Origin of the sequence: Schlesneria paludicola DSM 18645, assembly GCF_000255655.1 — a bacterium.
Lineage (GTDB): Bacteria > Planctomycetota > Planctomycetia > Planctomycetales > Planctomycetaceae > Schlesneria > Schlesneria paludicola.
Genome location: NZ_JH636436.1, coordinates 99,636 through 157,306 on the forward strand (window position 1 = coordinate 99,636; position 57,671 = coordinate 157,306).

Genomic DNA, 57,671 nt, shown 5'->3' on the forward strand with positions numbered 1-57,671 from the left:
AAATGCGATGGTTCCATAGACAAATGACTTGTGTTTCTCGACGTGGTTGAGGATCGTTTTCAATTGCATCCTGTGTGTCCCGGTGACGTTTTAAGTGTGGTAACTCAAATCGTAACCGCTGGATCACAGGATGCATTCCTTCTATCAAAGGATTCGCTCAGCCCCTTCCGCCATCGCCTTCGCATCGCCCTCACACCTGCAGTGGCGATCGAAGGCGATGGCGGAAGGGGCGACACCCTTTTGCCGAACCTGAGCACAGCTCATCTTCAAACGATCCTTACTCACCCACAGAAACTGGTGACGAACCAAATATTTTTTCCCTGCATATTCACTATTTATCGGCAAATTTCCTTTGATTCTTCGCACACCACTGCAGACCTTAGGAGCAATTTTCTGCCGGAACGGTCAAAAAGGTGTCAGGAACCTTTTCGACTGAAGGTCAGACTGCGATCCGGTTGTTTTTCGCACAGGGGAATGCCGAAACGAGCGGCGCCTAGGGGATTTACCAGGTCATACTTGCGGACGAGTGTGAAAAAGGTTCCTGACACCTTTATTGTTCGGCCGGCTGGGGAGGGAACCCGGCGTACGTTGCGATGTACGCTGGTGGCGAACCGAAGCAGAACGACGGGAGGGTGGCCTTCGCGTTCACCGTGAAAGATGTGCCGGTGGACGGGTTCTGGTCGGTCAGTGTCTACACCAGGGAAGGGTTCTTCGAAAAGAACGCACAGGACGCGTACACATTTAATAATATGACCGCCAAACCTAACGCCGACGGCTCGGTGACGATCCACTTCGGGGGCGACGAAAACGCGCCGAACTATCTTCCGATCATGCCGGGGTAGAACGACTCCGTGCGGATGTATCGCCCGCGCAAAGAGATCCTCGACGGCACCTGGAAGTTCCCGGAAGCCCAGCCGGTGAAATAGAATGACGGACGCCCACGTTTCTCCGAGAGCATCCCGGAAAATCGCCGATCTTCTTTACTTCGATTGAGGACCTGCGAGCACGACCGCCACGCAAAGCGCGCGGTTCTTCCGACTCAGCCAGCCTGGGTGAGGACATTTGACAGTCAAAGCCGAATGTCCTCTTTTTTCTTCCCGCGGTTTTTCCCGGGCCGACATGGCGGCACATGTTATGTGAAGAGGTTCAACAATTTCGTTGCCGATTGATTTGCCGTAATGGTACTGCTGGCCGATTGTTGATATTTCGCCAGTGAGAGCAATGATCCATTGGGATCCGTAATGGACGCAAGTTGCATCCCGCCGCTCATTGCGTTCTGGTACATGGCTGCGAAGGTATTTCGATTATTGGCGATGACTTTCGCAACGAACGCCACGGCCTGGTCGACCGACTTCGCCACGAGTTGTTCACCATATTGCTGATTCGTCAACGTGGAATTGGGGTTGTTCTTCCCGATGCCTAAGGGTGATGCCGTGGTGGCACTCGTCGTTGTGGAAACACCAGATTCCGTATTGCTCGACGATGTCTGGCTCGAAGAGGGAGCAGGCAACGGCGCGGCATTGACGCTGGCGCCGCGACCATCGGCAATTTGAAGCGCCCGCATGGGCGTACCATCTTGCAGAAAGCGATTGACTTGACGCGTGGCCTCGGCCAGATCGTTTGCTTGTTGCTTTTCAGCAGCTGCAGCAATCGTTTTGGCTTGAAAGTATTGCGTGGCGGCCGCCGCCGGTGTGCTCACAACAGGAGTTCGTGCCGTCCCCGTTTGGACCGCCAAAAGCTTTGACGATAAGGCATTCGAAGCGACTGCTGACAGGCTGGTGCTATTCAACGAAATCACAAGGTGGCTCCGCAAGGTAGTTGCAGCGTTTCATCGACAAGGCAGAGGAACGCCGCGGATTTCCAGCAATCGTAGGTCGCAATTGCGAAAGCTCACGAAATCGAGAGCCTTTCTGTGCGATTCAATCGGGCACATAAACCGAGTGCGAGCGCTCCACCGCGCTGTCGCCTCTTCGCCACAACAAAGCAACATCCCCTGTTGCAAAAACGCAACGCCCTCGACACGTTCGAGGTCAAATGAAGTCCGCTCACCCGATGCAATCGGTGCATCTGCTTCGGCACGCGTGTTCAGTCAGATCGTCACAGCCATTTACGACGATGCGAAGCTCCGTCATTCACCAAGACTTACGGCAAACGAGGGAGCATTGCAGGAAATTTGAAATTCCCAAATCGTTCAGTGATTCGGATAAAATCGTCGAGACCTGGAATCTCGATTCTTTAGTCGCCTGCTGAAGTAATGGGGACTGGCTCCGGCGAGATTAAAATCACCATGACATCGTGAACGCCTGGGTGCCTGTTCCCCCTACTTCAACATGCTGTTTGGCAATTGGCATCGAAATGTCCGTTGATCCTGGGCGGTTTTCACCGTTATTCTAAGGACTGATCTGGGTAGCCCACCCAGGTTTTTCGGTCCGAAGGTGCATGAGAACCGGCTCCTCGACCGCGGTGACAACTGACAGCACGGCTTCCAATCCATTCAGACCTCAGGGGTCGATACGAGTTTCCAGTCGAGGCAATGTTAATGTCGGTTTCGGTCGATGGCTTCCTGAAACATCTGAGCGACAGCGGCGTGATGTCGTCGGCAGACATTTCAAACGTCGAAGCCCAGATTCCCGCCGCAAAACGAAGCCGCGATGCGGACTCGCTGGCACGTGAACTTGTCCGGCTCAAGATGTTGACGCCGTTTCAGGCGGATAACCTGAATCAAACGGAACCAGCTCCGTTGCTCATCGGGAATTACGTGATTCAGGACAAGATTGGATCTGGCGGAATGGGTGTCGTGTATAAGGCCCAGCATCGTCGGATGAAGCGAACCGTCGCGGTCAAGGTGTTGTCGTCCGATTCGTTGCGTGACACCGATACCGTGAAGCGATTTCTCCGCGAGGCGGAAGCCGCGGCCAAGTTGAGCCACCCCAACATCGTGGCCGCATTTGACGCCGATGAAGCGAATGGCATCCCCTTTCTCGCGATGGAATTTGTCGAAGGACAAGATCTTTCTGCCTGCGTGCGAACCAATGGCCCAATGTCGCTGGATCAGGCGCTCGATTGCATTCTGCAGGCGGCTCAAGGACTTGAGCACGCTCATCAGCAGGGCCTTGTCCATCGAGACATCAAACCCGCCAATATCCTGATCACGCCACAAGGTACCGTCAAAATCCTCGACATGGGACTCGCGCGTCTCCATACCATCAATGCCGATACGGCTTCGTCCGGCGCTGGTGAAATCACTCAGGCTGGCAGTGTCGTCGGTACCGTTGATTTCATGTCGCCGGAACAAGCCCTTGATTCAATTCAAGTTGACCCGAGCTCAGACATCTACAGTCTTGGTGCAACGCTGTACTACTTGATGACCGGCAAAGCGATGTACGAGCTACCGAGCCTGATGGCAAGGTTGATCGCCCATCGCGAATCGCCCCTACCATCCATTTGCGCCTTGCGGCCTGACGCCCCTCCCCAAATAGACACCGTCTTTCGCAAGATGGTCGCCAAGAAAAAAGAAGACCGTTATGAGTCGATGACGGCTGTCATCCGACAGCTACGCGATTGGAAAAACGCCGTGGAATCGGGCTCGGCGACGATGTCGTCACCCGAGCTGATCGTCCCCAAAAGCGTGATGGACGTGATCTTTGACGACAACTAAGCGTCGTCCAACTCGCGGTGCTAGAAGGACCCCTCGTCCCGCCCGAATCGCAAAAATGAGACCGGTACGATCGACGGTGCGTGCTTCCTGTTGCTCTCATTCTGCAGGGAGGCCCAGGAAAATCAAAAAGGTGGGAAAGTCAAAAAGGCGCCAGGAATCTTTGTGACTGATGATCGACTGCGTTCTTCTTGATCGTCATGCATAGAAAGGCCGAAGATGGCGACGCTTGAGTAGACCTGCCCCGTCGTGAGGGCGAACATATGTCCAAAAAAGTTCCTGACACCTTTTTCGTGTCCTATTGAAAAGGTTGGTCAGACCATCCTACTTTCGAGGAGGAAATAAATGCCAGGCTTTGTTGAGATTGCCCGTGAAGCATTCGCTTTCCTGGAGAGTCAATACCATTTTTCAATTAAGGAGTGTGTGGATGACGATGACTTTGGACAGGTTACCTATGTAAATATTAGAAACGGCGTTGCAGTTAAATTGCTCTATGAGTTTTCAAACGCGTTCGTGTTCGTGTTTATTTATCGATTAATAGATGGCCAGATCTGTGACAATGTTCTGCCAATTTCTAATGAGTCTGAGATCAATTGTATCGAGTTTAACGATGTTCTTTCAGGTGTTCAAAAGATGAAGCCTGCTTACGAATATGGCGACAATTCCTGTTATTACGATGGCCAAAATGGAATGCGAGAATACGTTTCGGAATTCGCGACTCGATTGCAGAAATATGGAGGAAAATTATTAGCCGGTGCTTTTGATGAGATGAAGGGCGTCGAACAGATAATTAAGCATCGTGCACGTGAAATGAGGAAACGGCGTGGAAAGTGAATTGCACTGTCATCGACTCCGTTGGCTGAAAGACAAAAAGGTGTCAGGAACCTTTTTGGTTGACGATCGGTTCCGGTAGAGGTAGTCTTCAGGCATGGGAAGACCAAAGCGAGCAACGCCTGGCGGGATGATATATCACGTTTTGAACCGTGCGAATGCCCGATTGCCGATTTTCGAATCGGACGATGATTATATGGCGTTTGAGCGCGTCCTTGCTGAGGCTGTCGAGCGCACGCAGACGCGATTGCTGAGCTATTGTCTGCTGCAGAATCATTGGCACCTGGTGGTCTGGCCCCGCGAAGAGGGGGAGCTGTCGCGATTCGTCGGCTGGCTGACTCTGACGCATACTCAACGCTGGCATGCGCATCGTGAATCGATCGGAGCGGGTCACCTCTATCAGGGGCGATTCAAATCGTTTCCGGTTCAGGACGACGAGCATTTTCTAACCGTCTGCCGGTACGTCGAACGAAACCCGTTGCGTGCCAATCTCGTCGAAGCCGCTGAGGATTGGCGATGGAGTAGTCTTCACCGCTGGTGTCATGGAACGGCGGAAGAAAAGTCACTGCTTACGAGTTGGCCGATTCGTCGCTCGTCCGGCTGGGTTCAGCATGTCAACGAGCCCCAAACCGACTTGGAACTCGCGGCAATACGTCGCAGCGTGAATCGCGGAGGGCCGTTTGGGACCGAAAGCTGGTCCAACACCGCAACGGCACGTCTCGGCCTCGAAATGACCACTCGTCCACGCGGACGGCCACTCAAGAACGCCAAAAAAGGTTCCTGACACCTTTTTTGTGTTATGCGGGTTTGGCTTGTGGGATGTTGTTGTTCGCGGATTGATCGAAGCGGATGACGGCCGGTTCTTCGAGCCAGGCTTTGATCGTGGCGGCGACCGCGTGCAGGTCGGCCAGATCGTCTGTGTCTGCCCCGGCTCCATTCGCCGTGGCGAAGGCCGGGCTGACGGAGCCTGCCGAGGCCTTCGATTTGCGTCGACGCATCATGTGAACTCCAATGGCGAGAACAACAACACCGGCAATTCCCAGTGACGAACCTTGAACGAGCGAGGCAAAATCTCGCCCAAATGGCAGCATGGCAATATTTTGATCGTCGCCCCTGGCCATCGCCTCGACAGCCGTTCCAGCGGGTGGCTTTCCGATGCTGACCTGAATCCGGTCTCGATCTTCTTTAAAGCCCACCGCATTTTTGACGAGTTCTTGAGCTTCGGCGGGTGTGATTCCAATTACATCTTCGATGTCTTCATCTTCCGCGGGAGCCTTGGGGGGGATCAGCATCACGGCAACCGTCAGGCGGTCGATCAATCCCTGTTGCTCTTCTTGTGAGCGGTTTACGCGAGAGACGGCGAATTCACTCTCGACTGTCTCATCGTTCTTGTTCGCAGCGCCGTTGTCTGGCCCATTGCCAGGGGCGGGCGGGATATTCGAGACTGCTCCCACCGGTCCTTTCGCGCCATTGCCCGCCGTGACCTTCGATTTGGTGACGGCTTCCCGCAGGACTGCGGACCCTTCGGGATCAAACTTTTCGCTGGTTTCTTTCAGGAGCCGGAAGCTCATTTCGGCGGTGACACGGACAGTGGCTCGTCCGGGCCCCAAAAGGCGCGCGAGAATCTCGTGTGCGTTGTCGGCCAGGTGAGCCTCGACCTCGCGCTGGTAGGCCAGTTGGTCGTTCGAGACCATTCCACCCCGCGGGTCTTTCTTCTCGGAAAGCATCCGTCCCTCGGTATCGGACACGGTGACGTTGTCGGGAGTCAAACCTTTGACGCTACCCGCGGACATCATGACGACCGTGTGCGCCATCGCGCGACTCATGACCATGCCCGGTTTGGTTTTGATCATGATGCTTGCCGTGACTGGCTTTTCTTCGCGTGCGAAGGGAGTCGGGTCGGGTTGAACGATGTGGACACGTGCATGCTCAACGGGATCGAGCGTCATAATGGTTCGGGCCAGTTCGCCCTGGATGGCGCGGACATAATTGATCTGCTGCTGAAATGGCGTAGAACCCAACGACATGGTGTCGAACAGTTCGTATCCCTTACCGGCACCTTGAGGCAGTCCGGCCGAGAACAGATTCATTCGCGTTGCGTGCACTTTGCTGGTCGGCACCAGGATTGTTGTTCCATCTCCGGCGAGCTTATACGAGACGCGGTCGGCGTCGAGCTTCTGTACCATCGCAGCAGCCGACTCGGTGTCCAGTTTCGAAAACAGCACAGCATAGCTGGGCTGCGCGGACCAGTAGCCCACGCTCCCGACGACGGCGAGCATCAATGCCACGGCCCCGGCATACAGGCCTTTTGCCATTGGCGACAGATTGGCCCAGAACTGTTGGATTTGAGCTAGCATCGTTCGATACCTGTTTCGTCTCGCGGTGGGTGAATACCCGTCATGCGTGAAGGCGCCGCACTCGCGATCAAGCGGCGCTATTGAAAGTATCGGTTGCGGTGACTTTGCCGGTTGAGTCGATTGTGGGGATTGAGGTGCGCGTCAGAAAAGTCGACCGGCAGTTACTGCCGAGATTGGGCCATTCCTCCGTGTCTCCGTGCCTTCTTCATCACCAAGGTGTTTCCGAAGTGTGCAAAACATCCCCGCGGGTCCAGTGGGGGATGGGGAGACACGGAGGCACAGAGACAACGGAGAAGGAGTTGAAGGACGCAGAAGCGATGGGACTTGAGGTCGTGTTTAAAAGAGCTGGCGGGGGGAGGGGGCTTGGGGTACGGTCTTTTCGGAGAATGCGCGTCGAGTTCACAATTCTCGAATGAATGAGCGAACCTGATGTCTGGTCGAATCATTGCGATTGGTGATATTCACGGCTGTGCTGTGGCGTTGTCGGCATTGATCGAGGCGATCGATCCCCGGCCGAACGATACGATTATTCCCCTGGGTGACTATGTCGACCGGGGATTGGATTCGCGTGGGGTGCTCGATCAGTTGATTGACCTTGAGCGACGTTGTCAGTTGATTCCGATTCTCGGCAACCACGACGAGATGATGTTGCACGCGCGGGACAGTGAATCGGACTTTCAGGACTGGATGACCGTCGGCGGTGCCGCAACGCTCGATTCGTATGGTTCCACCGGGACCCTTGCAAAGATCCCGCTCGGGCACTTCGAATTTCTTGCGCGTTGCCGGTCCTACTACGAGACCGAGACGCACCTGTTCGTGCATGCCAACTATCAGCCCAATCTGCCTCTGGATCAGCAGGATGACCATCACTTGCGCTGGCTATCGCTGCGGGATTCGATTCCTGAGAGCCACATGTCCGGCAAAGTCGCTGTCGTGGGGCATACGCCTCAGCCGGATATTCTGGATTTGGGTTACTTGATCGACATCGATACGGGCTGCTGCCGCGGAGGCTGGCTGACGGCGCTTGATCCCGTCGGCAGACAGGCCTGGCAGTTCAACGAGAGGGGGCAAGCACGAACGCCGGAGCTGGATCGAGAAAACCCCTTGATCATGGATCGCCCTGATGCCTGAGTTTGTGTCAGTTGCCGGGAGTTGTCCCGATTTCCCCTCGTTGTCTCGTTTTCCTCTCGTCACCAAGCTCCTGCCTGGTGACGCTTCCTGCACATCGGAAGTGTGTACGAGGGACTCAGGCCGCGTTCCTGGCCATGGGAAACCTGATCGCAAGAGGCGTTACCAAGCGGGAGCTTGGTAACGAGGAAACCGAGGGGAATTACCACTCGTCTGCATGGAAGGCCGCTAAAGAACGCAAAAAAGGTTCCTGACACCTTTTTTGTTACCACGCGGGGGAATCGCTGGCTGGAAAAGATTCTTCGGAGGCTTCCTGGACGACATCGAGTCGCGATTTTGATCGGCCGACCGAGACGACTCGTGTCAGCAAGAGTGACGAGTCTTCAATGGCTTGGAGCGAATGGGGTTCGCCGTCGGCAAGATACAAGAGTTGTCCGGCCGTCATTTCCCGGGTTCCGATTCCATCGACCGAAAACAGGATTCGTCCCTCAAGGCATTGAACGGTGATCTGATGGGGCGAGGCGTGCGTGGGAATCTCGCGGCCGGCGGGGATCACCAGGCGGATGAGTTCCAATTCGTTCGTTCTGACCAGGGTGGTCGTTTTCGAATCACACAAGTTGTCACCGAGCGTCAGTTGGATGACTTCACCGGCTGTGGAACGCTGAACTGGCATGACAGTTCCTCCTGAAACGAGTGACTGGGCTCCCGCGCGATACGATTCTCGCGTGAAATCACGACTCAATCGTTTTGCGGGTCAACGAGCTATGACCATTCAAATCGCTCCGGCCGCACCTGACGTTCGAGGTTCGCAACAGGAGCGAAGTCGCTCGCGCACCTCTTGGAGCGACTTTAGTGCCGAGTGAACGAAAAAAAGCTGCAGGAAGATTATATCATCCCAGGAAAGTCAGGCGTGCATCGAGTTTAAAAATCGGTCGCGAATGAAATCGGCGCATGGCTGAATGGGGGGCCGACGTGTCGTCGGCATGTGTGTCGCCGTTGATTCGACGGGCGATCAGATCTCCAGTTCCATCAGGTCTTCGGCGAGATAGGTTTCGGGAAAGATGGCGCGTGCGGTGGCCAGGCCGATGGGGTCGTCGTCGCTGCGTTGGGGGTCAATGTGTGTCAGGTACATTCGCGTGACGCGGGCTTCACTCGCTAGAGAGGCGACCTGTGACGTGTAGCTGTGTCCCGTCTTGCCCGCCCAGTCGGCCATCGCGTCCGGGAAGTAGCATTCATGGATCAGCAGATCGACGCCACGTACAAAATCGACATACGAATGACTGACGGTCGTGTCGGTGATATAGGCGATCTTCTTGTCGCCGACCTGAAGGCGATAGCCCACCGAGCCACCGGGGTGGTGCAGGGGCTGATGCGTGATGATGGCCTGTCCATTCGCGACCGCAACTTGATCGGTTAAGGGCAGGAATTCAAAGGCAGGCAAGACGGGGAACAACGGTTCGGAAAAGAGATGCTCTTTCACTGCGGCGATGGTGTCGGGCGACGCATGAACGCGGCAGTGCGTGATCTGGCCACGGGCGAGCGGGACCAGTAGATAGGTGAGACCTTGCACATGGTCCAGGTGTGCATGCGTCAGGAAAATGTCGATTTGTTGTGTCGCGAGGTGGGACGCGACGCGGAATGCGCTGCTGCCAGCATCGAACAGGATCCCGAGTTCGGGCAGCATGATCCCGGCCGTGTGCCGCCGTTCGTTCGGATGGTAACCTCCTGTTCCGAGAAACAGCAGACGCATGACACAGACTCCGCAAGGACGTTCATCGCTACGGTCTGCCCGGCGACAAACGTCACACTCCATTTCCTCGAGGCGTAGGGTTCATGCACCTGACGCCCTCTTTAAGGTTGCCGACCGATGAATGACACCTGATTTCCGGTATACCACACAATTGAGGGAAATTCATGGGGCTGGCGTGGTTGTCTGTCGAGTTGCCATCTGGGACGCCCGACGGGCGCGGTCTCTGCTCACGTGTCCCCGTTGTCAGCCGATGCGAATTTGCAGCCGAGGAATCGATATCCCGTACCGCGTACGGACAGGATATGTCGTGGCCGGGCCGAATCGGGTTCGAGGATTTTTCGAAGCCGCAGCACGAAGTTGTCGATGGTTCGGGTGGTGACGTCGGCTGATTGATCCCAGACCTCGGTCAGGATTCGGTTTCGGGAGAGGACTTCCCCTTCATGCTCGATGAAGTAACGCAGCAACTGCATTTCGAGTGTGGTCAGGCTGTATTTTTTGTCAACCACTTTGACTTCGAACGCCTGGAAATCGACCCGAGTCTCGCCGAATTCGTAGAACTCGGGTTCGGTTCGAATCTCGGTGTCGGACGTGGTCGCTTCGGTTCGCAGGGTTCGATAGCGTTCCAGCAGGTTCTTGACGCGGTTGAGCAATTCGGGAAGTGCGAACGGCTTGGTGATGTACTGGTCGGCACCGACGTCGAAGGCGTGCATGCGGTCTTCGACCAGGCCTCGCGCGCTGAGCACGATGATCGGGACTAGGGTATTGACCGATCGGACGGCCGAGCAGATTTCATAACCGCTCATTCCCGGCAACATCAGATCGAGGATGATGAGGTCGATCCGGGGATCGGAGTTTTGAAAGAGTCTGAGGGCCGTCGGGCCGTCACCCGCCAGCAGGACTTCGAAGCCTTCCTGCTCGAAGTTGAATTTGAGACCCAGGGCGAGAGCTTCTTCGTCCTCGACGATCAAGATGCGCATCGACGCCCGCTTTCCATCAATAAACCGAAGTGAACCGAAATTGTTTTCTCGCGACAGGATAGCAGGGGACCACGGCGGAACGCGATTGTCCCAGAAATTCACTTTCCTTCTCTGGGTCTCCGTGGCTCTGCGTCTCCCTAACCACCAATGCGCACCCGAAGTACGTCAAACGTGCAAGTGGGCTCAGCGGTGATAGGGGAGACGCAGAGCCACGGAGACACAGAGGAGGAAGGATCGAGTGGAATTCAGGGGAAATTCAGGGGTGGATTGCGGGGACTTGAATGTTTCAATTCTGGAAAGTCGGGAATCTAATGTTGTTCGCGGGTTGACTGCGGTGATGAGATGGATCGAAAATATGGCCCGTGATGGCGGAGTTCACCTGAAACTTGACGAGCATCATGACTGACGAAACTTCGCCTGCTTCGAATCTGCCGCTGACGGCCTCGTTTACCGAGGATGCGGTGATTCTTCGGCCTGATTTGCGGGACAGCGAATCGATCGCGATGACTGATGTCGGTGTCAACGCTGGCTCGGTGCCTCCGGCGTTGCCCGTCGACACCGACGATTCCCGGCCCGATCGGGCGCCGCGCTGGTACTTCGCCATTTGCGAATCGATCCTGTGGTTCGTGGGGACCCTGGCCGTTCATTTGATCGGCGGAGTCGCGACGATTATCGCCGTGACCATTGTGTGGACAATCCTTTCCAATGGTCGCTCGGTCAGTATGAGCGATCCGCGTGTGCTGATGCTGGCGACCGCGGGTGAGATGGTGCTGTTTGTTCTGGCGGCGATGTTGTGTGTGTCGGTGCGGTATTGGGGGCGAACGTTTGCCGAGTTGAACTTGAGTCGTCCCGAGCTGAAGCATGTGGCGATTGTGATTGCCGGCACATTACCGCTTAGCTACTGCGTGTCGGCTTACAGCATGCCGATTCAGTGGGGTTGGAATCTGATTGGGGAACAGTTTCCGGGATTGAAAGTGATCGACGAACTGAGCGCTATGAGGATGGTCAATGAAATGGCGGATGCGACCTCGCTTCCGGTCATGATTCTGATTCTGGCGGTATTGCCCGCGATTGGTGAGGAACTGGTGTTTCGGGGTGCCATGGGACGGGTGTTGATGGCGTCGCTCGGTATTTGGGGCGGGGTCGCGTTGACGTCATTCCTGTTCGGTTTGATTCATGTCCATCCGGTGCATGCCTTGGCGGTGATTCCGCTGGGGATTGCGATGCATCTGGTCTATCTATGGACGCGCAGTTTTTGGATGCCGATGTTGTTTCACTTCGTCAACAATTGCTGGGCCTCGGTGACGGCTCAATTTGGTTCGGGTGAGCCATTCCAAGAGAACGCCGCCGTCACGTTGACGGATCTGGTGGGCATGTTCGCAGCGGCAATCGCGGTGACGGCGCTGGCGATCGCGTTATTCCAGTCACGGATCCGCTACCGTCACCCTGACGGAGCGGAATGGACCTCGCCCCACTATCCTCTGCGTGTTCCACCGTCGCGCACGATTCGGCGCACGACGGCAGCCATGGGGCTGAGTTACTGGGCGACCGGATTTGGCTTTGCTCTCGTTTGCCATCTGGCGATGGGATGGCAATTGTGGAAAGCCATGATGAGTCCGCAATAATCTTGGGGATCGATGAAACCTGCTGCGACCCACCTGCCATCGCTCCCGCCGAAACATCCTCCGAAGTGCGTTAACGAACTCTTAAGTGACGAATCGATGAATCCTCAAGACGAACTGCACGCCCTGACCAACCGATTTTCCGAGTCGAGTGCACTGTTTCAGCGAGCGGAGCATATTCCGTCGGTTGTGACGCCGGAGCCCTACAAGACGATGCTGGCGCACAACCACCACATGACGGTCGAGATGGAGCAATATCATAAGACCTCCGTCGACGTTCGGGTGCTCGACAGCCATCAGAAGGGAAACGAGTATTTCCGGAAGATCCTGTTGCTGAAACACGGGACGAATACACCGGTGCAGTTCGGAATCGTGCGGTTTCGGTTGGAGTATGTGACCGATGCCGTGCGTGACGAGATCCTGGCGGGGCAAATACCGCTCGGGCGGATTCTGATCAATCACAATGTGCTGCGGCACGTTGATCTGGGGGCGATCCTGGAGATCAAGGCCGGTCCCGCGCTGGCGGAATATCTGCAGATGCCGGTCGGAGAGATTACCTACGGACGCCTCGCCACGATCTTCTGCAATCGTCAGCCCGCGGTCGATCTGCTTGAGGTCTCGGCCCCGCTGATTTGATTGTTTTCACTGTGTCTCCGTGTCTCGCGGTCCCTCGCTGGACCCACTTGTACGTGTGGCGTACTTCGGGAGCACATTGGTGTTAGGGTGACACAGAGACGCAGTGGCACAGAGAAGAGAAGAAAGAAGAAAAGAGATTAGCCGGCGGTGCGCATTTCGAGTTCGACGGCGCTGACGGCGACGACGGCGATGCCGAGTTTGTCGGCCAGTTCGATGACTTCGGGTTCGTTCAGGATGATGGTCATGCCGCTTTCGATGGCCAGGACGCGGCCGCCGGATTCGTGCATGGTCTTGATCGTCTGCGTGCCGATTGTCGGAACGTCGAACCGCATGTCCTGCTGTGGTTTGGCGACCTTGACGACGGTGAATCCCCCGCGGCGGCAGAGTTCTGCCGAGCGACGGATGGCACGATCCGTGCCTTCGATGGCTTCGACGGCGATGACGGCCATGTCGTGAACGACGACGGACTGCCCGACGTCCAGACGTCCCATTTCCTTGGCCAGTTCCCAACCAAAGCGAATGTCTCGCCACTGGGCTTCAGTCGGCTTGCGTTTCGTGAGGAATCCGTGGTTCACGAGCAACTCCGGGCAGTAATCGAGGGCGGAATCGAAATAGATATTGTCACGTTCAAATTCACGGATCACGGCGAGCAGCAGTGTGTCGTCTTTGCGGTCGCGGCTGGCATAGCGAAGCCACATGTGGATGGTTCGCCAGTCGGGTAGAAGTCGCAGGATGCGAAACGGTTGAAACAGGACGGTCTTTTCGATTTTGCCCGCCATGACGACGCGGTTGATCCGGGCCTTCTTGAATAGGCTGATCGCGCGACCGATACGTGCCAGCGGCGCTTCGACATACGAATGGCAGATCTCGCGGAGTTCCGGCGGCGCCATTCCCATGACGCCGACCCCGTAGACATGATGTCCCTGTTTCTGAGCGGCCAGCGCGAACGAGATCGGAAACTGTCCCGAGCCGGCCAACAGGCCAACACGGCGTCCCGAAAACGTCATCGAATTGTTTCCGGCTCCCTCCATGGAGTCGCCTTTCAATCCGTTTTTCTGCTGGTCACCTGAGGAGCAATCATCCTTGATTTTCAGTGAAACCGACATGAGTCTATCCGACCGTTCTGTTCCGCGTGGGAAGGCGTATGGCAAGCGAGAGTTATCCCGCCGCACGATGAGACGTGGCACTGTCGTCTGACGCAACCTGACTTCTGAGTTGTTCGAGCTGCGCCGTCAGCAGCTCGACTTGTTTTTCGAGTGTATGCAGATCGTCGCGCATATCTGGGATGCGCTTCATCGACACGACCAGGCGTTTTTGATCCGATTCGTGTGTGGCGGGGATTCCGAGCCAGGTTTCTCCGGCAGGGATATCTTTGACCACACCCGCTTTCGCACCGACCGAGCAGCCGGTGTTCAAATGCACGTGATCACGGACGCCGGCCTGACCGCCCAGTCGCACATAGTCACCCGTGGTCGACGACCCGGCGAGTCCGACTTGCGACGCGAAGACGTTGTGACGACCGACTTCGCAGTTGTGTGCGACCATGACCAGGTTGTCGAGTTTCGTGCCGGCACCGACGATGGTTGGGCCGATCGCGCCGCGATCGACCGTGGTGCAGGCACCAATCTCGACATCGTCGTGAATCTGGACGGAACCGAGCTGCGGGATCTTTTCAAATCGGCCGCCGATGAATCGGTAGCCAAATCCGTCGGCACCGATCACCGCGCCACTATGAATGATGACATTGTTTCCGATGACGACGTCGTGATAGATCACCGAGTTCGCGTGCAGGATGGTGTTGTCACCAATCTGACAGCCGGCTCCCACGACGACGCCGGGGTGCAGGTCGCAATTCGAGCCAATGATCACTTCGTCGCCCAGGCAAACTCCCGATGCGATATAGCAGTTGGAACCGTACTTGGCGGTGGGGCTGATGTGGGCGTGGGGCGAGATTCCGCGTTGGGGCCGACCACGTATCTTGCGGAACAGCGGCAGCAGTGTTTGGAACGCGGATTGGACGTCGGCGACGATAATCAGCGAGTTTTGGGTCGTCTCGCCGATCAGGCCGGCGATCTTGGGTTCCACCAGGACGGCTCCCGCGCGGCAATCTTTCAATCGGCGCAATTGAACCTGATCCAACACGAAGGTCAGGGCGGTTGGACCGGCCCCTTCAATGGCCGCTGCGTCGTCGATCGTGCGCAGACGATCGCCCTGAACAGAACCATTGACTAAGGCAGCCAATCCTTCGACCGTGTGACTCACGCGTGCATCCTTTCAGCGGGATTCAACTTTGGGGGAGATCGTAAACATCTCGTTGCGGGCGGTGTGAAATCGGGCGTCGGTCCTGACGAGCGATTCACTCTTGCGGACGAGTTTTCGGCGATATGATATTCGTCCGCATGTGGTATAGCTGAATTTTGGCGAATTGGGCAAGAGAGATCGTCGACTGGCGAATCAGCGGAAAATCCGCTATTTCTACGGGCTGAACAGGCATTGGAAAACAGGAGCAAGCAAGATGGCCGTGCGGGGGATTCGAGGAGCAACCAGCGTTGAAAAGGACTCGGCCGAAGAGGTTCTGTCCGCAACGCGCGAACTGCTGAACGAACTTCTCAAAGCCAATTGCATCCACGAGTTCGACGAAATTGTGTCAGCGATTTTTACGACGTCGCCTGATCTAACGTCCACGTTTCCGGCCGAGGCGGCTCGAGCGATTGGAATGAAGCAGGTTCCGTTGCTCTGTGCGTCGGAAATCGCCGTTCCCAGCAGCCTGCCGCGCTGCATTCGCGTGCTGCTGCATGTGAATACTGACAAAAAACAAACGGAAATTACGCACGTTTATTTGCGGGAAGCGAAGCGGCTGCGGCCGGACATGGCCAGCGCCCAGTAGGTTTGTGGTTCCTGCTTGGAAGTCCCCTCGCTCCCAAGCTGCCGCTTGGGGACGTCTTTTGTGACTTCAATCTCTTCCGAGCGGGAAAGCGGTCTGCGCCTCCCTTATATCCACTCCGCGCAGGGCGAAGCGTTCCCAAGCGGGAGCTTGGTAACGAGGAAAAACGAACGAGGAAAACGAGGGGGTCGCAATCCGCCGCGAGATCCGGTTGAAGCCTGCTAACGGTATTGTTCGAGCAGGGCATTGGTGGCGAGGAGCTCGCGTGAGAAACCCTCAACGATGTTGGGACTTCCGCCGCCGGGTAGCACTTCCCAGGTGTAGGTTTCGACCTCAAGGTGCGGCGCGTAGTCCAGTTCGGGAATGACGGCGAGGGCGCGTTTTAGTTCTGAGCGGGTCGTCCCGAGCGGTCCCAGGTGTTCCGCATCGACAGGGACATGGAAGTGGACTCGCCAGACCGGTGCAGTCCGGAATTCGTCGGCAGGCCGGGAGACCATATGGTCGTCCAGGTCGACGTATCGTGCGATCTTTCCTTCGGCCGTTTTGGCGAATGTCTGATGCAGATAGCGTGGTTCGATATAGCGGGCCAAGGCGGCCATCGCTTCGACACGCAGCGCGGGTTCAGTGACTTCGATGGCGCAGGTGATATGGATCTTGTTGAGGCGGATTTCCGCCTGGACCAATGATCGGATCGAGGCCGCAACATCTTCGAATTCGACCGCCTGATGACAGACGTCGTAACAGACACCGATATGGGTGCGAACGCAATTCACGGCGTTGGCATCTGACGCGTGTACGCGCAAACGATCGAAGAACTGAATCGTTTCCACGGTCGTTTCGATGACGCAAAACGGTTCGGGTTCGATCGCCAGACGGATCACGCGTCCGGTCTCGTGATACAGGCGATCGAGGCCGCGGGCGAGCTCGACTAATTGGGCCGCGCAGCGGTCTGCGAATTCCACGGGTTGCTCGAAGGGCTTAAATCCGAGCGGCACGGTCGAGATACTGCCTTCGGCACCTTCGGGAAGGAGCGCCGCCAGACAGCGCGCACAGGCCAGAGTGTAGTTCAGTCGATCCGCGTGAGACCAATCGGGAAGATAGACATTTTCCTTGACGCGGGCGGAATGAAAGTCGCCATAGGGGAAGGCGTTCAGCGTGTAGCAACTGAGTCCCCTTGCCGCCAAACCTTCGCGGAATCGGGCTACGGCGTCTGGAGTTTGTTCCAATTCATGGACGACCGATGCGGCCAGCCACAGTCCGGCCGCCAGGTCTTTTCCATAGTTGGTCTTGATCGGCAGTGTGAATCGATCGAGTCCCTCTTCAACTTCGGCCACGGTGCGGCCGGGATGGACATTGGTGCAATAGCTGAGCGGTAAGGAACTGATTGTCATGGCAGGTGGGCTTCACGGAGGGACGGCGGTGTTGGACGCTCGGCCAATGGGCTGACGAAGAATCCATGGAAGCGGGCGCAAAACGAGGGCACGAACAGCCTTTGTTATAGCACCCTCATGCGTTCCTGCCCTCTGTAGAAAGTGGTAAATTCCGGTTCAGTACAGACATTTTGACTGTACGAGTGTTCTGCCCCGAGAGGCTTACGAAATTGAGATTGATCGAGGTCGATAAAGACAACAAGCGGATCCCTGTGGGGGAATCCGCTTGTTGTCATGGGGTTCGGGCGAATGTGTTCCGTCAGGCAGTCGAAGTCAGTGTGGATCGACGACCGGGGCCGAGGCGGTCATTTCGGTGGCCGAGGCTTCGAAATGTGCCGGATCGGCCTGAGGCGTGAGCGTCTGTCCGGGATTGTTGGAGACATACGGCGAATTGACGAGGTCACCCATTTGTGGTGGTGACAGCGGGATCTGGCCGTTTTGTGCGAGCGTCGTTGTGTCGAAGCTTTGGTAAGCCATCGTGGGCTGTCCGCCGCTGGGCATCCAGCTATTCATTGGGCCACCGAATTGAGTTGGCGGGTACGAGGCGATCGTCGGTTCGACATCACGGCCGCGCATCCGTCGTGCCCGGCGATTCGGTTCCATGCTCACTTCAGGAATCATGGCGGGGTCGTCTCCCATGGACATGTTCGACGCCATCATCGGGGCCGAGAATTCCATCGAACTGGCGGCCATCGTGGGATCCATGGTCATGATCTGGCCATCGGCGACCATCATTCCGTCCGTCATCATGGGGGAGCTGGCCATCATCGGTACGCCCGAGTCTTGCATGATCGCCGAACGTGACGACAGTTTCGGATCGAGCAGCGTGGCCAGGCGCGATTGGACTTCCGGCTGATTCCAGTTGGCAGCCAGCGAACGTTCGTAATACGCGATCGCCGCGTCGCTACGGCCGGTTCCCTGATAGAGCTGCCCAAGATGTGACAGGGCGATTGGATTCGTCGGGCTGGCTTTCAGGGCGTTTCGCAGCGATTGTTCGGCACCCGCCATGTCACCGGATTCGCGTTGGATCCAGGCGAGTTCGATATTGGATTCGGGGACGTACGGCTGTGTTGCGACCCAGCCCACCAGCAGTTCCTGGGCTTCTGTCGTTCGTCCTTGCGAGACCATCAACTGGGCCAGCGAGTGATACGTGGGCTGATGCATGGCGTTGATCGTCAGGTTGTGTTGCAGGATCCGTTCGCAACCGGCGACGTCACCCTGCTTTTGGATGGCCATCGCCAGGTTGTGTCGGTAGTCAGGGTTACAGGGATCGTGGCGGACCGCTCGAGCGAACCGCTTCCGGGCTTGAACATAGTGCCCGCGGCTGTATTGCCGCATGCCGGAACGGTTCATGGCCCAGCCGTTGCCGGCGTAACATCCGACGTTCGTGAGCAACAGGCCGAGAAGCAGGACTCGACACACGTTGATCGGCGACAGAAAGCCGTTGCTGCGCATAGTTTCGCGGCTCCAGATTTTCAGGAGATGTTCGACACGAACTCGGCCGACAGACGTCAGCACCGAACGTGACAATGGGAAATGATTTGAATTGTGGGAGTTGGAGGTCGGGAACATATCCCAGGGTTTCAAGAGCGGCAAGCCGACTTTATCCCATCCGCGGTTTCCTGCGGAAAATCTCAGAAATCGCCGCGACCGCCGTTGAGTTCAGGTAAAAACTGCCGATCGGATCGGTTTTCACCTTGGTTTGCACGATGGCTGGCACCCATTGGGAGCAACTTTGAATTGGTGTCACATGGGATTTGAACGAGACACAGAGACGGGGAGACACAGAGAAGACGTAGAGAACGTCGTGAGGCGAAATGTGGGCTTCACGGCCTGTTGCAAGAAGGGGACAGGTAATTCAGGTTGGTTGGCGGGATTTCAGGATCGGCATTGTTTCGACGGTTCAAGAGTGCATACTAGTGGTGCGGGATGAATCCAACTTGGATTGGTCCGCTGGGGGATCGAGTCGCCGCAGAGTGCCCATTCCCCGAAGTTGATGATGCCGATGGGGACGTGAAAATTTCCGCGGCAGAGTGTCAGGGGCGATGTCATCTGGAATGTCTGTCGCCATGTGGGACGAAGCCCGATGGGCTCAAACCTTGTTTTCTCTGGAGATCACCATGAATGAGTGCCCCGATTGCTCGAATGGCATGCCGCCTATGATTTCTCGACGAGGATTCGTCCAAACGGTCGGTGCCGTGACGGCCGTCGCCGCCTTGCCGCGATTGGGACGATCGGCGGACGACGCCAAGCCGAATTCGGAATCACTCGTCAAGAAACTGTACGAGTCGCTGACGCCCGCTCAGAAGGAAGAGATCTGTTTTGATTGGAATCACACGGATGACCGTGGTCTGCTGCGGACGCACGTCTCGAACAACTGGCAGATTACCGGCGATCACAAGATCTCGTCGAATTTCTACACGGCCGATCAGCAAGGAATGATCGAGGCCCTGTTCTGGGGGTTGTACGCACCTGATTGGCACGACCGGATCAAGAAGCAGTTGAAAGACGACGCCGACGGATACGGCAAAGAGCAATCGATCGCCATTTTTGGCGAACCGGGAACTGGCAAATTTGAGTTCGTCATGACCGGTCGTCACCTGACGATTCGTTGTGATGGCGACAGCACCGAGCATGTCGCGTTCGGCGGTCCGATCTTCTACGGGCATGCCGCGTCGTCGTTCAATGAAGAGGTTGGGCATCCCGGCAATGTCTTCTGGTATCAGGCTCAGAAGGCAAATGGCCTGTACAAGATGCTGGATGGCAAGCAGCGGGCCGAGGCTCTGGTCGAAGTGGCTCCTAAAGAGAGTCTGGTTCATTTCGGCGGCCCCGATGGGAAACCACAAGGGATCGTCATCAGCGAACTGTCGTCCGACCAGAAAGAGTACGCCCAGAAGGTGCTGGACGCTTTGGTTGAACCGTACCGGACGTCGGACCGTGAAGAAGTTCGCAAGTGCCTTCAGGCTCAGGGCGGGCTGGATCGTTGCCGACTGGCGTTCTACAAATCGGGCGATCTCGGCAACGACGGCGAATGGGACAACTGGCGTCTGGAAGGGCCGTCGTTCGTCTGGCACTACCGCGGCACGCCGCATGTTCATGTCTGGGTGAACATTGCAGACGATCCCTCGGTTAAGATTTCGGCACGCGGTTGAGACTGGATGGATGGATCGGGGTTCTGACTGTTAAGGTCTCGCTCGGCGAGGTCTCGACATTGGAACGTCCGGCAAAAAGAAGTTGATTGAGTAAACGATAATCACAGCGTGACCAGACCGGTTTCGGACGGATCTGGTCACGCTGTTGAGGCAAGCGATCGTCGGTGACGACGTTCGGAATTAGGAATGGGGTCACGGGATGCATCGAACCTGGCGAATCGCGACGCACGATCGTGCGTACGTGAAGGATCTTAGTGTTCGCTTGAAGGTCACGGCGCTGATCGCGCAGGTTTTGGTGGCACGTGGACATCAACGGCTGGAATCGGCCGAGAATTATCTCGCCAAAAAGCTGACGACGCTGCACGACCCAGAGCTTTTGCCGGGGTTGAGTGCTGCTGCCGATCGGATTGTGGCCGCCGTACAATCCAAACGACGGATTACGATCTATGGTGACTACGACGTCGATGGTGTGACGGCCACAAGCCTGCTGTGGCATTGTTTGCAGCTCATCGGCGCCAAGGTGGATTATTATATTCCCTCACGCATGGAAGAAGGCTACGGGCTGAATTGCGATGCGATTCGGCAGCTTCATTCTGAAGACCCGACGCGCCTGTTGGTGAGCGTCGATTGCGGAATTACCAGTTGCACCGAAGCGGCCCTCGCGCGGGAACTGGGGCTCGAACTGATCATCACCGATCATCACACGCCGTCGGAAACGTTGCCCGAGGCCGACGTGCTGGTTCATCCACGACTGCCGGGAAGCTATCCCTTCGGCGAACTGTGCGGAGTCGGTGTCGCGTTCAAACTGGCGTGGGCCATCTGTGCGCGGATGGGTGACGGCAAGCGAGCGTCACCGCGGATGCGCGAATTTCTGCTCAGCGCCATCGGTCTGGCCGCGATCGGCACGATCGCCGACGTCGTGCCCCTGATCGACGAGAACCGAGTGCTGGTGCATTTTGGTCTGGCCAGCCTGCTCGATCGCGCCAACCCTGGACTGCAGGAATTGCTGAAGGTGGCGAAGGTGTCGGACAAGGGCACGCTGCAGGCGGAAGACATCGCGTTTGCCGTCGCACCGCGGATCAATGCCGCCGGTCGACTGGGACAGGCCCGTTTGGCCGTGGAACTGCTGACGACCAGCGATCGAGATCGTGCGGTGGCCCTGGCGACGTACCTCGACGGGTTGAACAAAGATCGACAGTCTGTCGAGCGGAAGATGCTGAAGCAGGCGAAAGAGCTTGTCGAAGAGAATGCGGAATGGGCCGACCATCGGGCGCTGGTGTTGTCGCATTGCGAATGGCACCCGGGTGTGATTGGGATCGTGGCCACGCGTGTTGCCGAGCACTTCCAACGTCCGACGATCATGATTGCGCTGGGCGGTTTGAACGGATTCGCTCAAGGGTCAGGTCGTTCGTTTGCGGGGTTCAATCTGCATTCGGGGCTGTTGGCGTGCCGCGATCATCTTGAAACGTTCGGCGGTCATCATGCGGCGGCGGGGTTGAAGATTCGCATGGATGCGATCGATGCATTCCGCCAAGCCTTTGTCAGCCATGTGCGCGAGAATCATGTGGCGGCGCCCGGTGCCTCGGAACTGCAGATCGACTCGGAAGTCCAATTGAGTGACCTGACGATTCGTTCGGTGACCGAACTGGAACGCCTGGGTCCCTTTGGTGCGGCCAATCCCCGGCCGATCTTTGTCGCGTCGAACGTGGAACTCGCGTCACCTCCGAAGAAGATGGGGGAAGGGGAGCGGCACCTGTCGATTTTCGTCAAGCAGTATGGTCAGAAGATGCGTGGTGTCGCCTTTGGTAAGGGCGATTGGGCAGATGAAATCGCAGGGCACGGCGGCCCGATTTCGATCTGCTTCCAGCCGACGATCAATCGCTTTCAGGGGCGAGAAAGCGTGGAATTCCATCTGATCGACTGGCAACCGGAGCACGCTGCCGCGGGCGTTGCCGTTTGACGTCGTCACAATCACGCCACGAGGAATTTGCTCATGGCGTGATTGAAACCATCGGATGGTGGGGTCAGCCGGGGAGTCGGAAGAGGCGACGTGCGTTGGCGGTCGTTGCGTCGGCAATCTCTTCTTTGCTCGTCTGGCGAATTTCAGCAAGGCATGCGGCGGTGAGGCGGACGTGTGCCGGTTCGTTTCGTTTGCCGCGAAACGGTGTGGGTGCCAGATACGGCGCGTCGGTTTCGATCAGGACGCGGTCGAGGGGAATTCCTGCTGCCACCTGTCGCTGTGCCTCGTTCTTTTTGAAGGTCACCATGCCGCCGAAACCGAGATACAGTCCCAGATCCAGGCAGATCGTGGCCATGTCGGCCGAACCGCAAAAGGCATGGATCACACCATTCAGCGGCTGGTCTTGAGGTTGGCGGCGGAGCTGTGCGACGACTTCGGTCTCGGATTCGCGGCAATGCACGACGAACGGCAAACCGGTTTCGCGCGACAGGGCGAGATGCCGATCGAAGTAGTCGGCCTGGAGTTCCAGGGGGGAATGATCCCAGTACTTGTCGAGGCCCGTTTCACCCAGTCCGACGACTTTGGGCGATTTGGCGAGTTCGACGATTTGCTCCCAGTCGCCGGGTGCGGCCGCCGAGACGTAGTTGGGGTGCAATCCGACCGTGGCGTAAACCTGCGGGAATCGCTCTGTCAATTCAATGACTCGCCGACAGCTTTCCAGTGTTATCCCGATCGCCACCATCGCCACGACGCCCGAGTCGACTGCGCGCTGAACGACGTCAGCACAGTCTTGAGTGAAAGCGTCTTCGTCGAGGTGGCAATGGGTATCAATCCATTCCACGAAAGCGGTCCTTTTATCACGTTGGCGATCGACGGGCAGGCCGGATCGCCGCGCGACACGGCTTGTTTCAAGCCGCTGCGCCCACGGTCGACAGCGATTGCAACCGTTCCGTGAGTTGACGTTCGGACGCCAGGACCTGTTCGATCAGTTGTACTGCTTCGGGATCATCCACGCAGGTATGCGTGGCTTCCTCGAGTTCAACCAGCACGGCCTTCTGGTTCACAAGAATCAGTTTTAGCAGATACTTCAGCGAGAGAAAGTGCAGGTCGGTGAAGCTGGCGGGAAATCCGCCGAAATCGATCGGCCAGCGGCGTTCGGTTAGAAGGTCAGACAACTGGGCGACATGCTCTTGCTGAGTCGCGACCAGTGACGTGAATTCTTCCTGCAGGGCGGCTTCGGAGCGGCTCGACCAGGTGGAACAGTGACCAACATACTGCAGCAGGCTGCGGCCGATGTCGATCTGTAACTGGTTCAGTTTCGCATTGTGTTGAACGTGTGCCATGAATGATATCTAGCCGCGAGGTGAACCAAACCAAACTTTGAACAATGTCGGTCGCTCTTAGAAAAACGCACGCGCCGCATGCAGAGCGACTTTCGAGAGCGGATTGATGATGATTCCCAGAAATACCACCATGCCCGACAGCAGCATGACGAAGACTCCTGAAGAGGACGCCACTGGCAGAGCGACCGGTGTGCTGCCCGCGGGGCGTTCGCTGATGCACATGAACTTGGCGACTCGCAGGTAGTAGAACAGGCTGAGCACCGTGTTGACACCGCCCGCGATTAAGACCACCCACATGAACCAGTGCACCTGCGTGGCATCGTACAGAGCCATAAAGATGAAGGCCTTGCCGTAGAATCCACCGAGCGGTGGAATGCCGACCAGACTGAACAGGCAGATGGCCATACAGACCGCCAGCAGCGGGGCCTGTTGTGCCAGACCTTTGTAATCTTCGATCTCTTCTGAGAACGTTTGATTGCGAATCAGCGCGGCGATCGCGAAGGCACCGAGGTTCATGAACAGATAAACGCATAGGTAATAAAGCAAACCCTGGATGGCGCGTTGTCCCGATTCGGCACCCATCGCACCGCTCTTCAGAACCAGCAGTGCCGAGACTGCCATCAGCATGTAGCCCGCATGGGCGATCGTGGAATAGGCCAGCATTCGTTTGATGTTCTGCTGGGAATACGCGGCGAGATTTCCGAACGTGGCGGTGATCGACGCCAGAAAGCCGAGACCCAACCCGAATGTCAGTGCCAAGTCTTGCGAGGGGCCCGTCGCGTCGCCCGTCAGGCTCAGCGAGAACCGCACGAGCAGCGCGAAGGCGGCGGCCTTCGAGGCGATTGAAAGGAAGCCGCCGACTTCTGCCGAGGCACCATGGAAGGCGTCGGGGCACCAGAAGTGGAATGGCACGAGCGACAGCTTGAACGCAAAGCCGACCGTAATCATCAGCAGGGCGAGCATCATGTAGCGGATTGTCGGATCGTTGTAGCTGGAGTGGCCTGCAAACACGGCCTGAAACCGTGATGCCATTTCCGGGAACTCGGCGGTGCCCAAAAGTCCTGCGAGCAGGCTGATGCCGAACAGCATCACCCCGGCGGCGCCTGCACCGTAAATGACGAACTTCAATGCGGCCTCGCTGCTTTGGCGGCGTCCTTTCAAGAAGCCGGTCATCGCATAGCTGGGCACGCTGGCCATCTCGACCCCGAGAAACATCATCAGCAGATGATTGGCGCTCGACATCAGCATCATCCCGATGACCGCTCCGGACAGAAGCGAGTAGAAATCGGGAGCGTCTTCGTCATCGGGGATGCCGGTCAGCACCGTCAATACGATCACGAACACCAGGAAGAACGTCAAAAAGCCGCGGAAGAAGATCGAGAACGGGTCGTGCATCGCCAGGCCGGTGAAGATCTGCACCGACTCGGCGCCGGGTTGGCTGATTTCCCAGAACTGGAACAGCACGGTGACGAATGCTGCCATGCTGCCGAACAGTGCGATCCAGTGGGTGGGGATCACACGATCAAGACTCGTCAGCCGCGCCAGCAGCATCAGCACGATCGAGCCCGAAAGGATCAGTTCCGGCGCAAAGAGCACCAGTGATTGGAGGGTGGAAGCTTGACCAGCCACACCACCGTTCAGGAACTGCTGTAAAAGTGCTTGGAAATCCATGAGGAATGGCGATCACGTAAGCGACTTGCGGATCAGACGAATCAACGACAACCAGACGTCATGGCAACTGAGCGGCCTGAACCGCGGGAGCTGCCGAATACACCGTCTCGTACGAGGTCTCCAGAGACTTCGTCAGGGATTCGATGGAACCGTGCATCGGAGCAAACAACAGATTCGGGAAAACACCAAACAGGATTGCGAAAGCGACCAGCGTATATCCGATCGCCAGTTCCCGAGGATTCGCTTCGACGAGCGCTTCGGGATGCGGTCCCTTGTACTCGGCACCAAGATACACGCGCTGCAAGGTCCACAGGATATAACCGGCCGTCAGGATCACACCGGCGGCCGCCACAATGGCCAGCAGCGGGCTGAAGTTCCAGCAGGCGAGCACCGACAGGACTTCACCCACGAATCCGCACAGACCGGGTAGACCCAGACCGGCGAAGAAGATCACGGCCGCCAGGCCGGAGTAGTGGGGCATGACCTGAGCGATTCCGCCGAATTTGTTGATGTCGCGATGATGCACGCGGTCGTAGAGCACGCCGACCATAAAGAACATGCCCGTGGACGAGATCCCGTGAGCGACCATCTGGAACATCGCGGCGTTGATGCCCATGGTCCAGTAGTCACGGCCAATCGTCTTGCCGTCGGTGATCTTCCAGACCGCAATCCCCAGCAGGACGTATCCCATGTGACTGACGGAACTGTAGGCGACCAGTCGTTTGAAGTCCGTCTGGGCCATTGCCGCAAACGCACCGTAGATGATGCTGAAGACACCCAGCCCCACCAGGAAGTAGGCGGCGTATTGGGCACCGTAAGGGCATAGGGGAAACGCGATGCGGATGATGCCGTAGCCACCCATCTTCAGCAGCACCCCGGCCAGGATCATCGAGATCGGCGTTGGAGCTTCCACGTGTGCGTCTGGCAACCAGGTGTGGAATGGGAACGAGGGTAGCTTAATCGCGAAGCCGATGAACAGCATGATGAAGGCGGCGACCTGCATCGTGGTGTCGAAGTGAGGAATTGTCCCGCCATTGCCCGCGGCGATTTTCGCCAGGTAGATCAGGTCAAAGCTGCGACCACTGTTGAAGTAGAACATGATCATCGCGATCAGCATCAGGACCGACCCTGCGAGCGTATACAGGAAGAACTTGATGGCCGCGTACTCGCGCCGTGGTCCCCCCCAGATCCCGATCAGGAAGTACATCGGCAGCAGCATGACTTCCCAGAAGACGTAGAACAGGAAGAAGTCGAGTGCCAGGAAGACGCCCATCATCCCTGTTTCAAGGATCAGAAACAGCATCAGGTAGCCTTTGAAGTTCTTTTCGATGCTCCATGACGCCAGTGAGGCAAGCAAGCAGACGAATCCGGTCAAGACCACGAGCGGCAGACTGATTCCGTCGACGCCCAGTCGGAAGTAGATGTTCCAGGTTGGAACCCACTCTCTGACCAGTTCGAACTGAATACCGGATTCCGTCGGCTTGAACTGCCCCCAGAGCATCAGCGTAAACAGGAATGTCAGGGCCGTGCCCATGACACCCCAGTAACGCATGAATTCCTTCGCATTGCTGTCGATAAACAGCAGCAAGAGCGCCCATACCGCGGGCAGAAAAACGATACATGTCAGGAGCGTTTCCGGATCCATATTGAACTCTGCTTCCTCAAGCGTGCTGCCACCAACTGCGCGGTCGACAGAAATCAGTTCTACTTCGGAATTGCGGTGAAAAGGGCCCCGAACAGCACCACGACACCCACGCCAATCCACATGACATACTGCCGGATTCGTCCTGTCTGCACGGCTTTCAGCGACGAACCCATCGAATACGTGACCGACCCCAGCAGGTTGACCAGTCCATCCACCATTGTTTCATCGAATTTGCGATCCCAGCGTGACACGTAGACCGTCAGATTTGCGGAGGCGTGCAGGATGGGATCGAGCACACAGCGGTCGAAGCTGACGCACCACGCGGAGACGACGTGCACGGGTTGGACGAACATCACATCATACAACGTGTCGAACCGCCATTTGTCGATCAGGAAGTCGTAGACGCCCGAGAATTGCTTGCGAATGTCGGCGGGATTCACACTCTTCTTCACATACAGCAGATAGGCCACTCCCATCCCCAGGAACGCGGCGATCAACGCGAGGACACCCGCAATTTTGTGAACTTTATGGACATCGTGCTGGCTGGGCAGGGTCACCTGCGAGGCACCGCTCGAGAGCACTCGTTCGACGGCCGGAACGGTTTCGCTGCCCGCGATCAATCGGTAAAGCGGACCGCTCTCACCGGGCCAGGCACATCCCGCGGCGAAGACCGCCAACGCGATCAACGGATAGGTCATGATCCGCGGATTTTCATGGCAGTGTTCGAAGACATGCGCGTCCCGAGGTTGCCCACAGAATGTCATGAACCACAGTCGGAACATGTAAAACGACGTGATTCCCGCGGTGACCAATGGCGTAATGAACAGCAGGAAGTGACCGGGATTCCGTTCCGTGTAGGCCAAGGCCGAGGCGACAATCGCATCTTTTGAGTAGAAGCCCGAGAAGCCAGCGGAAGTACCCGGAATCGCCAGACCGGCGATGGCCACAACCCCGACCAGCATCGTGTAACAGGTGATCTTCATCTTGTGCCGCAACCCGCCCATGCGCGTCATGTCCTGCACGTGGTGGCATCCGGCGATCACACTGCCTGAGCACAAGAACATGAGCGACTTGAAGAACGCGTGTGTCACCAGGTGGAACAGCCCCGCGCCCCAGCCGGCAACGCCGATCGCCAGCATCATGTAGCCCAGTTGGCTGATGGTAGAGTAGGCGAGCACGCGTTTGATGTCGGTGACGACGACCGCGATCGTGGCTGCGATGAACAGTGTGATGCAGCCGATGTAGGCAATTCCAAGAAGAACCTCGGGGGTGAACATCGGATAGAACCGTCCGGCCAGATACACACCGGCGGCGACCATTGTGGCCGAGTGCACCAGTGCGGATACCGGCGTCGGTCCCTCCATCGCGTCGGGTAACCATGTTTGCAGTGGGAACTGAGCACTCTTACCGATGCTTCCCGCGAAGACGCCCAGCCCGGCGGCGACCAGCAGCATGTAGCTGATCGTCATCGGCTGTCCGTTTTGCGTGGCCCGGTGTCCCTCGGCGTCGTGCAGGTAGACCTGCTTGCCGTCGTCGGACACATCCAGCTTGCCATCGTGTCCCCGGATCATCGTGAACAGCCCCGCTTCATGCGTGTCGTTCAGGGATGAATCGGCGAACTGGAAGGTACCGAGCGAGGTCCAGAGAATCATCAAGCCGATCAGAAACCCGAAATCGCCGACGCGGTTCATGATGAACGCTTTATTGGCGGCGGTGCTGGCCGACTGGCGTTCGATGTAGAAGCCGATCAGCAGGTAGCTGCACAGACCGACCAGTTCCCAGAAGATGAACACCTGGAAGATGTTCCCGGCCAGCACGAGTCCCAGCATGGAAAAGCAGAACAGCGAGAGATACGCGAAGAAGCGGTGGAATCGTCCGGGGCGGCTGAAATGACCACCGTTGTGCAGATGCACTTCGTGATCTTCATATTCTTCCGTCAGTTCGTCGTGCATATAGCCCATGGCGAACAGGTGAATGCAGGTGGCGATGAAGGTCACCATTGTGAACATCACCAGCGTCAGGCTGTCGATGTACCAGTCGAGCGACAGGCGGAGCTTGCCGAATCGACCCAGTTCGTACAGCGTCCCGGCGTAGTATTTGGGGGGCGATGACGCGTGTGTTCCCGCGTGCGCTTCGGCCGCGTGTCCGTCGGCATGATGATCGGCTTCTTCATGAGCGGCATCGTGTGGCGTGGCGGCATGCGAAGAATCGGCATGGTGTTCGGGTGCGGAGAGGGCCGACCAGTGCGTCGCGCTTCCCCAGACCAGCAGGGCCGACAAGCTGCAGACGAATCCGGCACCGATACAACCCACCGCGCAGACGGCCGCACCTTTGCTGAGTCGATGGGACCAGCGTAACCAGTACATTTCAATGACAAAGCCCACCAACGGCAGCAACCAGGCTGTCGTTAGCAGGAGCATCAGAATCTCACCAGTTTTGGTCTCAGGCATAATTCCGTCACTGAAGAAGTTTTACCGGGCGGAAGTTTTACTGGGTGAACGAGTCGTTGAGCAAAGGATCGTCGGAAAAGACGTTCTGTCAAACCACTTGCGACCGAGAACAAAATGTCAGGGAGAACCAACTGAGACCACCACCGATCGATACGAATTGACCACGAACAGTCGGGCTTACCCGTGCAGTTCGTCTCCGCGGTCGACATCGATTGACAGGTGATTGTTGTAAAAGTTCAGTGCAATCGCCAAGGCCACGGCCGCTTCCGCCGCGGCCAGAACGATGACGAAAAGTGCCGTTGCTTGTCCGTCGAGACCCAGTGGGGTGTAGCGAGAGAACGCCACGAAATTGACGTTGGCCCCGTTCAGAACGAGTTCAACTCCCATCAGCACGCCAATGCCGTTCCGTTTTGTGGCCATGCAGACGACGCCACACACGAAGAGCACCGCTCCAACCATCAAGTACGAGTTCAGGCCAACTTCACCCATGATCGCATTTCTTTCCCGAACGCAAACGCTCGTTCTTCCGGAAGACTCCGATCAATTGAATTCTCGTCCGTCGTCCACCACGACGCGACGCTTTGCCCGCGCCAAGTATGCGGCTCCGATCAACACGACCAATAAATGAATCGAAATGATTTCAAACGGCAACAGAAAGCCTGGAGCCAACTTCATCTGACTGTCTTGGTTCAGATTCCGATCCGGACGCAGTCCGATGAAGCTGAGTCCCAACTGCCGGACCGTATTGCCTTGTTGACGGGCCGCGGGGGCCAGCTCTGCAGCGGCCGCCATCGAAGGGGATGGTGGCAGGCGCTCGGCCGCCTCTTTCCAATCGACTTTGCTGATGGAAGTCACCAGGACGAACAGCAGCAGCAGTCCGACGGACGCTCCCAGGAAGATTTCGGCCGGGTTGGTGCGAATCTGCGTGTAGGGGCCACTGGCGGTGAGCATCACCCCGAACACCAGCAGAACCACCGTTCCGCCGACATAGATCAGCAATTGGGCCGAGCCCAGGAAATCGGCGTCGCAAAGGAAGAACAGGGCCCCGACCGATCCGAGCGACACGACCAGCCAGAAGGCCATTCGCACGACGTTCTGCGTGGCGACGACCGCCACGGCGCCGCCGCAGGACAGTGTCGCGAAGACCCAGAATAACAGTTGCTCGATCATCGGATCACCCCTTGAGCGTCAGAGGCGACAGGAACCGCGGACGTCGTCGCATGAGACACCGATTTTTCGCCCAAAGCAGGCCCAAAGGCCACCGGTCGAGACATCGTCGAAGCCAGCACCAGCGGCCACAGCACCGCCATCAGGAACAGGAAGCAACTGATCGGTACCAGATACTTCAAGCAGGTCGTCATCACCTGGTCGATTCGCAGTCGAGGAAGCGTCCACCGCACCCAAATCTGCACAAACACCAGCAAGCACCCCTTTTTTACAAGCACGATCGCACCAAACAGGTTGGCGAGATAGGTTCCGAGTGAAAACCCTTCGATTCCCAGGAATCCATCGGCAGTGCCACGCAGGCTGTTGACCAGATCGTCGATCAAGCCGATCCCGGTGTTCCAGCCGCCAAGAAACAGCAAGGCTGCAACGGCACTGACGGCGAACATGCTCGAGTATTCGGCCAGGAAGAAGATGGACCAGCGAAACCCGCTATATTCGGTGTGGAAACCGGCTACCAGCTCGCTCTCGGCTTCCGCCAGATCGAACGGAGCGCGCTTCACGCTGGCGGTGGCGACGGTGAAGTAACAGAAGAAAGCCACGAACGTGAATGGGTCATGAAAAATAAACCAGTTCCAGAACCAGCCCGACTGCAGCCGTCCGATGACCTGGAAATTGAGTGAACCGGCGATCATCAGCGGAATGAGCGCACAAATTGCTAGAGGAATCTCGTAGCTCACCATCTGGGCCGCTTCACGCATCGCGCCGAACAGCGCCCATTTTGAGCCGCTGGAATATCCGGCGAGAATGATGCCGAGTACTTCGAGTGACATCAGGGCCAGAATCAGAAACGCACCGCATTCCGCCGAAACGGCAATCCATCCATCGGCGAGCGGCAGTACCATGAAGGCCGCAAACGAGGCGATCGTGGCAAGATAGGGTGACATTCGGAAGATCAGGCTGTCGGCATCTTCCGGCACCAGATCTTCTTTCTGGATCAGTTTGATGCCGTCGGCAATCGTTTGCAGCCAGCCGAAGCTTCCCCCGACGCGGGTGGGGCCCAGACGGTCCTGGATACGGCCCGCGACTTTACGTTCAAGCCAGATGTAAAACACGGGAAGGCCAGCGAACAGGCCGAGCAGGAGTGCCGCGTGGACAAATGCCGCAAGCAAGAAGGCCACCAAGAGCAATGTCTCGGGCTTCAACGAGACATGCACGAATTGCGAGAGGCTTTGGACCAGGTTGGCCAAAAACTCTTGCAAGGTGATGGCAGCAAGTAGGCCGTTCATTTATGTGTCCCTACAAATACGGAACCATCGGCGCGAGAGGCCGCGAAGGGCGGGCCAACTATGCCAGAAGGGTATTGGCGATTCAAGCCATCCGCGCGGCTTTCGAATTCATTCCCATCAATGAGAAGTTCCTCACGGGGTTTGAACTTGAGGCGATGGGACAGTTCGTCGCGGAAATCGGCGTCGAACACAGAGGGGAATTATGAGATCCACACTTGATCATGTCCGTGTGGTTGAGGCGCACTCGCTCATGGAGCCTGGTGATCCGAAATGCGTTTGCGTTCGGATCCGACCTCGTTTCTTGTATCCGTGGTTCGTCTCACTCGGTCGTATCCCTCGTTACCAAGCTCCCGCTTGGTAACGCCTCTTCACACGCATTTTCCCATCGCGGCGGCATCTGGCGCGGTCTGTCCTGTGCATTTTTGATATCGAGGAGGTGCGTGCGAGGGGCCCAGGCCACTTTTTTGCTTGACGGAAAACGAGATCACATGAGGCGTTACCAAGCGGGAGCTTGGTAACGAGGGAACGAAGGGTTGCCAAGCGGGAGCTTGGTAACGAGGGAACGAAGGGTTGCCAAGCGGGAGCTTGGTAACGAGGGAACGAAGGGTTACCAACAGGGAATTGGTAACGAGGGACATGAGGGACTGAACGAGGAACGAACGGGCAACAGAACCCTATTGGTTTTTCTTAATCGACAGGTCGTACGTTGCTTTCTGGACCTTGGCCTGGCGATCGGAGAGCTGGCGAAGTTGAGTCAGCACGTCCTGATCGAGGGCTTGCTCGCCTTCCACTAATCGTCCCAACTGCTTGGTTCGGCGGTTGACTCGGTATTGCAGCGAACGCAGCATCTTCATTTCCGCCAATTTTTCGACCAGTCCCGATTGTTGCTGCTGCTGTTGTTGCTGTTGTTGTGGGGACTGTTTCTTGTCCTTGAGTTTTTCGAGTTCCTTCTGCAGCGATTCGATCAGTTCCTTCAGGCTTTCAATCGTATCCTGTTCAATGTTCTGCGTGATCTCGCCGACATCGACGCGTTCCAACCGGCGAGCGATTGTCAGCATGTCGTCGCGGATTTGCTCGACCGCCTCGGGAAACGCAATCGACGAGCCTTCTTCTTTGAGCAAGGTCAGAGCTTTCGCTGCCAGGACCGCAATTTCGTCCTCGTTTCGCGCCAGTTCGACGGAACGGTTGCGATGACGGTCGGTGCGCGTCTCAGGCGGAATAGAATGGATTGCCAAGGTCGCGTTGTAGACGATTTCTTGCTTTTGCAGCATGTCGCGGAAACGGGCTTCCATCTGAGCCAGCACCAGTTCGCGTTCTTCTTCGCGCACCTGCCGGAGAATCTCTTCAAGTTTCTCTTTCGCCTTCATCAATTCGGCGATCGCTTTATCTTGCTTGTCCGATGCCCCTTTTTTGTTGTTCTTTTTCAGTTCCTCGATGGCTCGGTCCATCTCTTGTCTCGCCCGCTGAAGCTCGTCACGACCGGGCGTTTTATCCGAGGGCTTCTGCTGCTCGTCCTGTTCCTCTTGAGCCTGATTTTGCTGATCGGGCGAGTCCTGCGGGGGCTGGTCTTGTGGAGGCTGATCCTGTTGTTGTCCTTCTTGAGGCTTTCCGGACGGTTTGCCCTCTTGCGGCTTCCCGTCTTTGGGTTTCGATTTGGAGGGCTTCCCTTGCTGGGATTTGCCACCTTTGGAATCGTCCTTCTCTTCCGAGTCGGATTGATCTGGCTTGGGCTTGTCGTCATCAGACGGTTTTTCGTCACCGGGCTTCTTTTCGTTCGGCTCTTTCTTGTCGTCGTCCGAAGAGTCTGACGGCTTCTGATCCGACGGTTTCCCTTTGCCCGATTCTCCCTCACCGGGTTTGGGCTTTTTGTCCCCTTTCGGCGATTCGCTTTCGTCGGACTCGGCTTTGGGTTTGTCCTTGGAGTTTTCTGCGTCGGATTCGCCTTCACCCGGCTTTGATTGATCGGATTCTTCGGAAGGCTTGGAGCCCTTGTCGTTTTTGGCGGCCTTCTTGGCGGCGTCTTGCGACTGGATTTTCTGGACGAGCTTCTGTGTCGATTCCGCAATTTGCTTTTGACGGTCTTGCAGATCGGGAATCTGGCTGCCGCGTTCGGTCTCGGCCCGGGCTTCGCTTTCTTTGCCGATCAGCTTGGTGACATCTTTGATCAGGTCTTGAATTCGTTTCTTTTCGATTTCAAGGTCATCCTTACGCGCTTCGCTCATCAACAGTTCGAGCAGTGACTGCAGTTCGGCGACGACCAGTTCTTGCCGCTCCACTGCATCGCCCAGTTGGTCCTTCTTGAGCAGATCTGTCAGGCTTTGCATTTGTTCGGGAATGCGGCCTTCCTTGCTGCGTCCGATCGCGCGGACGAGCAGTTCGGCACGGGCCGGGTCCGTCTTGCGCAGATACTCGCTCAATTGCTGAAGCGTGCCTTCGAAGCGTCGGTACTTCATCTCGATCGCTTCTTGGGTCGCCGCAAGATTCGTGGGCGCTTCTGCGGGATCGGTTGCGGGCGAGGGCGTGTCGTCTGCGGAGAACCCCAACGAGGTCAGTGAGACGAGCATCGTCAAACAAAGTGCCGTCCATTGGATTCGACCGTCGATTGTGAATGGCATCGCGAGGTCCTCTGCAGGTCGCCGGTGTGAGAGTCTGGTTTACTCGAGCGCCCTGATGGCTTTCTCTTTGCGTTTTCGTTTCGTTTCTTCGAGCAAATCCATTTCGGCTTTGATCGTCTTCTTCAGATCTTCCAATACTGAATCGAACCGGGCCAGTTCTTGCATCTCGCCCAGAACCCGCTCCAGGTTTTGGATCAACGTCGTCATTTCGGCGATTGATGTTTCCAGCACGCCGACGGGATCGGTGTTCTTATCGAGTGCCAGTTTGAACAGGCCCAGCGCGCCATCGACGCCGGGAAAATTTTTCGTGTTGATCGCATTCAGCGGTCCGAGAATTCGGACGTCGAGCCGTTCGAGCATGGCGGGGGTATCGGCGGCGTTGTTGATCAGTTCTTCACGAATTTCGCCGAACGCCAGTTCGACACCGGCGTTTTCGACGGCACTCTTGCGAATCCCATGCAACGACCGGTCTGCGGCGGCGTTAAGCCCCTGCAGGATCGCCTTCAGGCGGTCGTCATCGGGCGACACATTCGACGATTTCAGTCTGGACCATTCCGGAAGCTTATCGTGCTGCGTCTGCAAATCTTTGAGCGATTCTTTCGTTTCGACAACGATCTGTTCGACGCGTTTACGCAGGCCCAGTTCGCGGCCGTACAGCATCGAGAGCAATTCTTCTTCGGGAATAATCGTAAAGATATATTTCAGTCCCTGCGTGCGATGAGCGGTCGTCGGCGGCGTGGCGGCGGTCTCGTGGGGGGCGGTAGTCGTTGGAACGCCTGTGGGTGAAGGGCCGGGAACGGCGCAGTCGTCGATTGCGGCGACGGTCAATGTCAGCCGCTGCTTGATCGACAGATCGAGCGGTTGGACATCGAATCGTTCGAAGGCTTCGCTTTCGCTTCGCTGCAGCGTGAATTCACGCGGTTCCCCTTCCGGCGGTGCGGCAAGCAGCCGCGGCTGCCATGCGGAGGCGTCATCGACGCGAAAATCGAACTGGGCGGAGGCGATCCCGTAGTCATCGGTGATGGTGCCCACGATTGGAATCCGGGCTTTGCGTGTGATCGAGGTGCCGATGCCTTTCAGCTTTGTTTCCACGAGCGGCGGTTGATCGACGATTCCGTTGATGGCGAACCGAATGGGGGCCGGGCTCGCGATTTGATCGATGTCTTCGAGCGTGATTCGCAGCAGGCTGTCGGGCGGTAACGGAAGTGGCAAAGTCAGTGGTTGGCCGCTTTCGGCTGCGGCGCGGACAACGGAGGGCAGTACCGTCGCACCGTCGGCGACTAGCAGGAACGGAATCGTGAAAGCCATTCGTGAATCGGCCGTCGACATACCCGCGGGCAGTGGGGGCAACGGCACCCGGACTTGTGGTCGCCCTTCCTGCGATTTCAGGACGATGAAGGCCGAGGCCAGTCCCGCGTCGCTTGTTCCCAGTTCGATTTCCCAACGATCAGCCCCGGCGTCGCCTTCCAATCGGGCTCGCTGCAACGGCTTGTTCGCCACGACTTCCATCAGCAGATCCGTCTGCAGCGGCAGCGAAATCTGTGAACCTTTCAATTCGTTCGGCGTGCGGACGAACTGTCCGTTCTCGAGCAGATTGAGGTCGGTGTATGCGGGGTATAGGCTATGCAGGATGACCTGTTTCACTTCCGGCGGCGGAACAACCTCGACGGTATACGGCGCGCTGTGTGTGTAGTCACCGCCCGAGACCCAGAGTCTGGTATCTTCGATCAGTCCCACGATCGTATGCCGGAAGGCGTGGTCGGTGGACGGCGTCAGATAGATCTGTGTCAGCCCACGGCCCATCCGCGTGTCGAGTCGAATTCGATCGGGCGGCGTCTTTCCTTCCGGGACTTCGATGACCAGCGACAGGTCGCCACCTTTGGGGTGGCGGTACCGTCCGTCGACAAATTCTCGCACCCGGTCGCCGGGCTGAACGATCACTTTCAGGACCAGGTTTGTCTCGCGCGGCCAGTACCCATCACGCAGGCTAAGATACCCGGCGACCCAGCGTTCCATCGCGGACGAATCGACGACCATCAGGCCCAGGATCGAAGCGACGAGTCCCACGGCGACGATGGCCGCGCGTCGAAGTGGTCGATGGTTAAAGACGGATCCCAGATCAAGTTGTCGAGCAGTGTGCGCCACGTCGGTTAGCGTTCGCTGCAGCATCGCGGCCGTAACGGGGGAATGTGTTTCCACCAGACCTTCGGACGCTTCGACGGCGGTGATCAGCCGGTCGTCGAGCTCTGGGAAGCGTCGTTCGAGAATCAGCGCCAGCGCCTTGGTGCGAAAACTGCGGAACAGCCGCAAGGCAATCCACGAGAAGGCTCCGGCCGCGACCAGTCCGATGCCAGTGATAAGCACCGTCGCGCGAAACCAACGCGGCAGTTCAAGATGACTTAGGTGAAAATAGGCCCAGTCGAAGGCAAAACTGAGCCAGAAGATCGTTCCGAGCACGACAACGACCAGTGCCAGGCCCTCCCACAAGACGTACATGCGGATCCGTGAACGTAGATCGTTCAGCAGTGTTTTGGTTTCGATCGGCAGTGAATTGGGGTTCGTCATGGGTTCGATACCGGTCAGGCCAGCTTCAACAATTTTCTCGTGAGCCACTCGGCGGACAGCAGGATGACCATCAGGTACATCACCCAGTCTCGATCCCACAACGTTCTGAGACGCTCGGGCACGTAGAACTGTTCCCCTCGATCGGGCAATAATCCCGAAAGTTCTTCGGCGGCGTTTGCCAGCGTCAGATACTGCCCTCCCGTATCACGGACCAGATCCGTTAACAGTCTGACATTCTGGCGGATGTTTTCATCCTCTAATTTGGGCAGGGCGACCACAATTTCGTCGGTCACCTGCTCACGTGAATCCGGCAGGTTCAGTTCCAGTTTATAGGTGCCGGGCAGGCTGACGCGAAAATCGCCGACGAAGATTCCGGGGCTGCTGGGGTCGCGGCGCAATTGACGCGGGGGCGTCAGCGGCCGCCCCGTGGGGTCGTACACTTCCAGGGTCACGGTGGCGATGTCGAGCGGTTCATATTTGGCGTCAAGGACCCGGGCGCGGACACGTGCCGTCTGTCCGATCAGCAGTTTGTGACTGTCGGGCATGAGCAAGCCCCGCTTGGTTCCGCGTTTGGCGCGACCTTGACCGACTTCGCGAATCGTTTTGATCCAGAAGCGGTCGTAATCGTCTTCGCTGACGGCGCGTAATCGCCACATTTCAGCGCTGCCCAGGTAGAACACGAACCCTTTGTTGATCGGCTGGCCCGCCATCAGGACCGGCGGTTCGGCGTCAACGCGTGAGAAATTCGCATAGACCTTGGCGCCGGCCTTATGTCCATTCGTGGGATAGCATCGGAAGACGCCAGGAAACTCTTTCCACCGGGCGGCCGACGTGATCGGATCGTCAGTCAATTGCAGAAAGCCCAGGCTTTGTCCTTCTTTTGTGAATTGGACGGGCCAGGGCTGGCTGGAATCCTGATCGAAGCGCGCGGCGCTGAAGTAGGAACTGAGCATCACCGGATAAAGATCCAGCAGCGGTCGAAATTGTTCGTCACCGGCGCCAGTGTTGTTGGGGTCGCTCATCCCAGCCAATGCTGGCGTGTTGACGTCTCCCGCAACCAGGATCAAACCCCCACCTTCCAGGCTGACCCAGTCGTAAAGCAGCTTGAACGAATCGGGGGGAATCGCTTTCCAGTCGGGATCGAACGCCATCACGACGTCGTATTCATAGAGCCGTTCGCGATTGTCGGGAAACGAAGCCAGCAGTTCGTTCGATTCTTGGCTGGTTCCCCGTGTCCCCGTTTGCAGGAAGACGTCGACATCGAACGACTTGTGCCGGAAAAGCAGGTTTCGCACGAATTGATAGTCGCGCATCGGGCCTCCCGCCACCAGCAGCACGCGAGTCGGGCGATCGAACACATTGACACTGAACGATTGTTCGTTGTCCTGTGAATTGAACTCTGCAATTCGAGTTGGAGTGGACGTTCGCACCATGTAGGTGACACGACCGGCTTGCGTCGGACTGCGTGAGAATTTGACTTCGACCGGCAGCCCATCTTCAGGAAGCATCGTCGTTTTTTTCTCGACACTGACCGGCTCGGTCTCACCCGGTGACGTCATCAAGAGTTCGACGTTGGCTTCACGGCCTGCCAGTCCATTTCCCTGGATGAACGCCGTGATTTCGAACGGGTCCCCCATCTGCACATCGGTTGGTGCGGCGATCTCTGAGACAGCCAGATTTACGGGTTGGTCGGTCGTACCGGTTCCGACCGCAATCAGGCGGACCTTGGCGGCCAAAGCGCGGTCGTGTGCGGTGGTCGGATCGATGCCCGCATTGGAGACACCGTCCGTCAGGACCACGATTCCCGAGAGCGTGCGTCCGGCCGCCTGTCGGATGAGTTCGGTCAAGCTCTCACCCAGCCGTGATTCCAACCCGCGTGGCCGCAGGACTTCGTCCCAATCAAGCGGCGGTTCGGGGTTTGAGCGGGGATCCTTGGCGGCGGGGCTGGGCTCCACAATCCGCGGGAACACACGATGCGGTCCGCTCAGGGCCGAATCAAATGTGAACAGACTGACTTCATGTTGTTTCCGAAGCGTTTCGATGATGGGCGAGTCGGCCATCAGCTTTTTGATGGCATCGGTTCGCGAGAGTCCCGGGGCGATGGTTCCCGATTCGCTCGGACCGTCGGCTGGATGCCGCATCGAGAGAGACGTATCGACGAGGAACGCCACGCGCGAAGATCGGTACGATTGCTTCTGGGTTCTGTCTGAGGGATTGAGGGCGATGATCAGCACCATGGCCAGTGTGGCCAGTCGTAGCGTCGTCAGCCAGATCCTCCAGAACGGTGAGAAGTCGGCGGAATCCCGGAGGTAGAGCCAGATCGTCCAGACGAAGACGGCCGCTGTGCCGCCGATCAGCAGCAGCCATCCCAGCGGGGTGACAGGCCAATCAAACTCGCGCACGGTCAGCGTCGCCGCATCGGCAGCGGCCAAAAGGGGAATCAGGGAGTTCGTGACCGAATCAAACATCAATACGTTTCATCTGTTGATCGCGATCGTCACGGCGATGGTTCGCAATGAGACGCGTCTGTTGTGCACAATTCCGTTTCGAATCGTCTGTTTTTTTGCTTTTTGCTCGATTGGAATCTTCATTTATTTGTGGGAGGCCACTTTTCCGCGTGGTGGATGGTAGCTGAGCCGATACGCGAACGCTTGTTCAACCAGCATCAGGAGGAACAACAGCGAAACCAGCCAGCGACGAATTTCCGACCCGGCTTCGCGTCCTTCCACCCAGTCGAGTTGCCCGTATTCCTGGATCGTGATTCCAGAAAGGTTACCCAAACGCTTTCGAAGTTCTGTCGTCGACGACAGTTCCAGGTCCCCTTCCGTCGGGACGGTATTATAAGCGATCAGGCGGTCTTCGCTGACCTGACTTTGTCTCAGCAGTCTCACTGTATAAATGCCAGGTTCATCGGTTTCGTCGAATGTTGCCGTCAGTCGATGTGGCTTGTTGGTCGCGTCGCCGCTCGTTGAAGTCTCGCCGCCGTTGACCTCGGGCGAGGCCTGAAGTCGCGTTGTGCGGTCACCTTCATCTCCCGGCGTGAGGATCTCGACGGTTTCCGAGTATTCGACCGGGTCGAGCGACAGGGTAATCGGTTCGCCGACGAAGCGGTGTTCGGGGTTGCGATCCGTCCGCGCCAGATATTTTGCGAGTTCCAGTTGCACCACGACATAGCTGTTGTCGGTGGCCCAGTTGTTCCAGTCGGGTTGAACGGTCGTCAGGCAGGTGACAATACGTCCTTTGCCGAAGGGATGTTCAAGGAAGAGTGGATCTTGAGTTCGCAATGTGGCGATCGTCTTCACGCGGTCTTTTCGCTGCTGATCATCCCGCACCCAGTCTTTGGCGGTTGGAAAGTAGCGGAAGATCCGGACCAGATTGATCAGTGCGTTATCTTCACCGGCGAAAATTCGAAACATCGGATGTCGGGCTGTTCGCAGGTCGGCACCTGTCGACGTGGGATCGACGGGCAGATCTTTTGGTGCGGAATCCAGCGGGATGGGAAACAGCCCGGTGCCTTTGCGGAACAGGGCTTCGTTGTAGAACGTGGGCTTGATGGCATCACCGACGAACCAGCCCAGCCCGCCCCCGGCCGCGACGAATCGTTCGACGGCATCGACAGAATCCGCAGGAAGCTCGGCAATGTTCAGCAGGTAGATGCAGGCGAATCCCTCCAGCGGACGGCGGCGCAGCGATTCGACATTCTCGACCGTGGCGTTGTAGCCGGTGGCTTTGGGGTCTGCGGCGATCGCGTCCGCCAGATACGAGGCGTCTTCACCAGCGGGATCGCCGTCGACGATCAGGATGGGAACGGATCGGGCGACATCGACGGCCAATGAGCGGGTATTGTCTTCGGGCAGTGCGTCGGGTTCGAGGGTCACGCGTAGCCGGTGCGTCGTCGGTGTCGAGAACCGCACTTCGAATTCGTGGGTGACTTCGGTTCGGGCGTCGATTTTCTCGAAGACGACCGTCGTGGGCAACTTTTCGGCGTTGTCGAAGATCGAGACTCGGACATCCGCGGCCACTTGATCGCCAAAATTTTTGACGGCGACCCGCATTCGCAGGGGTACATCGACGGCGGCCACCTGGATCTCACCCGACAAGTCGGTGATTCCCAGATTGGGATGCGTTTCAGGGACGGCGCGCACGAGATTCACCGAGACTCCCGCGGTTGACAGTTCTTCGATGGCCGAGGTGATCGCTTTCTGATCCTGCCAATCGTGTTCGCGGAAATCCGAGATCACATGCAGGTGCTGGATGGTTCCTTTTTCTCCCGCCAGCAGTTTTTTCGCGCCCAGCAGGCCCGTGGCCAGATCGAGTGCCTGATGCGTGCACTTGAACGTCTGCGGATCGAGTTTCGAGGCCAGTTCCGTGACGAAATCTTCGTTGACATTGCGTTCGACGAAGAACGGCTGTTCGGGTTCGGACAGGCGAATCAAAGTCAGTTTTTGCGTATTGGGCAGTTGCGCACCGCCCGCGACGAGTTGATTGACGATCTTGACGGCCTGAGTAAATCCGTTGGTTTCGGCCCAACGGTCGCGCATCGACAGGCTGTCGTCGATCAAGACCACATGATGCGACTGAGCGCCACGAAAGACCGACATTTGTGCCGGATCGAGAATCAGCCGTGATATCAGCAGGACGATTCCGATCACGATCAGAATTCGCAGCAAGAGCAGAAGCAGTTGTTCGATCAGCAGCCGTCGTTGATTGCGTTGCTGGCTTTGCAGCAGGAATTCCATGGCGGCAAAGCGAACTCGCCGATATCGCATCCGATTGATCAGATGGATGATGATCGGGGACGCAATCAGGCACATTCCTCCCATGACGAAGGTGGGATTGAAGAAGTGATTAGCGAGCCAGGCTGTCATGTCGTGTTCGTCTCGGGGCCGTTACGTCGTCATTTCTGGCCGTTACAAGTTGCGTTTCGCATTCTCGGAAGGCTTCGGGCGGGGTTTACCGCGTCGAGTTCTGGGTCACGTTCGCACCGACTGTCGCATGCCGACCCGATGTGTCAAGTAATACGAAAGTGCGGCATCCAGGTGCTGACTGGTCCGAATGGTCTGGAAGTCGATCATCTGCTTGGCGCAATTTCGATGCAGATCTTCGACGAAGGCTTTCACGGCCTGCATGTAACCATCCCGTAATGATCGGGGATCACAGACGAGGTCGCCCATCTCTTCCATTCCTTCGAACTTCGTCGTTCCGGCGTAGTTGAAATCCAGTTCCTGGTCGTCCATGACATGCATCACCATGACATCGTGACCGCGCGTTCGCAGTTGTTTCAGGCCCTTGAAAAGTCCTTCACGATCGACGAACAGATCCGAGATGACGACGATCAGCCCGCGGCGTGTCTGTTCATCGACAACCTGGGCCAAGAGACGCTGCAGGTTCGTTTTTTTCGCAGGGTTCTGCTGATCCAGCGTAGCCAGGATGGCATGCAAATGGTTCTGTTTACTGCTGGCGGGGACGCGGGCACGGATTTCATCATCGAACGTGGTGATGCCCACCGAGTCCTGTTGCCTGAGCAGCATGTAGGACAGCGCCGCGGCGATCTGGCAGGCGTACTCGTACTTGGTCAAGGGGCCGGAACCGAAGAGCATCGATTCGGACAGATCGACCAGCAGTGTCGTCCGCAGGTTGGTCTCTTCTTCGTACTGTTTGATGTAATAGCGATCGGTCTTGGACCAGACCTTCCAGTCGATCCGACGGATGTCATCACCGGGCGCGTATTCACGGTGCTGCGCGAACTCGATCGACTGACCCAGGTAGGGGCTGCGGTGCAATCCTGACAGGAACCCTTCGACGACGTTCCGCGCCAGGATTTCGAGTCGCGCGATGCGAGCGACCGCCTCAGGCGGCAAAAATCTTCGCGAGGTTTGGGTCACGTGTCAGTTCACCTTCCTTCGAGGGGGTCGACTTGATCAACTGCTCGACCACCTGGTCCGAGGTGATTCCTTCGCTTTCAGCGGAGAAATTGACCACGATGCGATGTCGCAGCACGGGGGCCGCCAGTGCCTGAATGTCGTCGGTCGACACATATGTCCGGCCATTCAGCAGGGCACGTGCTTTACCGCCCAGCAGCAGGAATTGCACGGCGCGTGGACCGGCACCCCAGCTCAGTTGATCGCTGACGAACTGCGGGATGCCCGCTTCGCCAACACGGGTTTGTCGGACGAGCGCCAGGGCATAGTCGACGACATGATCGCTGACCGGAACCTGCCGGACCAACCGCTGCAGCGCGAGGATTTCGCTCGCGTCGAGCACCGTCTGGATTTCGTCGGACTGTACGGACGTGGTGCGTTTGGCGATTTGACGCTCTTCTTCGAACGACGGATAGCGAACGAAGACTTTGAACATGAACCGGTCCTGCTGCGCTTCGGGCAGCGAGTAGGTTCCTTCCTGTTCGATCGGATTTTGGGTCGCCAGCACGAAGAAGGGGTCGGCCAGGACGTGGCGCATCTGGCCGACGGTCACCTGACGTTCCTGCATCGCTTCCAGCAATGCCGCCTGGGTTTTGGGCGGGGTGCGGTTGATTTCGTCCGCCAGCACCATGTTGTGGAACAAGGGGCCCGAGATGAAACGGAATTCGCGTTTGCCGGTTTCGCGATTTTCCTGCAGCACGTCGGTGCCGGTGATGTCGGCCGGCATCAAGTCAGGTGTAAACTGGATTCGAGCGAAACTCATCGACAGGCAGCGGGCCAATGAACTGATCATCAGCGTTTTGGCCAGGCCGGGCACCCCCTCGAGCAGGCAGTGTCCGCGACTGAATAAGGCGATCAGCAGTTGCTCGATCACATGATCCTGGCCGACGATGACTTTGGACATCTGTTCGCGAATCGACCGATAGGCTTGGCCGAGTTTGGCGATGGACGCTTCGATCTCGGGCTGTGACACGGGGTCGCTCATGACGACGCGGTCTCCTCAACTGGCGTATGAATTTCTCCAGCGCATGCTAGCGGCTGGCGGAACCGGACGCGACCCCCGCTATTCAGTTTTCACGTACGAATCCCTCGATCCGTCGTGTCGCCGGGCGAGCCGTTTCCAGACATTGTGACACTTTTTCCGGTACGGGTCCGAGTTTCGGTAACCCATTGAATCGTCCCATCATACGCTTGTTCGCGTCACCTGATGGGCAGAATCTGCTGGAACGCGTCGTTCTCAGACAAAAAAGGGAGTGACTCGGGTGGACAATGCCTAGCCGATCCACTGGCCAGCGCTATGATTGGGCGTTCCTCATACTGTCAGCCTGTTGAAAACAGGGCGTCGGCACCGCGTCCGCGGGCATTCCCCTCAATGCCCGTTGGGTCTCGATGGAGTCAGCCCCGTTTTCAACAGGCGGGAAACTTGTGGTGAGACCGTGATCGCGTCGTTCTTTCGAAAAGTCGTCACGGGATTGCGTCGACTTAGTGGACAAGCGATCGAAATCAGTCTTTCCTCGGCACGGCATCGGTGCGAGCAAATCCAGCGGCGCATTGAGGAACTTTCGCCGTTGCGCGATGACGAATTGCAAAAGCGTGTCGTCGATGTCAGGGCTCGCACCCAGAGTGGGGCGACGCTGAACGACGTTCTGGTGGAAATGTTTGCGCTGGTCAGCGTGGCTGCCCGGCGGACGCTGCACGTCACGCCGTTCGACGTGCAATTGCTCGCGGGGCTTGCGATTCATGAAGGCAAGATCGCGCAAATGCAGACCGGTGAGGGAAAAACTCTGGCGGCGGTGTTCCCCGCCTGTCTGAACGCCTTACTGGGCCGCGGCGTACATGTGCTGACGTTCAACGACTACCTGGCCGAGCGCGATGCCAACTGGATGCGGCCGATTTACGAATGGCTTGGACTTTCGGTCGCCTGCGTGGTCTCACGGATGACGCCGAGCGAGCGTCGGGCCGCCTATCAGTGCGACGTCACTTATTCCACGGCAAAAGAAGCGGGCTTTGATTTCCTGCGGGATCAACTGGCGGCAAGTCCCGATCGCCATGTTCAGCGGGGGCATTTCTATGCGATCGTGGACGAGGCCGATTCGCTGCTGATCGATCAGGGGCGAATCCCGATGGTCATCGCCACCCGCAGCAGCAGCCATGCAGACGACCTATACCACTATGCCGATCTGGTGCGGCGGCTGCGGCCGCGAATTGACTATGGGACAGACTCGGCCTGGAGAAATGTCAGCTACAACCCGCCGGGACTCAATCGTCTGCGGCGTGAGTTAGGCTGTGGTGAGCTTCACACCGAAGAGAACGCCAATCTCTTGGCTCGGTTGAATCTGGCGCTGCACGCCGAGGTACTGATGCGGCGCGACGTTGATTACCTCGTGCGGGCGGGGCGGATCGAACTGGTCGACGAACTGACCGGACGCGTCGTCGAAAATCGCCGCTGGCCCTGGGGACTGCAGGCCGCCATCGAAGCCAAAGAGAAACTCGAGATTCAGCCGCAAGGCAAGATCTTGAACTCAATCACACTTCAGCATTTCTTGAAGTTGTATGCGAGGATCGGTGGCATGACGGCGACCGCCGAAGAGGCCGCACACGAACTTCACGAATTCTACGACACCAGGATTGTGATCATTCCGCCGAACCGGCCCTGTCGCCGGCAGGATTTCTCGGACTGGATTTTTGTCACTCAGCGGCAGAAGTTCGCCGCCATCGTGGACGAGATCGACAGCGCGCACCGTCGGCGAAGGCCCGTACTTGTCGGAACCGCCAGTGTGGCAGAATCGGAATATCTCGCAGAGCAATTAATCCGGCGCGGCATTGCGTGCAATGTGCTGAATGCGAAGAACGACGAGCGCGAAGCGGAACTCATTGCCGAGGCGGGGGCACTTGGAGCCGTGACGATTTCGACCAACATGGCAGGACGCGGTACCGACATTCGGTTGGGCGGTCACGATGAGTCCGACCATCCGGCGGTCGTGGAACTGGGCGGCCTGTTTGTCATCGGAACCAGCCGGAACGAATCTCGACGAATCGACAATCAATTGCGGGGGCGGGCGGGACGTCAGGGGGATCCCGGCGACACTCGGTTCTTTGTCAGCTTTGAGGATGAACTGCTCGTCCATCACGGTCTCACCGAAGACGATGCAGGCCTGGCGAGGTCCGATGCGGGGGCGGAAAATCGTGCGGCGGGCGAACGGATCGCACATATCCAACGCGTGGTCGAGGGCGCGAATCTGGAGATTCATCGGACGCTCAGAAAGTATTCCCATCTGGTCGAACAGCAACGTCGAACCGTTCAGGACTATCGCTTACTCGTCATGCGCGGTGTCGACGAAGTGAATCCGCTGCGATTGTCTGAGGATGGGTTCTTCCAAAATCGTGTCGCCCGATTCGGACAGGCCGCCGTGGACAAGATTGAACGACAGGTCACGCTGCAGGCGATCGATGATTGCTGGTCGGACTATCTCGAACGCGTGGCCGAAATCCGCGATGGCATCCATCTGGTCAGTATGGGCGGGTTCGATCCGCTGGTTGTCTATAACGACGAACTGGCCAGCGCGTTCCGAACGTTTTTCAAACGCGTCGAAGCGAAGTCGTCGCTGGCGTTTCGCGAATTCTTCCAGCATCGCGAGACACTTTCCGATCACGATGAGGCGACGAATGGGTCGTCGACCACGTGGACGTATATGGTGAATGACAATCCGATGGGGGATCTGTTTGAGCGGATTCGCCGGAACGTGAAGCAGGCGATCTACAGGTAAGACGAGGTGTCCAGTGGCGATGCCAAACGCGGTCATTTCTCGTTACCAAGCTCCCGCTTGGTGACGCTTTCTGCACATCAGAAATGTGTAGGTTGGTCCGAGACCACTTTGCGGCTCGACTGAAAATTGAATCGCATGAGGCGTTACCAAGCGGGAGCTTGGTAACGAGGGGAACGAGGGGAACGAACGAACAAACGTGAAGCACGTGATCCGCCGATGAGATCTTCCAGTTCAATCGACGAAGACGAACTCGTTTGTCAGCAGCAGGGCGTGTGCGAATTGGGACCATGCGGCGGCGGTGGGTTCGGTTCCCAGGAATTCGCTGGCCAGTCGCAGTTCGTTTGGTTTCGGCGTTCGCTGGAACAAGATCTGATACAGGCGGCGGACACGCTCGCCCACGTCAGTTTGAGAGCCAAGCTCAGGTCGTGTCGGAATGGTGTCGGCGACCGCTTCGATCAAGCGGCCATTCATCATGAACAGCGCTTGCGGTGAGATGGTGGTGGTCTCGCGCTGACCGCTGGTCGCGGCGGGGCTGGGGAAGTCGAACACGCTGTAGATGCCCGGCAGGTCGAGCCTGTTCAGGAACGAGTACAACGTACGGCGCGGTTGAAACCCGTCGAGGAGATTCTGGGAACGACCGCCGATTCGATCCTGCAACTGCCCGGTCACGAAGACCAGAGCGTCGCGCATCGCTTCAAAATCAAGGCGGCGACGATTGAACCGATGCCACAACCGATTTTCAGGGTCGGTACCGTCGTTCGCCGCGTCGCTGACCTGGCGATAAACCTGGCTGGTCATCACGGTTCGCTGCATTCTTTTGACGGAATAGCGGCGACCAGATGCATCGTGGCGTGCAAGGTCGATGTTCTGACCCACAGTCGCCGGGCCGCTGAACTCTTTCGCGAGCCAATCGAGCAGTTCGGGATGCGTGGGGGGATCGCTGCGAACTCCGAAATCGCTAGGGGTTCGTACGAGTCCCAATCCGAAATGGTCTTGCCACAAGCGATTCACGAAGACACGGGACGTCAGTGGATTGGCCGGATCGACGATCGCCTGGGCCATTTCCAATCGGCCACTACCCTGCTCGAACGGGCGTCCATCGGAGATCGCCGACAGAAAATGCCGCGACACGGTCTCGCCGGGGCGACTGGGGTTGCCTCGTTGAAAGACGCGAGGTTCATGAAGTTCGCCATCGAGCAGAACCATGGCCCGGGGTGGGGCACCGGGACCATTGATGATCCATTGCTCGACGTCTTTCAGCACCTTCTGATATTCACCCTGCGATACACGATCGGGTAACAGGGATAAGAAGCCCCAACCGAAGATGAGCGGAACGTTCGCCGGAGCAAACTCGCCATACAGTTCCTGACGCAGAGCTTCTTTGTCGGGGTCCTCGAATGCGACCGGAATGGGGCGCTTCAGAACAATGGCCTCTTGCAGCCGGACTTGCCATTCCTGGTGGACTGACTTCATCAAATCGCCGTACCGAGAGGCGAGTTCATCAATCGACGCGGGGGCGGTGGCGCCGGTGAACAGTGCCGTGACCAGGCGGTTCGTGGCCCCACGTGCACCGCGTATGATTTGCGTTTGCAGTCGGTCTCGTTCGGCGGCGAACTGGTCGTCTTTGGCTTTGGCCAACACGAACCAGGGACCCCAGACCGGATGCGTCGGCTCGAGCGCGTGGGTTTGTCCTGTCGTGACGGGCACGGCTGCGGTGGCGATCGGTTCAAGGACCGCGGATAGTTTTTCGAGATAAGACTGCCATCGAACGATCATCGCCGGATTCAGATCGTCGGGGTCGGCGATCAACATAAAGTCGTCGACGGCGGGCCGTTCTGCCGCGGCACGAGCCGCCAGCAAGTATTCAGCGACGCGCGTTCTGGCTCCGTTGACCAGTGCGGCATGCTTCTGATGAATGAAATCGTCGAGCTTCTGTTGTCGCACCGACAGTTCGATCGTGAAGCGGTGATACTCGGCCGATTCTGTGGTCGTTGCGAGTTGAGGCGGGACGAGCGGTTCGACGGTACTGCGAAAGACACCGTACAGCGAATAATAGTCAGCGGTCGGAATGGGGTCGTACTTGTGGTCATGACATCGCGCACAGGTGACCGTCAGACCCATCAACCCGCGTGTGACGACATCGATTCGATCGTCGATGATGTCGTGGACGTTGCCCATGAAATGGCTGCCGACGGTCAAATACCCCATCGCGGCCAGCGAACTGTCGTCACCGTGTCGATCGAGTTGATCCGCGGCCAGTTGTTCGACAATGAACTGATCGTACGGCTTGTCGTCGTTCAGCGACTTGATCACATAGTCCCGGTAGGTATAGGCCCAGGGATACGACGGTTCTTCGAAGAACACATAGCCCTTGTTGTCGGCATAACGGGCGACGTCGAGCCAATAGCGGCCCCAGCGTTCACCGTAGCGGGGCGATGAAAGCAAGCGATCGATCAGGCGTTCATAGGCATCGGGGGCCTGGTCAGCAAGGAATTCGGCCACGTCATCAGGCGTCGGTGGCAAGCCGTGCAGGTCAAACGTCGCGCGTCGAATCAGCGTACGACGATCGGCTTCGGGGGCGGGCGGTGTGGAGTTCGCATTGAGCTTTTCGAGCACGAATGCGTCGATGGGTGAACGGGGCCAGGTGTTGCCGGGGATGGCAGGGGCGACCGGGTTGGCGACGGGCTGGAAGGACCAGTGCGACTTCCAGGCACGGGCCCTGGCCGATCCTGCTTTTTCGATCGGCCACGGCAGACCCCAGTCGATCCAGCGCGAAAAAGCGGCCACTTGTTCGGGCGTCAATCGGCCATTCGGGGGCATCTTCAGTTCATCGTCATACCGGACGGCATGGACCAGCAGGCTCGCGGCGGCATCCCCGGACTTCACCGTCTCACCGCGATCGCCGCCTTGGAGTACCGCGGCACGTGAATCGAGCCTGAGACCTGATTCCTGTTTGGCGTCGGAATGGCAATTCCAGCATTGGGCTGCCAGGACCGGGCGGATTTGTTTTTCGAAGAATTCGATCTGTTCGCGCGGAAATTCGACGTCAGCGCCAGATGCCGCCACGACAGAGAACAAACCGCACAGAATCGTTTTGATCAGACAAATGTTCGCTCGCATAAACAACAATGTATACGCAGTGGGGAACGAGATTCTACCCAAAATGCGGAACGAGCGTCGTGAGAATCCGGTTGGACGGCCGCGTGTGTCGATGGTGTTCAGTGGTCTGTGGTGACGATGTCTTGATGAGATGACAACGTGGCGTCGTTGCGTTTGCGAGTGCCGCCCGTGGAATGGTACAAGTCATTGTTGATGCCTGGGGTGCAAGCGGCACAGCCACTCTGCCCTGACAAGTGTGCATGCAGCGCCCTCGGGCTGGTCGACTTGCTTGTCGCGAGCAGATCGACGCGTCAAATCCGGTTCTCGACAACTCCACTCGTTGTACCCCATGGTGAAACAGATGACGAATCCGATTCTTGATCGACGTGATTTCCTGAAGGCCGCTAGTCTGGCCGTATCCGCCGGCGCAATGGCTCTGAATAGCTCGGCGTTACAAGCCGCCGATTCCAAGCTAAAGCTTCGCAAAGCGGTCAAGCTGAGTATGGTACGGGGCAAGGGGACCTTGCTCGACAAGTTCAAGATGGTCAAAGAAGCCGGTTTCGAAGGGGTCGATGTCGACAGCGATCAGCCCGTCGAAGAGGTGAAGCGTGCGATGACCGAATCCGGTCTGATCGTGCATGGGATGGTCGACTATGTCCACTGGGGCCAACCGCTCAGCAGTCCCGATGCGGCGGTCCGCGCCAAGGGTGTGGAAGTGCTGCAGAAATGTCTGCGCGAAACCAAAGTCTACGGCGGCACCACGGTCCTGCTCGTTCCGGCCGTCGTCAATAAAGAGATCTCGTACGAAGACGCCTACAAACGATCCCAGGTCGAGATCAAGAAGTGTCTGCCACTGGCATCGGAACTGGGCATCAAGATTCTGTTCGAGAATGTCTGGAACAACTTCCTGCTCAGCCCAGTCGAGATGGCTCGCTATATTGACGAGTTCAACAGCCCTGACGTGGGGTGCTATTTCGACGTGGGCAACATCGTCAATTACGGCTGGCCAGAGCACTGGATCAGAACGCTGGGTCCACGAATCGGCAAGCTTGATATCAAGGAATTCAGTCGCAAAATCGCCAATGAAAAAGGGAAGGGCGCGGGATTCGGTGTGGAGATTGGTGACGGTGATTGCGACTGGCCGGCGGTGATCACGGCTCTGAAGGAAATCGGCTATTCAGGTTGGGCCACGGCCGAAGTCGCGGGCGGCGAACTGGATCGCTTGACCGAGATCGCGCGCCGGATGGATGAGCACATTATCAATCCGTACAACGCGTAGTAGGGGGACGTCGGCGATCAAAACGCCGGTAACCACGCGGACCAGCGCATCGCGGCAACCACGAGTGTTCCCGCGAGGATCGCGAGCACCGCGTGAAAGTTGGATGTTTCCAGCTGACGCGTTGTGCTCGCTCGCAGGGTTCTTGGCACAAAGGTGCCAAGCAGGATCGCCAGCAGGGCCGTCGCCAGAATCAATCCAATCCAGTCTCGGCAAACGGCCGCCGTGGCAAACATCCAGGCCGTTGACCCTGTAATGGCGATCCCAATGTTCCACGCCGCCCCTCGTGTCGGAAAAGGACTTTCGTCAGTTCGTTGAATGACCGCTTGTTCTTCCTTCGTACCATGCTCGCGTTTGATCGCCTTGAGTCGACGATTACCGAGCGTGATCGAGAGTGGTAGCAATAAGCCATAGAGCCCCCAAATCAGTTCCGATGTTCCGCGTGGTGCGTTCGGGAACCAGGTTCGCATCGCCGATTGAGCCGCGAGGAGTGCGGCAATCAGGAGGGAGATCCAAGCGATGAATCGCCAGAGAAATCGCCGCTCGATGCTGGACGTGGCATTGTCGAGCGAACGCTTGGAGCCATAGGCCCCGCCTGCGATGCCGACCAGGGGGCCCAGCAGTGCTCCAAGCCCGGCCCAGGAAGTCAGTCCGGTCGTGGCTGCGACACCGGCTGTCTTGGCTGCGCCGCTGGCGGGCAATGCGAGCAAGATTGAGCCAACAAATCCGTGCGAGACTTTTCGTTTGGACAGTGTCGTCTCGACGAACTCGGCCACTTTCTCTTCCAGCAGTTTTCGGCCTCGGGAAAGACGCTGCCGAACGACGTCGGGAGAGATGTCGAGTGCGGCGGCCACTTCGTCTGTGGTGGATTCGTTGCGATAGTACAGAATCATCGGCTCGCGATACGTTTCTGGAATCTTGTCCAGCACCGACCAAAGCAGCTCGGCTTCTTCGCGCGCGATGGCTTGCTGTTCGGGGGATTCGGCCGGTCGCGATGCTGTTTGATCGTCGAGCGGTTCCGAGGACTCGCGGGCAATCTGTCGTCGTTCGTTCCGAACCAGATTCTTGGCGATCCCACAAAGCCACGCCGCGATCCGTGATGGATCGGCGAGATCAAAATTGCGTTTCCATGCTGTAATGAACGCCTGCTGCGCAATGTCTTCGCTGCGCGCGAAATCTCCGACCTGACTATACGCAACACCAACAACCAGATCGCGATATCGTTCCACGAGTTCGGCGAATGCCGTTCGATCACCGTCTCGCACGGCCAGGATCAGTACGTCGTCTGACGTCTTCGTCATTGTCCCTCTCCCGCGTTCGAGGGACCCAGTGGAAGAATATGGACCACTCTTCGAGACTCTGTTGTGACGGTGTCGCGGACCAGCTTTGTCAGTTGTGCCGCGCTCATTCGTGCGGATGGTTTGGGGGCCGCTTCGGATTCCTGCCCGAGCAACCGAGCTTGCATGATGCGATTCAGGGCATCCTGCAGCATGCACAAACCGATGGCTTCGGATTCTTTCCGCCCTCCTTGCATCAGGGTCGGCGCGGTCTGTCGAATCTGACGCCAGGTCGTTGCCGTCTTCGCCTGAGCTGCCAACAGGGGCAATTGCACTGCCACCGTTGCGCAGGCTTTGTTCAGTAAGGTTTCGAAACGCGAGATCAATAGCGCTTCGACTTGAGCGATGTCCTCGCCGTCGCGGAGGGATGCATACGCGAATAAAGGTAAATCACCCACAATCCAGGAGTTGTTCGAACAACTGACGTGATGGCATTTTGCTTTCAATTCCGCATCGTCGGACAGTGATTGCATCGCGAACAAACCAAGTATGCTCAGCGCGGTGCCGTCTGATGTTTTCGCCGGCGGTTTCCAGGCGATGCAGACGCCGCGAACTTTCGAATCCCAACGAATGGAGTGATGTTTGGGGATGCTGTTCCAATCCCATTCGGGGACGACATGTTCCGACGCGGGAATGGAACTGAGTTGGGCATTCAGGGCCTCACGTGCATCGTGGGCAGTGATGGCTCCCGTGATCGCGATCGTGAGATGTTTGGGGTTGTAATACTGCATGTGAAAGGCCTTCAAGTCATCGATATCGAACGCTTCCATGCCACCTCGAACCAAGGCTCGATCGGATTGAAACCGCCAGGCGTGACTACAGGCCATAAAGGCGTGCTTCAGCATCCCGCTGGACGGGTTTGCTTCGACGACGTCCGTTTCCTGATAGCACCGTTTGGCTTCGGTGACGAGTCGCTGACGCTCGACGGTGAAGCGTTGAATTCGATCTCGTTCGATCTGCAAGACCTTGAGGAACTGGTCTTTGGGTACGAGGTAGTCATAGTGCGTCAGCGTTGGCAATGTTTCCGCGTTGGCAAGCCCAATTTGATTGAGGAACTGCATTGCCTCGCGCTCTGCAAATCCCTCGCATGGTGAACAGCACACGAGATGTTCGAGTAAATGTGCCGCCTGCACCATGCCTTCGGGTTCGTGCAAGAATCCGACGTGATAGACCATCTCCATCGCGATCGTGTCGGCCTGCTCGATCGTATTGACGGAGACTGCCACTCCATTCGTCAATCGAAACGAATTCACTTGAGCGGTTGCCGGAATCGACATCGCCAGGATGACCGCCAATGTGGACCATTGTTTGAACACCGTTGCGTCCTCGTCGTTAGAAAAAACGTCCTGTCCGTAAGCAAGTGTCGCCACACGGCAGAGTGTGACAGGAATTTTGGAAGATTTCTTTGCGGAACATTGATTTGAAGGATGACCGGTCCGATCAGCAACCGCCAAGCGGAGCTCCCCTGAATTGTCTTTTCCCTTGACACTCTAGGGGAGTCGCTTTAGGCTCATTCCCCTAGTCATTCTAGTGGAGTTGATTATGGCCAGCGGCGACAAAGTGAACCTGTTGCAGGGGACACTCGACATGTTGATCCTCAAATCGCTCCACGCGCGGCGGCGACATGGATACGAGATCACGCGTTGGATTCAATCGACTAGCGACGACGTGTTGACGATTGAAGAAGGATCGCTTTATCCGGCGCTGCATCGACTGGAACGGCGGGGCTGGATCACGTGCGAATGGGGGCTCTCGGAATCCAACCGACGTGCCAAATTCTATGAGCTTTCTCGAACGGGCAAAACGCAACTGGTTCGTGAAGTGGACTCGTGGAACATCATCGTGAAGGGGATTACGCAGATCCTGGATGCGAAGGTCCTGGAGGCGACGACATGATTCCAAAGCTGATTTCCAATCTGTTTGACTACCTTCGGACACCCGCGGCGCGATCGGCACAAGAGTTTGGTGACGCGATCGAAGACGAGATCGCATTTCATCTGGCCGAGCGGACGGATGAAAACGTCGCGCGGGGGATGTCGCCCGAGCAGGCTCGTCGGGAGGCGATGGCGAGTTTCGGTGACGCCTCAAAAATTGCCGCGCAGTGTCATCGCGAGGCGGTTCATAGTTTGGCGCTGTGGCATCGGGTGCATCTGGGGATGACGGCCTGTCTCGCCGTGTCGGTGGCGGCTCTCTGGTTTGGGGCCTCGAAACGGGCACTCCGAGTCCCCACGTTGGAGCTTGCTCAGCTACCTCCTGGCATCGCCACGATGCTCGCGCATGACTGGACAGGCGATCTGACGGGTCGGATCGTGGATGAAGAAGGGCGACCGATTCCGAATGCACAGGTTCTGGCCGTCGTGAAAACGTGGCCAGACCAGTCGTACTTCCAGCGGGCGTTTGTGACCGCAACCAATGCGGGTGGTCAATTTTCGATTGAGAATGTGCATCCGATCGATGAACTCTACGAATGTCAATTGGCGGTCATTGCTGAAAAGCGGTTGCTGAAGTCGGCCTACTATGGAAATCAGCATGGGACATTTACTCCGGTCACGTTGCAGTTGCCCCCCGCTTCGAGTTTGACTCTGCGCGTCGAGTCGGACCGTGGTGAAACACTGGCCGGGGTCGACGTGCTGCCGCATCGGCGTGTCGAACCGGGCGGCGAACAGCATCAAGTCTATTTCGACAGTGCGCAGTCGATCATTTCTCAGACCGACCGGGAAGGGTGCGCAACGCTTCCGTACTTTTCGTCAGGTGATATCGCCACGGTTCTGCTGCGCGGCAAGACGGGTGAGTGGCAAACACACGATGTGACCGTCCCCGCTGCGGGCGAGACGATCACGATCCGGATGATGTCAGTTCCGGCTTCCCCATCAGAGGAGTCTTAGGATGTTTGAAGTGTCTTGCAGGATTACTGCGATGGTCGTACTGGTGGTCTATTCCACAGGGGTACTGTTTGCCGCGGACGCGCCGACCGACGTGCTGGTCGAAGACAGCTTTGAATCGGGAACCAAAGAGCCCGACGGCTGGCAGCGCGACGGCGATGTTTCGAGTGTGAGATACGTCTATGACAAGTCGGCCGGATCGGAAGGGAGCCGCAGTCTGGGCCTTCAAAAGGCCGAGAATCGGTACTTTCCGATTGCCGGGTGGTCGAAGTCATTCACGCACAATCGAGCGGAGTCGACGCTCGCCCTGACCGCCAAAGTCAAGGCGGCGAAAGTGACGAAGGCGGTGATCGACGTCCTGTACTTCGATCAGGCCGGAAAGCCTCTTTCGCATGAGTGGGCCGTCTATATCGGTCAGAAAGAACCGAAAGATCCGATCGTGACACACGACTGGAAGTCGTACCGAGGGACCACACAGATTCCCGAAGGGACGAAATCGATCAAGATTGCCTTCCAGATCTATGGGCCAGGTAAAGTCTGGTTTGATGAGCTGAAAGCGAGCTATCTCGATTCTGATGGACAGGTTCCGACGGACGTGTCTGCGAACGAGGGGGGACGCCCGGCAAGTGTGTCCGGCACGAGCGAGCCGCCAACGCCGATCGAGCTCACCGTCCCGTCCGGAGGTTCGACCAGCTACGTTTTGATCAAGCCGGACGCGAGCGCAAAACCTCCGGCAGACGGGTTTCCGTTGCTGATCGTGCTGCCAGGTGGAGATGGTTCGATCGAGTTTCATCCGTTTATCCGTGAGATTCATCGGCAAGGGCTGGGTGGCCGGTTTGTCGTTGCGCAGATGATCGCACCGCCTCAAATCGTCTGGCCCACTCAATCGTCGACCCATCGTGTGGCGGCGACCGAAGCCTCGATCGAGGCAATCATTGCCGATGTTCGTCAGCGATGCGGGCACGATCCGAATCGCGTCTATGCGCTCGGTTGGTCTTCCAGTGGTCCCGCCGTGTATGCCACCGTGCTTCAGGAAAAGACGCCACTCGCCGGTGCGTTCATCGCAATGTCCGTCTTCAAACCGGATCAGTTGCCGCCGATCACAAATGCAAAAGGCCGTCGGATTTATCTGCTGCATTCGCCTGCGGACAAAATCTGTCCGTATTCAATGGCGCAAGATGCGAAAAACAGACTCACGAGCTCAGGTGCCATGGTGACTCTTGTGGACTATGACGGAGGTCACGGCTGGCAAGGTTCCGTTTTTGACAACATTCGCGCGGGGATCGACTGGCTGCAAGCATCACCAAAATAACACAAGAACACTCTTTGTCTGAACCTCCGTGTCTCCCTTACCCCCGCTGGATCCACCTGTACGTTTCGCGTACTTCGGGCGTGCATTGGTGGTAAGGGAGGCACAGAGACGCGGAGACACAGAGGGGATGGAAAGGGTTCTATGGCGCGTCCGTTGGTTCGAGTTCGGCGCGGAGGAGGGGGTGGTCGGAGGCTGAGTTGTTGATGAGAGCGGCGGAGATCGTTTTCAAGCCGCGGGTGAAGATCCAGTCGATCCCCTGGCTGGGCAGCGTGTCGGGGATGGAATCGTGCAGGGGGCTGTGGACGCCGGGGCTTTCGCGCAAGTGGACGAGTAACGGATCGTCGGCGGTCGTGTTCAAATCGCCCATCAGGATACAGGGCGGCTGAAGGCTCTGGAACAGATCGATGACCGCTTGCAGTTGTTGTCGTCGGTCTTTTTCCCGGTCGATGTGCACGGCGATCACGCGAACGTCGGTCGCTTGCAGTTTGATGTTGGCGAGAATGGCATTTCGATAGGCTTTGCCGCGCGTGTTGACCAGAGGGATGCGCAGCACCGAGTTGACCGGAATGCGGTGGATTAATCCATTTCCGAATTGGTCGGACCACCATTGCTGTTCCGTTGGTGCGAAGACCCAACCTCCTTCATTCGTGTCCACCAAGGCTGCCGCCTGATTGGGTTGACGTGCATCCGATTGGGCTCGGACCTCGTACAAGCCAGCGAAATCCACGCCTTCCAGCAGTTTTGCGATCCGGGAAAGGTCGCGCACGCCGTCCGTGCCTTTCCCGCTATGGATGTTGAAACTGGCCAGGGTCAGTCTTGCGGGGGCTTGCCGCAGCGTCTTGGTCGTGACGCTCTGCGGCAATGGACTGGTCATATCCGCAGGACGTCGCTCCGCACCGTCCCAGGCGATCAGGCCGACAAGAGTCACTGTCAGGCCGAGCACGACTGCCTTC

41 protein-coding genes and 1 pseudogene (1 of these 42 only partly in view) are annotated in these 57,671 nt (G+C 57.5%); 15 read left to right on the top strand and 27 right to left on the bottom strand.

Annotated features, from left to right (window positions below):
• Positions 1-557: 557 nt before the first annotated feature.
• Positions 558-926: pseudogene (locus OSO_RS51775) on the top strand (DUF1214 domain-containing protein); the annotation flags it as partial.
• 206 nt (positions 927-1,132) lie between these two features.
• Here the strand turns inward: OSO_RS51775 and OSO_RS0133415 are convergent.
• Positions 1,133-1,798 carry a hypothetical protein gene (locus tag OSO_RS0133415; RefSeq protein WP_029247745.1) on the bottom strand — a complete coding sequence of 222 codons (666 nt, stop codon included), beginning with the start codon at positions 1,796-1,798 and terminating at the stop codon, positions 1,133-1,135.
• 741 nt (positions 1,799-2,539) lie between these two features.
• Here OSO_RS0133415 and OSO_RS46155 point away from each other — a divergent pair.
• From OSO_RS46155 to OSO_RS0133435, 3 genes are all read left to right on the top strand, one after another.
• Positions 2,540-3,658, top strand: a complete 1,119-nt coding sequence (locus OSO_RS46155) for a serine/threonine protein kinase (RefSeq protein WP_010587221.1) — start codon at positions 2,540-2,542, stop codon at positions 3,656-3,658.
• A 342-nt stretch (positions 3,659-4,000) separates the two neighbouring features.
• Complete coding sequence (locus OSO_RS0133430) at positions 4,001-4,489, top strand: hypothetical protein (protein WP_010587222.1); 489 nt, start codon at positions 4,001-4,003, stop codon at positions 4,487-4,489.
• Between the two features lie 94 nt (positions 4,490-4,583).
• On the top strand, positions 4,584-5,270 hold the full coding sequence (locus tag OSO_RS0133435; protein WP_029247746.1) for a transposase: 687 nt from the start codon (positions 4,584-4,586) through the stop codon (positions 5,268-5,270).
• Between the two features lie 13 nt (positions 5,271-5,283).
• On the opposite strand, the gene fliF is transcribed toward OSO_RS0133435, so the two are convergent.
• The gene (gene fliF / locus OSO_RS0133440; RefSeq protein ID WP_010587224.1) at positions 5,284-6,843 is read right to left on the bottom strand and encodes a flagellar basal-body MS-ring/collar protein FliF; all 1,560 of its coding nucleotides are present in this window, start codon (positions 6,841-6,843) and stop codon (positions 5,284-5,286) included.
• Between the two features lie 429 nt (positions 6,844-7,272).
• Here fliF and OSO_RS0133450 point away from each other — a divergent pair, with 429 nt between their 5' ends.
• Positions 7,273-7,974, top strand: coding sequence for a metallophosphoesterase (locus OSO_RS0133450; protein WP_010587226.1), 702 nt, complete (start codon positions 7,273-7,275; stop codon positions 7,972-7,974).
• A 262-nt stretch (positions 7,975-8,236) separates the two neighbouring features.
• Here the strand turns inward: OSO_RS0133450 and OSO_RS0133455 are convergent, their stop codons facing one another.
• The 3 genes from OSO_RS0133455 to OSO_RS46160 all read right to left on the bottom strand — a co-directional run bounded on the left by OSO_RS0133455 (position 8,237) and on the right by OSO_RS46160 (position 10,698).
• A complete protein-coding gene (locus OSO_RS0133455; RefSeq protein WP_010587227.1) occupies positions 8,237-8,644 on the bottom strand; it encodes a cupin domain-containing protein in 408 nt (135 codons plus the stop codon).
• A gap of 339 nt (positions 8,645-8,983) precedes the next feature.
• A complete protein-coding gene (locus tag OSO_RS0133460) occupies positions 8,984-9,721 on the bottom strand; it encodes an MBL fold metallo-hydrolase (protein WP_010587229.1) in 738 nt (245 codons plus the stop codon).
• Between the two features lie 227 nt (positions 9,722-9,948).
• Positions 9,949-10,698 carry a response regulator transcription factor gene (locus OSO_RS46160; protein WP_040593558.1) on the bottom strand — a complete coding sequence of 250 codons (750 nt, stop codon included), beginning with the start codon at positions 10,696-10,698 and terminating at the stop codon, positions 9,949-9,951.
• A 398-nt stretch (positions 10,699-11,096) separates the two neighbouring features.
• On the opposite strand from OSO_RS46160, the gene OSO_RS0133475 reads away from it, so the two are divergent.
• Both OSO_RS0133475 and OSO_RS0133480 read left to right on the top strand, forming a co-directional pair.
• The gene (locus tag OSO_RS0133475; RefSeq protein ID WP_010587231.1) at positions 11,097-12,323 is read left to right on the top strand and encodes a CPBP family intramembrane glutamic endopeptidase; all 1,227 of its coding nucleotides are present in this window, start codon (positions 11,097-11,099) and stop codon (positions 12,321-12,323) included.
• Between the two features lie 96 nt (positions 12,324-12,419).
• A complete protein-coding gene (locus tag OSO_RS0133480) occupies positions 12,420-12,956 on the top strand; it encodes a hypothetical protein (protein WP_029247747.1) in 537 nt (178 codons plus the stop codon).
• Positions 12,957-13,093: 137 nt separating this feature from the next.
• On the opposite strand, the gene OSO_RS0133485 is transcribed toward OSO_RS0133480, so the two are convergent.
• Together OSO_RS0133485 and lpxD are read right to left on the bottom strand one after the other, a co-directional pair.
• Positions 13,094-14,062: an LpxI family protein gene (locus OSO_RS0133485; RefSeq protein ID WP_010587233.1), complete on the bottom strand. Its 969-nt coding sequence runs from the start codon at positions 14,060-14,062 to the stop codon at positions 13,094-13,096.
• A gap of 52 nt (positions 14,063-14,114) precedes the next feature.
• On the bottom strand, positions 14,115-15,218 hold the full coding sequence (gene lpxD, locus OSO_RS0133490; protein WP_010587234.1) for a UDP-3-O-(3-hydroxymyristoyl)glucosamine N-acyltransferase: 1,104 nt from the start codon (positions 15,216-15,218) through the stop codon (positions 14,115-14,117).
• A gap of 253 nt (positions 15,219-15,471) precedes the next feature.
• On the opposite strand from lpxD, the gene aroH reads away from it, so the two are divergent.
• Positions 15,472-15,843: a chorismate mutase gene (gene aroH / locus OSO_RS0133495; protein ID WP_010587235.1), complete on the top strand. Its 372-nt coding sequence runs from the start codon at positions 15,472-15,474 to the stop codon at positions 15,841-15,843.
• Between the two features lie 218 nt (positions 15,844-16,061).
• Here the strand turns inward: aroH and eboE are convergent, their stop codons facing one another.
• Together eboE and OSO_RS0133505 are read right to left on the bottom strand one after the other, a co-directional pair.
• Positions 16,062-17,231 (bottom strand): metabolite traffic protein EboE, encoded by a 1,170-nt coding sequence (gene eboE / locus OSO_RS0133500; RefSeq protein WP_010587236.1) that lies wholly within the window; start codon positions 17,229-17,231, stop codon positions 16,062-16,064.
• Between the two features lie 312 nt (positions 17,232-17,543).
• On the bottom strand, positions 17,544-18,725 hold the full coding sequence (locus tag OSO_RS0133505; protein ID WP_162130583.1) for a tetratricopeptide repeat protein: 1,182 nt from the start codon (positions 18,723-18,725) through the stop codon (positions 17,544-17,546).
• Between the two features lie 665 nt (positions 18,726-19,390).
• Here OSO_RS0133505 and OSO_RS0133515 point away from each other — a divergent pair.
• Together OSO_RS0133515 and recJ are read left to right on the top strand one after the other, a co-directional pair.
• Positions 19,391-20,422, top strand: coding sequence for a DUF3500 domain-containing protein (locus OSO_RS0133515; protein WP_040593638.1), 1,032 nt, complete (start codon positions 19,391-19,393; stop codon positions 20,420-20,422).
• A 199-nt stretch (positions 20,423-20,621) separates the two neighbouring features.
• The gene (recJ, locus tag OSO_RS0133525) at positions 20,622-22,382 is read left to right on the top strand and encodes a single-stranded-DNA-specific exonuclease RecJ (protein ID WP_010587240.1); all 1,761 of its coding nucleotides are present in this window, start codon (positions 20,622-20,624) and stop codon (positions 22,380-22,382) included.
• A 64-nt stretch (positions 22,383-22,446) separates the two neighbouring features.
• On the opposite strand, the gene OSO_RS0133530 is transcribed toward recJ, so the two are convergent.
• From OSO_RS0133530 to OSO_RS0133605, 14 genes are all read right to left on the bottom strand, one after another.
• The gene (locus OSO_RS0133530) at positions 22,447-23,223 is read right to left on the bottom strand and encodes a TatD family hydrolase (RefSeq protein ID WP_010587241.1); all 777 of its coding nucleotides are present in this window, start codon (positions 23,221-23,223) and stop codon (positions 22,447-22,449) included.
• Between the two features lie 67 nt (positions 23,224-23,290).
• Positions 23,291-23,725, bottom strand: coding sequence for a hypothetical protein (locus tag OSO_RS0133535; RefSeq protein WP_010587242.1), 435 nt, complete (start codon positions 23,723-23,725; stop codon positions 23,291-23,293).
• 57 nt (positions 23,726-23,782) lie between these two features.
• A complete protein-coding gene (locus OSO_RS0133540) occupies positions 23,783-25,396 on the bottom strand; it encodes an NADH-quinone oxidoreductase subunit N (protein WP_010587243.1) in 1,614 nt (537 codons plus the stop codon).
• 58 nt (positions 25,397-25,454) lie between these two features.
• Positions 25,455-27,041 (bottom strand): complex I subunit 4 family protein, encoded by a 1,587-nt coding sequence (locus OSO_RS0133545; RefSeq protein ID WP_010587244.1) that lies wholly within the window; start codon positions 27,039-27,041, stop codon positions 25,455-25,457.
• Positions 27,042-27,100: 59 nt separating this feature from the next.
• Positions 27,101-29,491 carry an NADH-quinone oxidoreductase subunit L gene (nuoL, locus tag OSO_RS0133550; protein ID WP_010587245.1) on the bottom strand — a complete coding sequence of 797 codons (2,391 nt, stop codon included), beginning with the start codon at positions 29,489-29,491 and terminating at the stop codon, positions 27,101-27,103.
• Positions 29,492-29,668: 177 nt separating this feature from the next.
• Positions 29,669-29,980: an NADH-quinone oxidoreductase subunit NuoK gene (gene nuoK, locus OSO_RS0133555; RefSeq protein WP_010587246.1), complete on the bottom strand. Its 312-nt coding sequence runs from the start codon at positions 29,978-29,980 to the stop codon at positions 29,669-29,671.
• 51 nt (positions 29,981-30,031) lie between these two features.
• Positions 30,032-30,661, bottom strand: coding sequence for an NADH-quinone oxidoreductase subunit J family protein (locus OSO_RS0133560; protein ID WP_010587247.1), 630 nt, complete (start codon positions 30,659-30,661; stop codon positions 30,032-30,034).
• Positions 30,658-31,944, bottom strand: a complete 1,287-nt coding sequence (locus tag OSO_RS0133565) for a complex I subunit 1/NuoH family protein (RefSeq protein ID WP_010587248.1) — start codon at positions 31,942-31,944, stop codon at positions 30,658-30,660. Before OSO_RS0133565 ends, OSO_RS0133560 begins: the two co-directional genes overlap by 4 nt.
• Positions 31,945-32,618: 674 nt before the next feature.
• A complete protein-coding gene (locus OSO_RS0133575) occupies positions 32,619-34,559 on the bottom strand; it encodes a coiled-coil domain-containing protein (protein WP_010587250.1) in 1,941 nt (646 codons plus the stop codon).
• 39 nt (positions 34,560-34,598) lie between these two features.
• Positions 34,599-37,124: an AI-2E family transporter gene (locus OSO_RS0133580; protein ID WP_010587251.1), complete on the bottom strand. Its 2,526-nt coding sequence runs from the start codon at positions 37,122-37,124 to the stop codon at positions 34,599-34,601.
• 14 nt (positions 37,125-37,138) lie between these two features.
• The gene (locus OSO_RS0133585; RefSeq protein ID WP_010587252.1) at positions 37,139-39,592 is read right to left on the bottom strand and encodes a VWA domain-containing protein; all 2,454 of its coding nucleotides are present in this window, start codon (positions 39,590-39,592) and stop codon (positions 37,139-37,141) included.
• Positions 39,593-39,715: 123 nt separating this feature from the next.
• A complete protein-coding gene (locus OSO_RS0133595) occupies positions 39,716-41,992 on the bottom strand; it encodes an N-terminal double-transmembrane domain-containing protein (protein WP_010587253.1) in 2,277 nt (758 codons plus the stop codon).
• A 105-nt stretch (positions 41,993-42,097) separates the two neighbouring features.
• Positions 42,098-43,009, bottom strand: coding sequence for a DUF58 domain-containing protein (locus OSO_RS0133600; RefSeq protein ID WP_010587254.1), 912 nt, complete (start codon positions 43,007-43,009; stop codon positions 42,098-42,100).
• Positions 42,975-44,030 (bottom strand): AAA family ATPase, encoded by a 1,056-nt coding sequence (locus tag OSO_RS0133605; protein ID WP_010587255.1) that lies wholly within the window; start codon positions 44,028-44,030, stop codon positions 42,975-42,977. Before OSO_RS0133605 ends, OSO_RS0133600 begins: the two co-directional genes overlap by 35 nt.
• Positions 44,031-44,481: 451 nt before the next feature.
• On the opposite strand from OSO_RS0133605, the gene secA2 reads away from it, so the two are divergent.
• Complete coding sequence (secA2, locus tag OSO_RS46165; protein ID WP_010587256.1) at positions 44,482-46,812, top strand: accessory Sec system translocase SecA2; 2,331 nt, start codon at positions 44,482-44,484, stop codon at positions 46,810-46,812.
• A 231-nt stretch (positions 46,813-47,043) separates the two neighbouring features.
• Here secA2 and OSO_RS0133615 read toward each other — a convergent pair whose 3' ends face one another.
• A complete protein-coding gene (locus tag OSO_RS0133615) occupies positions 47,044-49,932 on the bottom strand; it encodes a PSD1 and planctomycete cytochrome C domain-containing protein (RefSeq protein WP_010587257.1) in 2,889 nt (962 codons plus the stop codon).
• 340 nt (positions 49,933-50,272) lie between these two features.
• On the opposite strand from OSO_RS0133615, the gene OSO_RS0133620 reads away from it, so the two are divergent.
• The gene (locus tag OSO_RS0133620; RefSeq protein WP_157605831.1) at positions 50,273-51,190 is read left to right on the top strand and encodes a sugar phosphate isomerase/epimerase family protein; all 918 of its coding nucleotides are present in this window, start codon (positions 50,273-50,275) and stop codon (positions 51,188-51,190) included.
• Between the two features lie 17 nt (positions 51,191-51,207).
• On the opposite strand, the gene OSO_RS48950 is transcribed toward OSO_RS0133620, so the two are convergent.
• Positions 51,208-52,488 carry an RNA polymerase sigma factor gene (locus OSO_RS48950; RefSeq protein ID WP_010587259.1) on the bottom strand — a complete coding sequence of 427 codons (1,281 nt, stop codon included), beginning with the start codon at positions 52,486-52,488 and terminating at the stop codon, positions 51,208-51,210.
• The gene (locus OSO_RS0133630; RefSeq protein ID WP_157605834.1) at positions 52,485-53,840 is read right to left on the bottom strand and encodes a M16 family metallopeptidase; all 1,356 of its coding nucleotides are present in this window, start codon (positions 53,838-53,840) and stop codon (positions 52,485-52,487) included. The genes OSO_RS48950 and OSO_RS0133630 overlap by 4 nt, the downstream gene beginning before the upstream one ends.
• A 226-nt stretch (positions 53,841-54,066) precedes the next feature.
• On the opposite strand from OSO_RS0133630, the gene OSO_RS0133635 reads away from it, so the two are divergent.
• From OSO_RS0133635 to OSO_RS0133645, 3 genes are read left to right on the top strand one after another with little or no spacing between them, the layout of a single operon-like run.
• The gene (locus OSO_RS0133635; RefSeq protein ID WP_010587261.1) at positions 54,067-54,420 is read left to right on the top strand and encodes a PadR family transcriptional regulator; all 354 of its coding nucleotides are present in this window, start codon (positions 54,067-54,069) and stop codon (positions 54,418-54,420) included.
• Positions 54,417-55,409 carry a carboxypeptidase-like regulatory domain-containing protein gene (locus OSO_RS0133640; RefSeq protein ID WP_010587262.1) on the top strand — a complete coding sequence of 331 codons (993 nt, stop codon included), beginning with the start codon at positions 54,417-54,419 and terminating at the stop codon, positions 55,407-55,409. The genes OSO_RS0133635 and OSO_RS0133640 overlap by 4 nt, the downstream gene beginning before the upstream one ends.
• A 1-nt stretch (position 55,410) precedes the next feature.
• Positions 55,411-56,718 carry an alpha/beta hydrolase gene (locus OSO_RS0133645; RefSeq protein ID WP_157605837.1) on the top strand — a complete coding sequence of 436 codons (1,308 nt, stop codon included), beginning with the start codon at positions 55,411-55,413 and terminating at the stop codon, positions 56,716-56,718.
• 139 nt (positions 56,719-56,857) lie between these two features.
• Here OSO_RS0133645 and OSO_RS0133650 read toward each other — a convergent pair whose 3' ends face one another.
• A protein-coding gene (locus OSO_RS0133650) for an endonuclease/exonuclease/phosphatase family protein (RefSeq protein ID WP_157605840.1) crosses the window boundary here: on the bottom strand, positions 56,858-57,671 show its 3' portion. It continues 62 nt past the right edge of the window; 814 of the gene's 876 nt are visible here — the last part of the coding sequence; its start codon lies beyond the right edge, outside the window; the stop codon is at positions 56,858-56,860.

Excerpts from the sequence above, each read along its gene's own strand:
- OSO_RS46160 (WP_040593558.1), bottom strand. The coding sequence starts at position 10,698 with ATGCGCATCTTGATCGTCGAGGACGAAGAAGCTCTCGCCCTGGGTCTC.
- OSO_RS0133645 (WP_157605837.1), top strand. The coding sequence starts at position 55,411 with ATGTTTGAAGTGTCTTGCAGGATTACTGCGATGGTCGTACTGGTGGTC.
- OSO_RS0133515 (WP_040593638.1), top strand. The coding sequence starts at position 19,391 with ATGAATGAGTGCCCCGATTGCTCGAATGGCATGCCGCCTATGATTTCT.
- eboE (WP_010587236.1), bottom strand. The coding sequence starts at position 17,231 with ATGACAATCAGTTCCTTACCGCTCAGCTATTGCACCAATGTCCATCCC.
- OSO_RS0133455 (WP_010587227.1), bottom strand. The coding sequence starts at position 8,644 with ATGCCAGTTCAGCGTTCCACAGCCGGTGAAGTCATCCAACTGACGCTC.
- OSO_RS0133450 (WP_010587226.1), top strand. The coding sequence starts at position 7,273 with ATGTCTGGTCGAATCATTGCGATTGGTGATATTCACGGCTGTGCTGTG.
- aroH (WP_010587235.1), top strand. The coding sequence starts at position 15,472 with ATGGCCGTGCGGGGGATTCGAGGAGCAACCAGCGTTGAAAAGGACTCG.
- nuoL (WP_010587245.1), bottom strand. The coding sequence starts at position 29,491 with ATGCCTGAGACCAAAACTGGTGAGATTCTGATGCTCCTGCTAACGACA.
- OSO_RS0133620 (WP_157605831.1), top strand. The coding sequence starts at position 50,273 with ATGACGAATCCGATTCTTGATCGACGTGATTTCCTGAAGGCCGCTAGT.
- OSO_RS0133615 (WP_010587257.1), bottom strand. The coding sequence starts at position 49,932 with ATGCGAGCGAACATTTGTCTGATCAAAACGATTCTGTGCGGTTTGTTC.
- OSO_RS0133635 (WP_010587261.1), top strand. The coding sequence starts at position 54,067 with ATGGCCAGCGGCGACAAAGTGAACCTGTTGCAGGGGACACTCGACATG.
- OSO_RS0133605 (WP_010587255.1), bottom strand. The coding sequence starts at position 44,030 with ATGAGCGACCCCGTGTCACAGCCCGAGATCGAAGCGTCCATCGCCAAA.
- recJ (WP_010587240.1), top strand. The coding sequence starts at position 20,622 with ATGCATCGAACCTGGCGAATCGCGACGCACGATCGTGCGTACGTGAAG.
- OSO_RS0133640 (WP_010587262.1), top strand. The coding sequence starts at position 54,417 with ATGATTCCAAAGCTGATTTCCAATCTGTTTGACTACCTTCGGACACCC.
- OSO_RS0133585 (WP_010587252.1), bottom strand. The coding sequence starts at position 39,592 with ATGTTTGATTCGGTCACGAACTCCCTGATTCCCCTTTTGGCCGCTGCC.
- OSO_RS0133435 (WP_029247746.1), top strand. The coding sequence starts at position 4,584 with ATGGGAAGACCAAAGCGAGCAACGCCTGGCGGGATGATATATCACGTT.
- OSO_RS0133505 (WP_162130583.1), bottom strand. The coding sequence starts at position 18,725 with ATGCGCAGCAACGGCTTTCTGTCGCCGATCAACGTGTGTCGAGTCCTG.
- OSO_RS0133565 (WP_010587248.1), bottom strand. The coding sequence starts at position 31,944 with ATGAACGGCCTACTTGCTGCCATCACCTTGCAAGAGTTTTTGGCCAAC.
- OSO_RS48950 (WP_010587259.1), bottom strand. The coding sequence starts at position 52,488 with ATGACGAAGACGTCAGACGACGTACTGATCCTGGCCGTGCGAGACGGT.
- OSO_RS0133430 (WP_010587222.1), top strand. The coding sequence starts at position 4,001 with ATGCCAGGCTTTGTTGAGATTGCCCGTGAAGCATTCGCTTTCCTGGAG.
- OSO_RS0133460 (WP_010587229.1), bottom strand. The coding sequence starts at position 9,721 with ATGCGTCTGCTGTTTCTCGGAACAGGAGGTTACCATCCGAACGAACGG.
- OSO_RS0133575 (WP_010587250.1), bottom strand. The coding sequence starts at position 34,559 with ATGCCATTCACAATCGACGGTCGAATCCAATGGACGGCACTTTGTTTG.
- OSO_RS0133560 (WP_010587247.1), bottom strand. The coding sequence starts at position 30,661 with ATGATCGAGCAACTGTTATTCTGGGTCTTCGCGACACTGTCCTGCGGC.
- fliF (WP_010587224.1), bottom strand. The coding sequence starts at position 6,843 with ATGCTAGCTCAAATCCAACAGTTCTGGGCCAATCTGTCGCCAATGGCA.
- OSO_RS0133545 (WP_010587244.1), bottom strand. The coding sequence starts at position 27,041 with ATGGATCCGGAAACGCTCCTGACATGTATCGTTTTTCTGCCCGCGGTA.
- OSO_RS0133475 (WP_010587231.1), top strand. The coding sequence starts at position 11,097 with ATGACTGACGAAACTTCGCCTGCTTCGAATCTGCCGCTGACGGCCTCG.
- OSO_RS46155 (WP_010587221.1), top strand. The coding sequence starts at position 2,540 with ATGTCGGTTTCGGTCGATGGCTTCCTGAAACATCTGAGCGACAGCGGC.
- OSO_RS0133580 (WP_010587251.1), bottom strand. The coding sequence starts at position 37,124 with ATGACGAACCCCAATTCACTGCCGATCGAAACCAAAACACTGCTGAAC.
- OSO_RS0133595 (WP_010587253.1), bottom strand. The coding sequence starts at position 41,992 with ATGACAGCCTGGCTCGCTAATCACTTCTTCAATCCCACCTTCGTCATG.
- OSO_RS0133480 (WP_029247747.1), top strand. The coding sequence starts at position 12,420 with ATGAATCCTCAAGACGAACTGCACGCCCTGACCAACCGATTTTCCGAG.
- OSO_RS0133535 (WP_010587242.1), bottom strand. The coding sequence starts at position 23,725 with ATGGCACACGTTCAACACAATGCGAAACTGAACCAGTTACAGATCGAC.
- nuoK (WP_010587246.1), bottom strand. The coding sequence starts at position 29,980 with ATGGGTGAAGTTGGCCTGAACTCGTACTTGATGGTTGGAGCGGTGCTC.
- OSO_RS0133540 (WP_010587243.1), bottom strand. The coding sequence starts at position 25,396 with ATGGATTTCCAAGCACTTTTACAGCAGTTCCTGAACGGTGGTGTGGCT.
- OSO_RS0133485 (WP_010587233.1), bottom strand. The coding sequence starts at position 14,062 with ATGTCGGTTTCACTGAAAATCAAGGATGATTGCTCCTCAGGTGACCAG.